The 56487-nt window shown below is 60.0% G+C and carries 55 protein-coding genes, 1 tRNA gene and 1 pseudogene; 26 read left to right on the forward strand and 31 right to left on the reverse strand.

The features are described from left to right. The coding region (locus tag HX812_RS11195; protein ID WP_177112691.1) for a PLP-dependent aminotransferase family protein at window positions 1-1399 on the reverse strand (1399 nt) is incomplete at its 3' end. Between the two features lie 160 nt (window positions 1400-1559). On the opposite strand from HX812_RS11195, the gene HX812_RS11200 reads away from it, so the two are divergent. Genes HX812_RS11200 through HX812_RS11220 form a run of 5 tightly spaced genes read left to right on the forward strand, consistent with a single transcriptional unit; the run spans window position 1560 to window position 7048 of the window. Next, window positions 1560-2453 carry a DMT family transporter gene (locus HX812_RS11200; RefSeq protein ID WP_161630257.1) on the forward strand — a complete coding sequence of 298 codons (894 nt, stop codon included), beginning with the start codon at window positions 1560-1562 and terminating at the stop codon, window positions 2451-2453. A gap of 41 nt (window positions 2454-2494) precedes the next feature. After that, a complete protein-coding gene (gene moeB, locus HX812_RS11205; protein ID WP_038851172.1) occupies window positions 2495-4357 on the forward strand; it encodes a molybdopterin-synthase adenylyltransferase MoeB in 1863 nt (620 codons plus the stop codon). A gap of 15 nt (window positions 4358-4372) precedes the next feature. Beyond that, window positions 4373-5287, forward strand: a complete 915-nt coding sequence (locus HX812_RS11210) for a PLP-dependent cysteine synthase family protein (protein ID WP_038851179.1) — start codon at window positions 4373-4375, stop codon at window positions 5285-5287. 37 nt (window positions 5288-5324) lie between these two features. Then, on the forward strand, window positions 5325-6317 hold the full coding sequence (locus tag HX812_RS11215) for a serine O-acetyltransferase (RefSeq protein ID WP_038851170.1): 993 nt from the start codon (window positions 5325-5327) through the stop codon (window positions 6315-6317). A 2-nt stretch (window positions 6318-6319) separates the two neighbouring features. Next, window positions 6320-7048 carry an alanyl-tRNA editing protein gene (locus tag HX812_RS11220; RefSeq protein WP_038851169.1) on the forward strand — a complete coding sequence of 243 codons (729 nt, stop codon included), beginning with the start codon at window positions 6320-6322 and terminating at the stop codon, window positions 7046-7048. A gap of 47 nt (window positions 7049-7095) precedes the next feature. Here the strand turns inward: HX812_RS11220 and prpD are convergent, their stop codons facing one another. From prpD to HX812_RS11250, 6 genes are all read right to left on the reverse strand, one after another. Beyond that, on the reverse strand, window positions 7096-8580 hold the full coding sequence (prpD, locus tag HX812_RS11225; protein ID WP_038851168.1) for a 2-methylcitrate dehydratase: 1485 nt from the start codon (window positions 8578-8580) through the stop codon (window positions 7096-7098). 111 nt (window positions 8581-8691) lie between these two features. Beyond that, window positions 8692-9882, reverse strand: a complete 1191-nt coding sequence (gene prpF, locus HX812_RS11230) for a 2-methylaconitate cis-trans isomerase PrpF (protein ID WP_038851167.1) — start codon at window positions 9880-9882, stop codon at window positions 8692-8694. A 9-nt stretch (window positions 9883-9891) separates the two neighbouring features. Then, window positions 9892-12486 carry a Fe/S-dependent 2-methylisocitrate dehydratase AcnD gene (gene acnD, locus HX812_RS11235; RefSeq protein ID WP_038851165.1) on the reverse strand — a complete coding sequence of 865 codons (2595 nt, stop codon included), beginning with the start codon at window positions 12484-12486 and terminating at the stop codon, window positions 9892-9894. A gap of 197 nt (window positions 12487-12683) precedes the next feature. After that, complete coding sequence (prpC, locus tag HX812_RS11240) at window positions 12684-13811, reverse strand: 2-methylcitrate synthase (RefSeq protein ID WP_033901216.1); 1128 nt, start codon at window positions 13809-13811, stop codon at window positions 12684-12686. Window positions 13812-13851: 40 nt separating this feature from the next. Then, a complete protein-coding gene (prpB, locus tag HX812_RS11245; protein ID WP_016979248.1) occupies window positions 13852-14745 on the reverse strand; it encodes a methylisocitrate lyase in 894 nt (297 codons plus the stop codon). Then, complete coding sequence (locus HX812_RS11250) at window positions 14745-15455, reverse strand: GntR family transcriptional regulator (RefSeq protein WP_016979247.1); 711 nt, start codon at window positions 15453-15455, stop codon at window positions 14745-14747. Before HX812_RS11250 ends, prpB begins: the two co-directional genes overlap by 1 nt. A 272-nt stretch (window positions 15456-15727) precedes the next feature. Here HX812_RS11250 and HX812_RS11255 point away from each other — a divergent pair, with 272 nt between their 5' ends. The 6 genes from HX812_RS11255 to HX812_RS11280 all read left to right on the forward strand — a co-directional run bounded on the left by HX812_RS11255 (window position 15728) and on the right by HX812_RS11280 (window position 21118). Next, entirely contained in the window at window positions 15728-16264 is a 537-nt protein-coding gene (locus tag HX812_RS11255) for an ATP-dependent zinc protease (RefSeq protein WP_178949114.1), read from the forward strand. A 5-nt stretch (window positions 16265-16269) separates the two neighbouring features. Further along, window positions 16270-17802, forward strand: coding sequence for an inactive transglutaminase family protein (locus HX812_RS11260; RefSeq protein ID WP_038847322.1), 1533 nt, complete (start codon window positions 16270-16272; stop codon window positions 17800-17802). After that, the gene (locus HX812_RS11265; protein ID WP_033901220.1) at window positions 17802-18788 is read left to right on the forward strand and encodes an alpha-L-glutamate ligase-like protein; all 987 of its coding nucleotides are present in this window, start codon (window positions 17802-17804) and stop codon (window positions 18786-18788) included. The genes HX812_RS11260 and HX812_RS11265 overlap by 1 nt, the downstream gene beginning before the upstream one ends. Before the next feature lie 99 nt (window positions 18789-18887). Beyond that, a complete protein-coding gene (pabB, locus tag HX812_RS11270) occupies window positions 18888-20231 on the forward strand; it encodes an aminodeoxychorismate synthase component I (RefSeq protein WP_038847323.1) in 1344 nt (447 codons plus the stop codon). 228 nt (window positions 20232-20459) lie between these two features. Continuing rightward, window positions 20460-20762: a type II toxin-antitoxin system HigB family toxin gene (locus HX812_RS11275; RefSeq protein WP_038847325.1), complete on the forward strand. Its 303-nt coding sequence runs from the start codon at window positions 20460-20462 to the stop codon at window positions 20760-20762. Then, complete coding sequence (locus tag HX812_RS11280) at window positions 20762-21118, forward strand: type II toxin-antitoxin system HigA family antitoxin (RefSeq protein ID WP_038847328.1); 357 nt, start codon at window positions 20762-20764, stop codon at window positions 21116-21118. The genes HX812_RS11275 and HX812_RS11280 overlap by 1 nt, the downstream gene beginning before the upstream one ends. A gap of 124 nt (window positions 21119-21242) precedes the next feature. Here the strand turns inward: HX812_RS11280 and thrH are convergent, their stop codons facing one another. Further along, on the reverse strand, window positions 21243-21860 hold the full coding sequence (gene thrH / locus HX812_RS11285; protein WP_016979242.1) for a bifunctional phosphoserine phosphatase/homoserine phosphotransferase ThrH: 618 nt from the start codon (window positions 21858-21860) through the stop codon (window positions 21243-21245). A 153-nt stretch (window positions 21861-22013) separates the two neighbouring features. On the opposite strand from thrH, the gene HX812_RS11290 reads away from it, so the two are divergent. From HX812_RS11290 to HX812_RS11300, 3 genes are all read left to right on the forward strand, one after another. Continuing rightward, window positions 22014-22748 (forward strand): phosphoadenylyl-sulfate reductase, encoded by a 735-nt coding sequence (locus HX812_RS11290; protein WP_038847331.1) that lies wholly within the window; start codon window positions 22014-22016, stop codon window positions 22746-22748. A 344-nt stretch (window positions 22749-23092) separates the two neighbouring features. Then, window positions 23093-24619 carry an NCS1 family nucleobase:cation symporter-1 gene (locus HX812_RS11295; protein ID WP_038847340.1) on the forward strand — a complete coding sequence of 509 codons (1527 nt, stop codon included), beginning with the start codon at window positions 23093-23095 and terminating at the stop codon, window positions 24617-24619. 13 nt (window positions 24620-24632) lie between these two features. Beyond that, complete coding sequence (locus HX812_RS11300) at window positions 24633-25349, forward strand: aspartate/glutamate racemase family protein (RefSeq protein WP_038847334.1); 717 nt, start codon at window positions 24633-24635, stop codon at window positions 25347-25349. On the opposite strand, the gene HX812_RS11305 is transcribed toward HX812_RS11300, so the two are convergent. Then, window positions 25330-26259, reverse strand: a complete 930-nt coding sequence (locus tag HX812_RS11305; protein ID WP_038847337.1) for a LysR family transcriptional regulator — start codon at window positions 26257-26259, stop codon at window positions 25330-25332. The two genes, HX812_RS11300 and HX812_RS11305, sit on opposite strands and share 20 nt — an antisense overlap. A gap of 126 nt (window positions 26260-26385) precedes the next feature. Here HX812_RS11305 and HX812_RS11310 point away from each other — a divergent pair, with 126 nt between their 5' ends. Continuing rightward, window positions 26386-27132, forward strand: a complete 747-nt coding sequence (locus HX812_RS11310) for a 3-oxoacyl-ACP reductase family protein (protein ID WP_033901224.1) — start codon at window positions 26386-26388, stop codon at window positions 27130-27132. A gap of 89 nt (window positions 27133-27221) precedes the next feature. On the opposite strand, the gene HX812_RS11315 is transcribed toward HX812_RS11310, so the two are convergent. After that, window positions 27222-27908: an HAD-IA family hydrolase gene (locus HX812_RS11315; protein ID WP_038841925.1), complete on the reverse strand. Its 687-nt coding sequence runs from the start codon at window positions 27906-27908 to the stop codon at window positions 27222-27224. Window positions 27909-28168: 260 nt separating this feature from the next. On the opposite strand from HX812_RS11315, the pseudogene HX812_RS11320 reads away from it, so the two are divergent. Together HX812_RS11320 and HX812_RS11325 are read left to right on the forward strand one after the other, a co-directional pair. Then, window positions 28169-28420, forward strand: a pseudogene (locus HX812_RS11320) (type II toxin-antitoxin system RelE/ParE family toxin); the annotation flags it as partial. Beyond that, window positions 28374-28730, forward strand: coding sequence for a helix-turn-helix domain-containing protein (locus HX812_RS11325; protein ID WP_050572359.1), 357 nt, complete (start codon window positions 28374-28376; stop codon window positions 28728-28730). The pseudogene HX812_RS11320 and the gene HX812_RS11325, both read left to right, overlap by 47 nt. A 4-nt stretch (window positions 28731-28734) precedes the next feature. On the opposite strand, the gene HX812_RS11330 is transcribed toward HX812_RS11325, so the two are convergent. After that, complete coding sequence (locus tag HX812_RS11330) at window positions 28735-29583, reverse strand: oxidoreductase (protein WP_033901228.1); 849 nt, start codon at window positions 29581-29583, stop codon at window positions 28735-28737. A 184-nt stretch (window positions 29584-29767) separates the two neighbouring features. Between HX812_RS11330 and HX812_RS11335 the strand changes: the two genes are divergently transcribed. The 3 genes from HX812_RS11335 (at window position 29768) to HX812_RS11345 (ending at window position 31439) form a co-directional block, all read left to right on the forward strand. Continuing rightward, window positions 29768-30346, forward strand: coding sequence for a DUF4337 domain-containing protein (locus HX812_RS11335; protein WP_038841917.1), 579 nt, complete (start codon window positions 29768-29770; stop codon window positions 30344-30346). A 70-nt stretch (window positions 30347-30416) separates the two neighbouring features. Continuing rightward, entirely contained in the window at window positions 30417-31076 is a 660-nt protein-coding gene (locus tag HX812_RS11340; protein WP_038841914.1) for a M24 family metallopeptidase, read from the forward strand. 9 nt (window positions 31077-31085) lie between these two features. Beyond that, window positions 31086-31439 carry a gamma-glutamylcyclotransferase family protein gene (locus HX812_RS11345; protein ID WP_038841912.1) on the forward strand — a complete coding sequence of 118 codons (354 nt, stop codon included), beginning with the start codon at window positions 31086-31088 and terminating at the stop codon, window positions 31437-31439. Between the two features lie 38 nt (window positions 31440-31477). Here HX812_RS11345 and HX812_RS11350 read toward each other — a convergent pair whose 3' ends face one another. Together HX812_RS11350 and HX812_RS11355 are read right to left on the reverse strand one after the other, a co-directional pair. Then, window positions 31478-31846 carry a hypothetical protein gene (locus HX812_RS11350; protein WP_038841909.1) on the reverse strand — a complete coding sequence of 123 codons (369 nt, stop codon included), beginning with the start codon at window positions 31844-31846 and terminating at the stop codon, window positions 31478-31480. After that, the gene (locus tag HX812_RS11355) at window positions 31847-32821 is read right to left on the reverse strand and encodes a hypothetical protein (protein ID WP_038841907.1); all 975 of its coding nucleotides are present in this window, start codon (window positions 32819-32821) and stop codon (window positions 31847-31849) included. It lies immediately after the preceding gene. A 580-nt stretch (window positions 32822-33401) separates the two neighbouring features. On the opposite strand from HX812_RS11355, the gene HX812_RS11360 reads away from it, so the two are divergent. Next, complete coding sequence (locus HX812_RS11360; protein WP_038841905.1) at window positions 33402-33659, forward strand: hypothetical protein; 258 nt, start codon at window positions 33402-33404, stop codon at window positions 33657-33659. Between the two features lie 85 nt (window positions 33660-33744). On the opposite strand, the gene HX812_RS11365 is transcribed toward HX812_RS11360, so the two are convergent. After that, window positions 33745-33834: transfer RNA gene (locus HX812_RS11365), tRNA-Ser, on the reverse strand. 336 nt (window positions 33835-34170) lie between these two features. Between HX812_RS11365 and HX812_RS11370 the strand changes: the two genes are divergently transcribed. The 3 genes from HX812_RS11370 (at window position 34171) to HX812_RS11380 (ending at window position 36902) form a co-directional block, all read left to right on the forward strand. Further along, window positions 34171-34863, forward strand: coding sequence for a crotonase/enoyl-CoA hydratase family protein (locus HX812_RS11370; RefSeq protein WP_015885385.1), 693 nt, complete (start codon window positions 34171-34173; stop codon window positions 34861-34863). A 212-nt stretch (window positions 34864-35075) separates the two neighbouring features. After that, window positions 35076-35798: a 1-acylglycerol-3-phosphate O-acyltransferase gene (locus HX812_RS11375; RefSeq protein ID WP_038841900.1), complete on the forward strand. Its 723-nt coding sequence runs from the start codon at window positions 35076-35078 to the stop codon at window positions 35796-35798. A gap of 132 nt (window positions 35799-35930) precedes the next feature. Continuing rightward, window positions 35931-36902, forward strand: coding sequence for a magnesium and cobalt transport protein CorA (locus tag HX812_RS11380; RefSeq protein ID WP_016979227.1), 972 nt, complete (start codon window positions 35931-35933; stop codon window positions 36900-36902). On the opposite strand, the gene HX812_RS11385 is transcribed toward HX812_RS11380, so the two are convergent. From HX812_RS11385 to HX812_RS11395, 3 genes are all read right to left on the reverse strand, one after another. Further along, the gene (locus tag HX812_RS11385) at window positions 36899-37624 is read right to left on the reverse strand and encodes an amidotransferase (RefSeq protein WP_038847077.1); all 726 of its coding nucleotides are present in this window, start codon (window positions 37622-37624) and stop codon (window positions 36899-36901) included. The genes HX812_RS11380 and HX812_RS11385 overlap by 4 nt on opposite strands. An 83-nt stretch (window positions 37625-37707) precedes the next feature. Beyond that, on the reverse strand, window positions 37708-39855 hold the full coding sequence (locus tag HX812_RS11390; protein WP_038847075.1) for a 3-hydroxyacyl-CoA dehydrogenase NAD-binding domain-containing protein: 2148 nt from the start codon (window positions 39853-39855) through the stop codon (window positions 37708-37710). Window positions 39856-39871: 16 nt separating this feature from the next. After that, a complete protein-coding gene (locus HX812_RS11395) occupies window positions 39872-41077 on the reverse strand; it encodes an acetyl-CoA C-acetyltransferase (RefSeq protein WP_038847072.1) in 1206 nt (401 codons plus the stop codon). A 647-nt stretch (window positions 41078-41724) separates the two neighbouring features. On the opposite strand from HX812_RS11395, the gene HX812_RS11400 reads away from it, so the two are divergent. Further along, window positions 41725-42531, forward strand: coding sequence for a cytochrome c (locus HX812_RS11400; protein ID WP_038847079.1), 807 nt, complete (start codon window positions 41725-41727; stop codon window positions 42529-42531). A gap of 44 nt (window positions 42532-42575) precedes the next feature. Here the strand turns inward: HX812_RS11400 and HX812_RS11405 are convergent, their stop codons facing one another. The 14 genes from HX812_RS11405 to HX812_RS11470 all read right to left on the reverse strand — a co-directional run bounded on the left by HX812_RS11405 (window position 42576) and on the right by HX812_RS11470 (window position 54202). Further along, entirely contained in the window at window positions 42576-43379 is an 804-nt protein-coding gene (locus HX812_RS11405) for a transglutaminase family protein (RefSeq protein ID WP_038847069.1), read from the reverse strand. Next, complete coding sequence (locus tag HX812_RS11410; RefSeq protein ID WP_016979378.1) at window positions 43376-44326, reverse strand: alpha-E domain-containing protein; 951 nt, start codon at window positions 44324-44326, stop codon at window positions 43376-43378. The genes HX812_RS11405 and HX812_RS11410 overlap by 4 nt, the downstream gene beginning before the upstream one ends. A 4-nt stretch (window positions 44327-44330) precedes the next feature. Then, a complete protein-coding gene (locus HX812_RS11415; protein WP_038847066.1) occupies window positions 44331-45740 on the reverse strand; it encodes a circularly permuted type 2 ATP-grasp protein in 1410 nt (469 codons plus the stop codon). A 458-nt stretch (window positions 45741-46198) separates the two neighbouring features. Beyond that, on the reverse strand, window positions 46199-46540 hold the full coding sequence (locus HX812_RS11420) for a ribonuclease E inhibitor RraB (protein ID WP_010208429.1): 342 nt from the start codon (window positions 46538-46540) through the stop codon (window positions 46199-46201). A 212-nt stretch (window positions 46541-46752) separates the two neighbouring features. Further along, window positions 46753-46989: a hypothetical protein gene (locus HX812_RS11425; RefSeq protein WP_025999984.1), complete on the reverse strand. Its 237-nt coding sequence runs from the start codon at window positions 46987-46989 to the stop codon at window positions 46753-46755. 103 nt (window positions 46990-47092) lie between these two features. Beyond that, window positions 47093-47698: an START domain-containing protein gene (locus HX812_RS11430; RefSeq protein WP_033901241.1), complete on the reverse strand. Its 606-nt coding sequence runs from the start codon at window positions 47696-47698 to the stop codon at window positions 47093-47095. Between the two features lie 54 nt (window positions 47699-47752). Further along, window positions 47753-48007, reverse strand: a complete 255-nt coding sequence (locus HX812_RS11435; protein ID WP_016979374.1) for a YkgJ family cysteine cluster protein — start codon at window positions 48005-48007, stop codon at window positions 47753-47755. Between the two features lie 162 nt (window positions 48008-48169). Continuing rightward, window positions 48170-48655 carry a hypothetical protein gene (locus HX812_RS11440; protein ID WP_038847062.1) on the reverse strand — a complete coding sequence of 162 codons (486 nt, stop codon included), beginning with the start codon at window positions 48653-48655 and terminating at the stop codon, window positions 48170-48172. Window positions 48656-48759: 104 nt separating this feature from the next. After that, entirely contained in the window at window positions 48760-50199 is a 1440-nt protein-coding gene (locus tag HX812_RS11445; protein ID WP_015885400.1) for a PLP-dependent aminotransferase family protein, read from the reverse strand. A 251-nt stretch (window positions 50200-50450) separates the two neighbouring features. Further along, entirely contained in the window at window positions 50451-51266 is an 816-nt protein-coding gene (locus HX812_RS11450; RefSeq protein ID WP_038847059.1) for an OmpA family protein, read from the reverse strand. Next, on the reverse strand, window positions 51263-51625 hold the full coding sequence (locus HX812_RS11455; RefSeq protein ID WP_016980006.1) for a DUF4398 domain-containing protein: 363 nt from the start codon (window positions 51623-51625) through the stop codon (window positions 51263-51265). The genes HX812_RS11450 and HX812_RS11455 overlap by 4 nt, the downstream gene beginning before the upstream one ends. Before the next feature lie 9 nt (window positions 51626-51634). Then, on the reverse strand, window positions 51635-52450 hold the full coding sequence (locus HX812_RS11460; protein ID WP_033901245.1) for an ABC transporter substrate-binding protein: 816 nt from the start codon (window positions 52448-52450) through the stop codon (window positions 51635-51637). A 70-nt stretch (window positions 52451-52520) separates the two neighbouring features. Further along, the gene (locus HX812_RS11465; RefSeq protein WP_028617554.1) at window positions 52521-53450 is read right to left on the reverse strand and encodes an electron transfer flavoprotein subunit alpha/FixB family protein; all 930 of its coding nucleotides are present in this window, start codon (window positions 53448-53450) and stop codon (window positions 52521-52523) included. 2 nt (window positions 53451-53452) lie between these two features. Then, complete coding sequence (locus tag HX812_RS11470; protein WP_017138339.1) at window positions 53453-54202, reverse strand: electron transfer flavoprotein subunit beta/FixA family protein; 750 nt, start codon at window positions 54200-54202, stop codon at window positions 53453-53455. Between the two features lie 506 nt (window positions 54203-54708). Between HX812_RS11470 and HX812_RS11475 the strand changes: the two genes are divergently transcribed. After that, window positions 54709-56373 (forward strand): electron transfer flavoprotein-ubiquinone oxidoreductase, encoded by a 1665-nt coding sequence (locus HX812_RS11475; protein ID WP_038847053.1) that lies wholly within the window; start codon window positions 54709-54711, stop codon window positions 56371-56373. Window positions 56374-56487 lie beyond the last annotated feature (114 nt).

Consider the following 56487-nt stretch of genomic DNA (forward strand, 5'->3'; position numbering starts at 1 on the left):
GCCCCAGCGCCGTCGCCAACGCATCAAACCCCGCCCGCAACAACTGATCATCCCCCGACGTATTGCAGATGCTCGCCCGAATAAACTGTGGCACCGCCGTTTGCCCCACGGCAAACGCCTCGGCGGTGGCGATCAGGTAATTATTCTGCTTGAGCTCCGCCTCGATTTCCGACGCCCGCCACGGCTCCGGCACTTCGATCCAGAAATGCGGGCTATTGAGATGGGTGCGATATTCCAGACCGGCCAGCAGGTCGCGGACCAAGGCCTTACGCCGGCTGATCTCGTTGATCTGTTGGCGCAACAGGTACTCCGCCGTGCCATTTTCGATCCACTGGGTGGCAAGCTCTAGAGTGACAGGCGTGGCCATCCAACACGTTGAACGCAGGGCGGCCGAAATACGGCTGACCAACGCCGGTGGCGCATGCACATAACCCACACGCAGCCCGGCCGACACGGCTTTGCTCAGGCTACTGATCAAAATCGTACGCTCGGGGGCGAAATGGCTGAGGGGCGGCGGCCGGTCTTCAACCAGTACACCGTGGGCTTCGTCCTCAAGAATCAGCAAGTTGTGCTCACGACAGACTTTGACCAAGGCTTCGCGGCGCGCCACCGAAAGCACCGCCGTGGTCGGGTTCTGGATCGTCGGCGTGCAGTACAGCGCTGAAACCCGGTGATTTCGACAGACTTCGTCCAGCGCGCTCGGCAGCACGCCCTCTTCGTCCATCTCCAGGCCGATCAACCGGATACCCAGCATCCGCGCAGCGGTAATCAGGCCCGGATACGTCAGTTGCTCGGTGACCACGGTATCGCCGGCCCGTAACAGCGCCATCATCGAACACAGCAAGCCATGCTGGCCGCCATTGACGCAGATGACCTGCTCGGGGATCGGGTGAAAGTCACGCTGCACCAGCCATTGCGCGCCCGCTTCACGGTAACGCGGCAAGCCGGCGTCCGGGGTGTAGGCGCTGATGTCCTGGAGGAATTTGGCGTTGGTCGACAGGGTCTGGAAGCTCTGGGCCAGGAACACGGTTTCCTGACCGGGGATGTGCATATTGCGGCTCATGTCGAAGTACTGGCGCGGTTCTTCGCTGAAGTTGCGAAAACCTTCATCGCGCTGGCGCTCCATCCCACGCTTGCGCACGAAGGTGCCGTCACCGACTCGCGCCACCACCAGCCCCAGGCGTTCCAGCTCGCCGTAGGCCCGGCTGATGGTGCCGATCGTCACACCCAGGTTGTCGGAAAGCACCCGATGGGGCGGCAGTTTTCGTCCTGGTTCAATCAAGCCTTCGAGGATGCCCCGCTCCATGACATCGGACAGGCGCTTGTACTTCACGCCCTGACCGTTGGACAACCCCTCACGCATAATTGACACCATGTCAATATTTGTTTTGACAGCCATCTTTCGCCCTAATAGTGTGCTTTTACGGGTTCAATCGCCGAATTTTACAACTCATTACAAGCTCAATATAGAGTTCAATTCCGGCTCAGGGAAGCAATAAACGATGCCAATGTCCGCCGTTCTCGAAAACACCGCCAAGACCAAAACCCAAAAACAGTGGTTGGCCGGGCTGATCACCAGCGTGATGTTCCTGATCGTGTGCCTGAGTTGGGGCACCACCTGGCTGGGGATCAAGATTGCGGTGGAGAGCGTGCCGCCACTGACGTCCGCCGGCCTGCGTTTCCTGATCGCCTTCCCGCTGTTCCTGTGTTTTGCCATGGTACGTCGCGAGCCGATCCTGTTTCCCCGTGAGAGCCGCTGGTTCTTCGTGTTCGTGACCCTGTCCTACTTCAGCGTGCCCTACTACCTGCTCAACTACGGCGAAATGCATGTCTCGTCCGGCCTGACCGCGCTGCTGTTCAGTTGCATGCCGGTGTTCATTCTGATTTTCTCCGCGTTGTTCCTGCGCGAGCGCATCTACTTTTCCCAGGTGGTTGGCATCGGCATCGGTTTCGGCAGCCTCTACATGATCATCAAGAGCCAGGGCCTGCACCTGGACCACGCGGAGTTCTTCGGCGTGCTGGCGATCCTCACCGCCGCGATCATGCATGCCCTGTGCTACGTGATTACCAAGCAGAAAGGCAGCGCCATCAGCGTGATCACCTACAACACCCTGCCCATCGGCATTGCCGGGCTGATGCTGTTCGTCGCCGGTCTGTGGTTTGAAACGCCGACCTTCGAAACCATCACCCTGCGCTCCTGGGGCGCGCTGTTCTACCTGGGCCTGGTGGCTTCGGTGGGCGGGTTCATCGTGTACTTCATGCTGCTCAAGCGCTTGAGCCCGATCATCCTGTCGTTCGTGTTCATCATCTTCCCGGTGTTCGCGGTGATCATCGGCGCCTGGTACGAAGGCGTGTCGATTTCCCGCGACCTGATGCTGTACTCGGCCATCCTGCTGGCCGGTTTTGCGATTACCAAGTTGCCGGTTGAAAAACTCCTGGCCAAGAAAAATTGACCCTTGCCCTGCCCCATCAACTTCAGCCACGCGAGAGAAACATGGACGTCCTCCGCCCCAAAGCCCTGGAACAGATCTACGCCCACGCCAGCCGCAGCTACCCCGAGGAATGCTGTGGTTTTGTCTTCGCCGACGGCAGCGTGTACCTGGGCAGCAATATCCAGAATGAACTGCACCACAAGAACCCCGAGATGTACGCGCGCAGCGCGGCCAACGGCTACACCTTCTCGGTGGCCGATACGTTGCTGATGAACAAGGCGTTTCGCAGCGACAACCCGGTGGTGGTGATCTACCACTCCCACCCCGACGTGGGTGCCTATTTCAGCGATGAAGACCAGGACAAGGCGCTGTTCATGGGCGAGCCGATCTACCCCGTCAGCTATCTGGTGGTCGACGTTCGCCAGGGCCAGACCCTGGGCTCCAAGCTGTTTGCCTGGGATGGCAAGCATTTCGCCCTTCAACCTTTCAACGACCTGCACACGGAGTTGTCCATGAACGCTGTCTCTTTCCCCGACATTCTGGTTCGCGTGGCCAAGCTGCCGGAATCGACCCTCGAGGGCACCGGATCGACATTGCGCGAAGTCATTGAAAACCTCTGCAGCAGTCACCCACAGTTGCGTCCGCACCTGTTTCACGAGAAGAACAACCAGCTCAAGGAGCACTTCCTGTTTACCGCCGAGGAAGAGCTGGTTGGCGCGGATGACCTACTGCCCGAGAAAGCCAGAATCGAGGTGCTGCTGGCCACGTCCGGTGGCATGGACGTCGACGCGCTGAGCAACGAAGAAGTACAACGCTACGTGCGCCACATCACCCTGCCGGGCGTAGGTCGCGAAGGTCAGTTGAACCTCAAGAAAGCCAAGGTGCTGATCATCGGCACCGGCGGCCTGGGCTCGCCGATCAGCCTGTACCTGGCGGCTGCCGGCGTCGGCACCCTGGGGCTGGTGGACTTCGATGTGGTCGAAAGCAGCAACCTGCAACGCCAGATCGTCCACGGCAACAGTACGTTGGGCCTGCCCAAAGTCGAATCTGCCAAGCAGCGCCTGCAAGACCTCAACCGCCATATCCAGATCAACGCCCACGACACAGCGCTGAACGCCGACAACGCCCTGGAACTGGTAGGCGCCTATGACCTGGTGATCGACGGCACCGACAATTTCGACACCCGCTACCGGGTCAACGACGCCTGCGTGCAACTGGGCAAGCCGTTGGTGTACGGCGCGATCTACCGCTTCGACGGGCAGATCAGCGTGCTCAACTATAAAGGCGGGCCGTGCTACCGCTGCCTGTTCCCCAGCGCGCCGCCCGCAGAACTCGCGCCTAATTGCAGCGCCGGTGGCGTGATCGGCGTGCTGCCCGGTGTGGTCGGTATGATCCAGGCCACCGAGGCGATCAAGTTATTGATCGGCATTGGTGAACCGTTATCCGGCCGCTTGATGCGCTTCGATGCGCTGGCGATGAAGTTCAGCGAAATCCGCTTCAAGCGCCGCGCCGACTGCCCGTGCTGCTCCGAAGCGCGGCACAGTGAAACCCTGGCCCCCGCAGTTTGCGCCGATGCCGTGCCCAGCCAGCCCTCGCTGGCCGAAGAGCGCTACATCAAGCCGCAGGTACTCAAGCAAGTACTCGAACACCCCAGCAGCGCAGACGTGTTGCTGGATGTGCGCGACGCCAGCGAACTGGAAGTGTGCAAATTGCCGGGCGTGGTGCATATCCCCCTGGCCGAACTGGACGGCCACCTCGACAGCCTCAGCCGGGACAACACCCACTACCTGATCTGCTACGCCGGCACCCGTGCGGAGCAAGCCGCCAGTACCTTGCTGGCCGCCGGTTTCGCCAATACCAAGGTCCTGCAGGGTGGCATGAAGCATTGGGTTCGCGACGTCGAACCCGACATGCCGTTGTATTGAGCCGGGGGCTGAATGATGTTGCATAACTCCATCCTCGACGTGATCGGCCAAACGCCGATCGTGCGCCTGGCGCAGTTTTCCGAAGACCTCGGTATCGAGGTCTACGCCAAGCTCGAATCCCTCAACCCCGGCGGCAGCCACAAGGCGCGCATCGCCCTGGGCATGATCCTCGACGCCGAGCGCCGGGGCGTGCTGATCCGTGATTCCGGACAAACCATCATCGAACCCAGCGGCGGCAACACCGGCATCGGCCTGGTGATGGCCGGCAATGTGCTGGGCTACAAAGTGGTGCTGGTGATCCCCGACAACTACAGCCCCGAAAAACAGAAGCTGCTGCGTTTATATGGGGCCAAGGTGGTGCTGTCGGACAGCCGCCTGGGCAACAATTCCCACGGCGAAAAGTGCATGGAACTGCAGTTGGAAAACCCCAGCTACGTGATGCTCAACCAGCAGCGCAACGGCGCCAACCCGCAGACCCATCGCGACACCACCGCACCGGAAATCCTGCGTGCCTTCGGTGAGCAACGCGCCGACTACTTTGTCAGCGGCATCGGCACCGGAGGGCATATCACCGGCATCGGTGAAACCCTCAAAGCCGCTTGGCCGCAGCTGCGCGTCATGGGCGTGGAACCGGAAGAATGCGACCTGCTGAAAAACCAGCACGCACCGCATCACATCCAGGGCCTGTCGATCGGCCTGATCCCGAGCATTCTCAACCTGGACGTGATCGACGGCATGCTCAAGGTCTCGCGCCAGGACTGCATCGACATGATGAAACGCATCATGCGCACCGACGCGATCAGTCTGGGCCTGTCGTCCGCCGCCAACATGGTGGCCATCGCCAAGCTCGCCCCCGAACTGCCGCCCGAAACGGTGGTGCTGACCATGGTCTACGACAATGCCGACAGCTACCTGCCCAGTTTCGAATAAACGGGTTTCCAGCCAACCAGAATGCAGGGGTGCCTCCATGGGCGGTTTTATCGACATGCAACAGTTGCACGATGAGTTGATCACTCACCTCATCAAAACCCTTACGCCCCTACAGATGAAGCAGCTGGAACCGCATCTGGCGCCCCTGATCCAGAATGCTGCCCAGGCGGTAGCCGAAGACCTGATCGCCTACGCCTACCGTGATCCGGCCTCACGCGGGCGCGGCGAGTTGATCCTGGAGTCCTACGCCTCGTTCAAGGCAGTGCTGTATTACCGCCTGGCACATCTGGTGTGGAATTTCCCCGACCAGACCAACGGGGTGTTTTCACGCATTGCCCTCAAGCTGAGTAATCAAGGCAAGGTGCTTTCCGGTGCCGAGATTCACCCGGCGGCGCGCATCGGCCGACGCTTCGTGCTGGACCACGGCTACGGCACGGTGATCGGCGAAACCTGCGAAATTGGCAACGACTGTTACATCCTCTGCGGCGTGACCTTGGGCGCCCGTGGCATCGCCAACAACCCCGACGGCAAGCGCCACCCGCGCCTGGGCAACAATGTCGAGGTCGGCTCCGGTGCCCGCGTGCTGGGCTATGTGCTGATTGGCGACAACGTGTTTATCAGCCCGTCCTGCGTGATCACCCAGGACGTCCCCGCCGGCACCAAAGTGAAGGTGGTGAACCAGATCCAGCTGCAAAAAAACGATGAATCGGACCACAGCAACTACCTCGGTGCCTTCGCCCTGGATGAGCGTTTGCATGTGGTGGGCGAGATCAACGCCAGCCATAAGGTGACCGTGCTGGACGCCGATTTCCATCCCTTGGCGGGGCTGATGCTGGAGCCCACGGTCAAGGAGCGCCACCACCTGCAATTTCGCTTGCATCGCGTCGAGTCGGGCAGCCATTTGCCACGCTTGCCGCTGAACCTGAAAGTCTGCGGCCCGGAATTTGAAATCACCCTGCTCTCGCCCCCAGGCTTGAGTGCAATGGTGCGTTCCCTGCTGCAAGCCAGCCCACTGATCGTCGGAGGTTGAACATGTCCGTGCACACCATGGAAACCCTGGCGCTGTTCGACAGCGCGCCCTACCAGAACGCCTTCAGCGCCCGGGTGATTGCCGTCAGCGAACACGGCATCGCCCTGGAGCACACCTTGTTCTACCCCACGGGCGGCGGCCAGCCAGGTGACACGGGGCACCTCACACTCGCGGACGGTACGCGGGTCGACGTGACCGGCACGGTGCGCGACCCGGTGCTGCGCTCGATCATCTGGCACCAGGTGGAACACTGCCCCGCGCAGCTGACGGCCGGGGTACAGGTGGATGCCGGCCTCGATTGGGAGCGGCGCTACCAACACATGAAAATGCACACCTGCCTGCACCTGCTGTGTTCGATCATCGATGCGCCGGTCACCGGATGCAGCATCAGCGCGGACAAGGGCCGGCTGGATTTCGACCTGCCCGAAATGACCCTCGACAAAGACAGCATCACCCGCGACCTCAATGCGCTGATCGAACAGGCTCACCCGGTGAAAACCCTGTCGATGCCGGCTACGGAGTATGCAACGTTGCTGCAGATCACCCGCACACAGGCCGTGGCGCCACCCGTGATTCAAGGCTCGGTCAGGGTGATTGAAATCGCTGGCATTGATATCCAGCCGTGCGGGGGCACCCATGTGATCAACACCGAAGAAATCGGCCGGGTGTTCTGCGAGAAGATCGAGAAAAAGAGTAAGCACAACCGCCGGGTGATCCTGCGATTCGAGTGAAGGCGATCCAATGTGGGAGCCAGCTCCCACATTGACCGCGTCGTCTGCTAGATCACGAACAAGTCCACAAACCGGTTGACCGGCGTGGCTTCAAGCCGTGCCTGATCCTTGCACAGCGCAAAAATCTCGGCACTGCGCTGTCCCGTAAACCGTGTGGTCAGGTTGGCCTTGAACTTGTCTTCCAGCAACGGAATGCCCTCGACGCGACGCCGACGATGGCCAATCGGGTACTCCACCGCCACCTGCTCGGTGCTGCTGCCATCCTTGAAGAACACCTGCACCGCATTGGCGATGGAGCGTTTGTCGGCCTCCAGGTATTCGCGGCTGTAGCGTGGGTCTTCGACGATGACCATTTTGTCGCGCAACTGATCGATGATCGGGTGGGCGGCGTGGAATTCATCTTCGTACTGCTCGGCCACCAGATTGCCGAATGCCAACGGCACGGCGGTCATGTATTGCAGGCAATGGTCGCGGTCGGCGGCGTTGGCCAATTGGCCGACTTTGGAAATGATGCGGATCGCTGATTCATGGGTAGTGATCACGATGCGCTCGATTTCCTGCAGGCGGTCTTTCACCCAGGGGTGCAAGGTCACCGCTGCTTCACAGGCCGTTTGGGCATGGAACTCGGCCGGGAAGCTGATCTTGAACAGCACGTTTTCCATCACATAGGTGCCGTAGGGCTGGGACAGGCTGAACGCGCGCTTGTCCTCCGGCTTGAGCGCCAGGTCCTTGTTGGTGTGGCTGAACAGCACATCGTAGAAACCCCACTGCGGCGCGCTCAATACCCCAGGAATGCCCATCTCGCCACGCAAGGCGATATCCGCCAGGCGCACGCCCCGACTCGACGCATCTCCCGCCGCCCAGGACTTGCGCGAACCGGCATTCGGCGCATGCCGGTAAGTGCGCAACGCCTGCCCATCGACAAACGCATGGGACAGCGCCGCCAGCAACTGCTCACGGTTGGCACCCATCAACTTGGCGGTGACCGCCGTGGAGGCGACTTTGACCAGCAGCACATGGTCGAGCCCTACCCGGTTGAAGGAGTTTTCCAGGGCAATCACACCCTGGATTTCGTGGGCCATGATCATCGCTTCCAGCACCGCGCGCACGGTCAGCGGCGCGTCGCCATTGGCCACGCGCTTCTGCGACAGGTGATCGGCCACGGCGAGAATGCCGCCGAGGTTGTCCGAGGGGTGGCCCCATTCGGCAGCGAGCCAGGTGTCGTTGTAGTCAAGCCAACGCACGATGCAACCGATGTCCCACGCGGCCTTGACCGGGTCCAAGCGAAACGATGTGCCCGGCACGCGTGCGCCAAACGGCACCACCGTACCCTCGACAATCGGCCCCAGGTGCTTGGTGCACTCGGGAAAGCGCAGGGCCAGCAGGCCACAGCCCAAGGTGTCCATCAGGCAGTTGCGGGCGGTGTCCAAAGCATCCCGGGAGTCGATCCGGTAGTTGAGGACATAATCAGCAATGTCCTGCAGGACCTGATCGTAGTCCGGGCGGTTGTTCTGGTCGACGTTGGCGCTCATGGCAGTACTCCAAAAAGGGGTTGGGGTCAGTCCTCGGGCTCACGGTTGCTGGGAGCAGATCTAAGGTGTCTGCTTGAAATAGAGATCTCCCACAGGGGTCCAGATTGGACCTTAGAAGGCGTCACCTGGCACGCGCACGAAACCCTCCATCAGCACCCGTGCACTGCGGCTCATGATGGCTTTTTTCACCGCCCATTCGCCGTCGACCTGGCTGGCTTCAGCGCCGACGCGCAAGGTGCCGGAAGGGTGCCCGAAGCGCACCGCATTGCGTTCAATACCACCCGCCGCCAGGTTGACCAAGGTCCCGGAAATCGCCGCCGCCGTGCCAATCGCCACCGCAGCGGTGCCCATCATCGCGTGGTGCAACTTGCCCATGGACAGTGCGCGCACCAGCAGGTCGACATCACCGGCCTTGATCGCCTTGCCACTCGACGCCACGTAGTCCGCAGGTCTGGCCACGAACGCCACCTTCGGCGTGTGCTGGCGCTGGGCGGCTTCGTCCAGGTGTTTGATCAGGCCCATGCGCAATGCGCCATAGGCCCGCACGGTTTCAAACATGGCCAGGGCCTTGGGGTCGCTGTTGATCGCGCCTTGCAGCTCGGTGCCGGTGTAGCCGAGGTCTTCGGCGTTGATGAAGATCGTCGGAATGCCGGCGTTGATCAGCGTGGCCTTGAAGGTGCCGACGCCGGGCACTTCCAGGTCGTCGACCAGGTTGCCGGTGGGGAACATCGAACCACCGCCGCCCTCTTCTTCCGCTGCCGGGTCCATGAATTCCAACTGCACTTCGGCGGCCGGGAAGGTCACGCCGTCCAGTTCAAAATCACCGGTTTCCTGCACCGCACCGTCGGTGATCGGCACATGAGCGATGATGGTTTTGCCGATATTGGCCTGCCACACGCGCACCACAGCCACGCCGTTGTGCGGAACGCGGGCCGGGTCGACCAGGCCAGCGCTGATGGCAAAGGAACCGACCGCCGCCGACAGGTTGCCGCAGTTGCCGCTCCAATCCACGAACGGCTTGTCGATGGAGACCTGGCCAAACAGGTAGTCCACGTCATGCTCGGCACGGGTACTTTTGGCCAGGATCACCGTCTTGCTGGTGCTGGAAGTGGCGCCGCCCATGCCGTCGATCTGTTTGTCGTAAGGGTCGGGACTGCCGATCACCCGTAACAGCAAGGCGTCGCGCGCGGCACCCGGCACCTGCGCCGACTGGGGCAGGTCCTTGAGGCTGAAAAACACGCCTTTGCTGGTGCCGCCACGCATGTAGGTGGCGGGGATCTTGATTTGCGCTACGTGTGCCATGGTGTCCTCTCAGGCCGTCGCCGCCGATTCCAGGAAGTCCTGGGCAAAACGTTGCAACACGCCGCCCGCCTCGTAGATCGACACTTCTTCGGCGGTGTCCAAGCGGCAGGTCACCGGCACTTCGACACGCTCGCCATTCTTGCGGTTGATCACCAGCGTCAATTGCGCACGCGGGGTGCGTGCACCGACCACGTCATAGGTTTCGCTGCCGTCGATCTTCAGGGTGTTGCGGTCGGTGCCCGGCAGGAACTCCAGGGGCAACACGCCCATGCCCACCAGGTTGGTGCGGTGGATGCGCTCGAACCCTTCGGCGGCAATCGCCTCCACCCCGGCCAGGCGCACGCCCTTGGCGGCCCAGTCGCGGGACGAGCCTTGGCCGTAGTCGGCGCCGGCAATAATGATCAGCGGCTGCTTGCGCTCCATGTAGGTCTCGATGGCTTCCCACATCCGCGTGACCTGGCCTTCGGGCTCGATACGCGCCAGGGAACCCTGCTTGACCTTGCCGTTTTCAACCACCATTTCGTTGAACAGTTTCGGGTTGGCAAAGGTCGCGCGCTGCGCGGTCAAATGGTCGCCACGGTGAGTCGCGTAGGAGTTGAAGTCCACCTCCGGCAAGCCCATTTTCGCCAGGTATTCGCCGGCGGCGCTGTCGAGCATGATTGCGTTGGACGGCGACAGGTGGTCAGTGGTGATGTTGTCGGGCAGCACCGCCAGCGGGCGCATGCCCTTGAGCGGACGAGCACCGGCCAGCGCGCCTTCCCAGTAAGGCGGGCGGCGGATGTAAGTGCTTTGGGGGCGCCAGTCATACAGCGGCGCGACTTTCGGGCCGGTGTCTTCGTGGATGGCGAACATCGGGATATACACCGCGCGGAACTGCTCCGGCTTGACCGAGGCCTTGACCACCGCGTCGATCTCTTCGTCGCTCGGCCAGATGTCCTGCAGGCGGATTTCCTTGCCGTTGGCGTCCAGGCCAAGCACGTCTTTTTCGATGTCGAAACGGATGGTGCCGGCAATCGCGTAGGCCACTACCAGCGGCGGCGACGCCAGAAACGCTTGCTTGGCGTACGGGTGGATACGCCCGTCGAAGTTGCGGTTGCCCGACAGCACGGCGGTGGCGTACAGGTCGCGGTCAATGATTTCCTGCTGGATCACCGGGTCGAGCGCGCCGGACATGCCGTTGCAGGTGGTGCAGGCAAATGCAACCACGCCAAAGCCCAGTTGCTCCAGCTCGGTGGTCAGCCCAGCTTCGTCGAGGTACATGGCCACGGTTTTCGAGCCGGGTGCCAGGGAGGATTTGACCCAAGGTTTACGCGTCAGCTCCAGTTTGTTGGCGTTGCGCGCCAAGAGGCCGGCGGCAATCACGTTGCGTGGGTTACTGGTGTTGGTGCAACTGGTGATGGCGGCGATGATCACCGCGCCGTCGGGCATTTGCCCCGGCACTTCGTCCCACTGGCCGGAGATGCCCTTGGACGCCAGGTCGCTGGTGGCAACACGGGCATGCGGGTTGCTCGGGCCGGCCATGTTGCGCACGACGCTGGACAGGTCGAAGGTGAGGCCGCGCTCGTATCGCGCGCCTTTGAGGTCATCTGCCCACAGGCCGGTGTGGCGGGCATATTGCTCAACCAGGGTGACTTGTTCGTCTTCACGGCCAGTGAGTTTCAGGTAAGCGATAGTTTGCTGGTCGATATAGAACATCGCCGCGGTGGCGCCGTATTCCGGGGCCATGTTGGAGATGGTCGCGCGGTCGCCGAGGGTCAGTGCCGAAGCGCCTTCGCCGAAGAACTCCAGCCAGGCGCCGACCACTTTCTGTTTACGCAGGAACTCAGTCAGCGCCAGCACCATGTCGGTGGCAGTGATACCCGGCAGCAGCTTGCCGGTGAGTTCCACGCCGACGCTTTCCGGCAGGCGCATCCAGGAGGCGCGGCCGAGCATTACGCTCTCGGCTTCCAGGCCGCCGACGCCAATGGCGATCACGCCCAGGGCGTCCACGTGCGGAGTATGGCTGTCAGTGCCGACGCAGGTGTCCGGGAACGCAACGCCGTCACGCACCTGGATCACCGGGGACATTTTCTCCAGGTTGATCTGGTGCATGATGCCGTTGCCCGGCGGGATCACGTCAACGTTCTTGAAAGCCTTTTTGGTCCACTCGATAAAGTGGAAACGGTCTTCATTGCGACGGTCTTCGATGGCACGGTTTTTCTCGAACGCGTCCGGGTCGAAACCACCGGCTTCGACGGCCAGGGAGTGGTCGACGATCAGTTGGGTCGGCACCACCGGGTTCACCTGGGCCGGGTCGCCGCCTTGCTGGGCGATGGCATCACGCAGGCCGGCGAGGTCGACCAGGGCGGTCTGGCCGAGAATGTCATGGCACACCACACGCGCCGGGAACCACGGGAAATCGAGGTCGCGCTTGCGTTCGATCAACTGGCTGAGGGACGCGTTGAGGGTGGCCGGGTCGCAGCGACGCACCAGGTTTTCCGCGAGCACGCGGGAGGTGTAAGGCAAGGTGGCGTAGGCGCCGGGGGTGATTGCTTCAACTGCCGCGCGGGCGTCGAAGTAATCCAGGCGGCTGCCGGGGAGCGGTTTGCGAAATTCAGTGTTCATCGTCAGGACTCGGTCACGGTGGTTGCAAAAGGAGCCCACGGATCCTGGGAGAGAATGCGATCAAAAGGTGGGAGCGGGCTTGCTCGCGAAGGCGGTTTAACCGTCGTCATGTGTGTTGAATGACACACCGCTTTCGCGAGCAAGCCCGCTCCCACATTTCTGATCCGGTTTCACCCCGGGATCAGCGGTTTCTCCATTCAGCGACGTTCGATTGGCACGAACTTGCGCTGCTCTACGCCGGTGTATTCGGCGCTTGGACGGATGATGCGGTTGTTGGCGCGCTGTTCAAACACATGCGCGGCCCAGCCAGTCAGGCGCGAGCACACGAAGATCGGCGTGAACAGCTTGGTCGGGATGCCCATGAAGTGGTACGCCGAGGCATGGTAGAAGTCGGCGTTGGGGAACAGTTTCTTCTGCTCCCACATGGTCTTGTCGATGGCTTCGGAGACCGGGAACAGCACCGTGTCGCCTACTTCGTCAGCGAGTTTTTTCGACCAGCCCTTGATCACCTCATTACGCGGGTCGCTGTCTTTGTAGATCGCGTGGCCGAAGCCCATGATCTTGTCTTTGCGCGCCAGCATGCCGAGGGTGCCTTCGACTGCTTCTTCAGCGGACGAGAAGCGCTCGATCATTTCCATCGCTGCTTCGTTGGCACCGCCATGCAGCGGGCCACGCAGGGAGCCGATGGCGGCGGTAACGCAGGAATACAGGTCGGACAGGGTCGAAGCACACACCCGCGCCGTGAAGGTCGAGGCGTTGAATTCGTGTTCCGCGTAGAGGATCAACGAAACGTTCATGACCTTGACGTGCAACTCGCTCGGCTTCTTGCCATGCAGCAAATGCAGGAAGTGGCCACCGATGGAAGGCTCGTCGGTCACGCAATCGATGCGCTTGCCGTCGTGGCTGAAGCGATACCAGTAGCACATGATCGCCGGGAAGGCGGCCAGCAGGCGGTCGGTGACGTCGCGTTGCACGCTGAAGTCTTGCTCGGGCTCGATATTGCCCAGGAACGAGCAACCAGTGCGCATCACGTCCATCGGGTGGGCGTCGGCGGGGATGCGTTCCAGCACTTCTTTCAGCGCTTGCGGCAGGTCGCGCAGCTTGCTCAGCTTGGCGCTGTAGGCAGCCAGTTCGGTCTTGGTCGGCAATTCGCCGTACAGCAGCAGGTAGGCGACTTCTTCAAACTGCGCATCGGCGGCCAGTTCGCGCACGTCATAGCCGCGATAGGTCAGGCCGGCGCCTGCTTGGCCCACGGTGGACAATGCGGTCTGCCCGGCCACCTGGCCACGCAGGCCGGCACCACTCAGTACTTTTGCTTCAGCCATGTCGGTTCTCCAATCTTGAATTTATTAGGGAGGCTGTTCTTTACTTCTTGGCTGCGAACAGCGCGTCGAGCTTCTGCTCGAAGGTGTGGTAGTCGATGCGATCGTACAGCTCCATGCGGGTTTGCATGGTGTCGATCACGTTCTGTTGGGTGCCGTCGCGACGGATCGCGGTGTAGACGTTTTCGGCGGCCTTGTTCATGGCGCGGAAAGCCGAGAGCGGGTACAGCACGATGGAAACATCGGCCGATTTCAATTGTTCGGTGGTGTACAGCGGCGTAGCGCCGAACTCGGTGATGTTGGCCAGGATCGGGGCCTTCACACGGGAGGCGAACAGCTTGTACATCTCAAGTTCGGTGATGGCTTCCGGGAACACCATGTCGGCGCCGGCTTCGATGCAGGCGGCGGCGCGTTCCAGGGCGGACTCCAGACCTTCCACCGCCAGGGCATCGGTGCGCGCCATGATCACGAAGCTGTCATCGGTGCGCGCATCCACGGCGGCCTTGATGCGGTCGACCATTTCCTGCTGGGACACGATTTCCTTGTTCGGACGGTGACCGCAGCGCTTGGCGCCGACCTGGTCTTCGATATGGATCGCCGCCGCGCCGAACTTGATCATCGACTTGACCGTGCGCGCCACGTTGAACGCCGAGGAGCCGAAACCGGTGTCCACATCCACCAGCAGCGGCAGGTCGCAGACGTCAGTGATGCGGCGCACGTCAGTCAGCACGTCATCCAGGCCAGTAATCCCCAGGTCCGGCACGCCGAGGGAACCGGCAGCCACACCGCCACCCGACAGATAGATCGCCTTGAAACCGGCGCGCTTGGCCAGCAGCGCGTGGTTGGCATTGATCGCACCGACCACCTGCAAAGGCTGCTCGCTGGCGACCGCGTCACGGAAACGCTGGCCGGGAGTCGTCTTGTTATTGGAACTCATCATTCACCTCGTGATTGGGCAGTGCCGTCGGGGAAGTGACGGGCAATGTTGCGTTTGGATGCGCCGATATGCCGGCGCATCAACAGTTCGGCCAGTTCACCGTCACGATCGGCAATCGCGTCAAGGATGCGGTGGTGCTCGGCAAAGGCCTGGCGTGGACGATTGGGGGTGGCGGAGAACTGGATGCGGTACATGCGCACCAGCTGGTACAACTCGCCGCAGAGCATTTGGGTCAGGGTGCGGTTGCCGGCGCCTTGAATGATCCGGTAATGAAAATCGAAGTCGCCCTCCTGCTGGTAATAACCGAGGCCAGCCTGGAAGGCTTCGTCGCGCTCATGGGTGTGCAGCACCTGGCGCAGTTCTTCGATTTCCGCGTCGGTCATGCGCTCGGCGGCCAGGCGACAGGCCATGCCTTCGAGGGATTCGCGAATTTCATAAAGTTCGATCAGCTCGGCATGGCTCAACGAAACCACACGCGCGCCGACATGCGGCACGCGCACCAGCAGGCGCTGGCCTTCCAGGCGGTGGATCGCCTCGCGCAGCGGGCCACGGCTGATGCCATAGGTGCGCGCCAGTTCCGGCTCGGAGATCTTGCTGCCGGGGGCGATCTCGCCCTTGACGATGGCGGCCTGGATACGCCGGAAGACGTTCTCGGACATGGTCTGGGAATCGTCTTGCGCCACCACTGGGGATTCCAGTTGATCCAGCATATTGTCGACACCTTTAAAAGCAATGCCGCAAAAACTAGCCAATCAGCCCTGGATAGTCAAAGAATAAATACACATTGTCGACAATCGTCTAATAACCAGGGTTGCACCCTATCAGGGCATGGCCGCCTGCCAGCGCTGGCGCCAAAAAAGCATCATGTTAGAATGCCCGCCACTTTTGCCTGACATCGCGAGATGAAACGGCGCACGAGGGAGCTTGCGCAGTAATGCCAGTCGCCTTGAATTGAACATCGCACTGCACCGCCTCGGGATTTATGAGACTCAAGCCCTTCCTTCTATTGATTTGCCTGTTATCCGCACCGGGCCTTGGCGTCGCCGCCGAGAAGACCGTGTACGGCCTCAACGAATACGCCCAATTGGCCGGTATCGACCTGGAAGTCGCCGCCAAACTGGACACCGGTGCCAAGACCGCCTCCCTCAGTGCCCGTGATATCAAGCGCTTCAAGCGCAACGGCGAATCCTGGGTGCGCTTCTACCTGGCCATCGACACCGCCCATTCCCACCCCATCGAACGCCCCCTGGCCCGCGTCAGCAAGATCAAGCGCCGCGCCGGTGACTACGACCCCGATGAGGACAAGAACTACACCGCCCGTCCGGTGATTGCCCTGGATATCTGCATGGGCACCGCTTTACGCAGCATCGAAGTGAACTTGACTGACCGCAGCGCATTCCAATACCCGCTGCTGATCGGCTCCGAAGCGCTGAAACGCTTTGATGCGCTGGTCGACCCCAGTCTTAAATACGCAACAGGCAAACCCGCCTGCGCCGCCGACGCTCATACCGCCGAGTAAACCGAATGCGCTCTCTGACACTGCACCTGAAAATCCTGATCGCCATCCTGGTGGTGCTGGGTATTTCGGTCACCGCCTACCAGATCTTCGTGCTGGGCATCCCCGTCACCGAGGACGCCACCGACGACTTGTGGAACATCGACGCCAAGGTCGAGTTCGTCGCCAACCCGAAAGACCCGGTGAAGATCCAGATGTTCGTGCCGCCCTTGAGCCGCGACTTCGTCAGCCTCAACGAGAGCTTTATTTCGAACAACTACGGCGTGAGCGTCAACCGCACCGACGGCAACCGCAAGGTGACCTGGTCGGCACGCCGCGCCAAGGGTAACCAGACCCTGTATTACCGCCTGGTCCTCACCAAGCGTTACAGCGGCGAAAAGGTCAAGGTCAAGGGCCCGACCTTCCGCGACAGCATTGCCGTGGAAGGCCCGGAAAAAATCGCCGCTGAAGCCTTGCTGGCGCCGATCCGCCAGCACTCGGCCGACGTCGAGACCTTTATCAGCGAAGCCATCAAGCGCACCAACAACCTCAATGACGACAATGTGAAGCTGCTGCTGGCGGGCGATCCGTCCACGCCGCACAAGGCCAAGATCGTCGAATTGCTGCTGTCCATCGCCCATGTGCCGGTGGAGAAGGTCCACACCATCCGCCTGGTGGCCGATCAGCCGCAAACCCCGGAACTCTGGCTGCGCAGTTTCAACGGCAATGACTGGTTGTACTTCAACCCGGAAACCGGCGAACAAGGTTTGCCCACCGACCGCCTGCTGTGGTGGACCGGTGATGAAAACCTGATCACCGTCGACGGCGGCAAAAAGGCCATGGTGACCTTCAGCCTGAACAACAGCGAGATGAATGCGATCCGCCTGGCCAAGCTGACGGACGAGAACACCGACGCCAACTTCCTCGAATACTCGCTGTACGGCCTGCCGCTGCAAACCCAGCAGACGTTCATGATCATGGTGATGATCCCGATTGGCGTACTGGTGATCCTGATCCTGCGCAACCTGATCGGCCTGCAGACCCTGGGCACGTTCACGCCGGTGCTGATCGCCCTGGCGTTCCGCGAGACGCAACTGGGCTTCGGGATTGTGCTGTTCACGATTATCACGGCGCTGGGGCTGTCCCTCAGGTCGTACCTGGAACACTTGAAATTGCAGATGCTGCCGAGGCTGTCGGTGGTGCTGACCTTCGTGGTAGTGCTGATCGCGGCCATCAGCCTGTTCAGCCATAAGCTGGGGCTGGAGCGTGGGTTGTCGGTGGCGCTGTTCCCGATGGTGATCTTGACCATGACCATCGAACGCCTGTCGATCACCTGGGAAGAACGCGGCGCCAACCATGCGCTGAAAGTCGCGATTGGTACGCTGTTCGCCGCATCGCTGGCGCACATCATCATGAGCGTGCCCGAGCTGATCTACTTCGTGTTCACCTTCCCGGCGATCCTGCTGATCCTGGTGGGCTTCATGCTGGCCATGGGTCGTTATCGCGGCTACCGCCTGACCGAGCTGGTGCGTTTCAAGGCATTCTTGAAGGCTGATAAGTAATGTTCGGTTTCTGGAAGACCTGGAAGGCCCTGGAAGCGCGAGGGATCATGGGCATCAACCGGCGTAATGCCGACTACGTGCTCAAGTACAACAAGCGCAGCCTGTACCCGATCGTGGATGACAAGATCATCACCAAGGAGCGCGCCCTCGCCGCCGGTATTCATGTGCCGGAGATGTACGGGGTGATTTCCACCGAAAAGGAAATCGACAAACTCGACGATATCATCGGCGGGCGCAGCGACTTCGTGATCAAGCCAGCCCAGGGCGCCGGCGGTGACGGCATCCTGGTGGTGGCGGACCGCTTTGAAGGGCGCTATCGCACGGTGTCCGGCAAGATCATCAGCCATGAAGAGATCGAGCATCAGATTTCCAGCATCCTCACTGGCCTGTACTCACTGGGCGGCCACCGCGACCGTGCGTTGATCGAATACCGCGTGGTGCCTGACCAGATTTTCAAGAGCATCAGCTATGAAGGCGTGCCGGACATTCGCATCATCGTGTTGATGGGCTATCCGGTCATGGCCATGCTGCGCTTGCCGACGCGCCAGTCGGGCGGCAAGGCCAACCTGCACCAGGGCGCCATCGGCGTGGGCGTGGACCTGGCGACCGGCCTGACCTTGCGCGGCACCTGGCTGAACAACATCATCACCAAACACCCCGACACCACCAACGCGGTGGACGGCGTGCAACTGCCTAACTGGGACGGTTTCATGAAGCTCGCGGCGGGCTGCTACGAGCTGTGCGGGCTGGGTTACATCGGCGTGGACATGGTGCTGGACCAGGAGAAAGGCCCGCTGATTCTTGAGTTGAATGCGCGACCGGGGCTGAATATCCAGATTGCCAACGACTGCGGCCTGACCCTGCGAACGCATGCGGTGGAAGCACGGCTGGAAGCACTGAAAGCCGCTGGCGTCACGGAAACGCCGGAGGAGCGGGTGAAGTTTGTGCAGGAAATGTTTGGGCATATTCCGCCCGTCGAAGGTTAACGCGACTTTTCATCGCCCTATCCCCGACATCCCCTCTAGGAGCAAATCCTACAGGGGACTACAATCCCCTCCCCCGCGCCAATGGCTGATCCACCCCGCATGTCGACCTGCTCTGTATACCCACTGCCTTACCAGGCCAACCCCGCTGCGTATTTTGCGGCGATCCGCCATGCGCCAGGCGCGGTGCTGCTGGACAGCGGACGACCGGCAGCCGAGCGCGGGCGTTATGACCTGCTGAGCGCCTGGCCACGAGCGACATTGACGGTATCGCCCGACGAAAGCGGTGTTGATTTCCTGCAACGCTTGCGGGCAAATCTTACGGAGTTGGGCAAGGCGGATCTGCCTGCTGGCTATGAGCTGCCGTTTGCGGGTGGGCTGATCGGTTACCTGAGCTATGACTTTGGTCGCCATCTTGAGCACATGCCCCACCTTGCCGCAGACGATTTGCACCTGCCAGACGCGCGGTTCGGGTTATATGCCTGGGCATTGATCAGTGACCATAAGGCGCAGACCAGCCAACTTGTATTTCATCCGGCACTGGCCGAGAGCGAACAGCGGCGCTTGATCACTCTGTTCGGCCAGCCAGTCGCCCACCACGCGGCGACCTTCAAGCTTGACGGCCCCATGGCAGCGGACCTCACCGCCGAGGCCTATCGCCAGGCTATCGTGCGCATCCAGGACTACATCCAGGCCGGCGACTGCTACCAGGTCAACTTTGCCCAGCGCTTCCGCGCGTCGTGTGCGGGCGATCCCTGGGTTGCCTACTGCGCCCTGCGCGAAGCCTGCCCGACGCCATTCTCCGGGTTCCAGAGCCTGCCGGACGACGGCGCGGTGCTGAGCCTGTCGCCCGAGCGCTTCGTGCATATCAGCGAGCGCCGCGTCGAAACCCGGCCGATCAAAGGCACCCGCCCCCGCGGCCTGACGCCCGAAGAAGACGCTGCCAACGCCGCCGAACTGCTGGCCAGCCCCAAGGACCGCGCCGAGAACCTGATGATCGTCGACCTGCTGCGCAACGACCTCGGCCGCACTTGCCGCACCGGCTCGGTGAGCGTGCCGGAGCTGTTCAGCCTGGAAAGCTACCCCAACGTGCACCACCTGGTGAGCAGCGTCATCGGAGAACTGGCCGATGGCAAAGACGCCCTCGACCTGATCGCCGGCAGCTTCCCCGGCGGCTCCATCACGGGCGCACCGAAGATCCGCGCGATGCAGATCATCGACGAACTGGAGCCGACGCGACGCGGGTTGTACTGCGGGTCGCTGGTGTATCTGGACGTGCGGGGCGAGATGGACAGCTCCATCGCCATTCGCAGTTTGCTGGTCAAGGATGGGCAGGTGTGCTGCTGGGGCGGTGGCGGGATTGTGGCGGATTCGCAGTGGGAGGCGGAGTATCAGGAGTCGCTGACGAAGGTGCGGGTGTTGTTACAAACTCTGGAAAACCTGTAGCCCCACGCCCCTCCTGGCTCTGCAACGTAGGGGCAGGCAGCAAGAAAGATCCTGATTCAGAACGCGTGTGGACGGTGAGTGAACTGGAAGATAGCGTCCAGCTCCGACCGCCCAACCGCCGTTTGTGAGGGATCACATGAAGCGTCTGCTTACTCGTCAGAAATTGTTTCCGAGATTGAATCTCAACCCAATCACACCTATCATCTCCCAAATTGGGAGGTTGCAGCGATGCGAATAATCGCTCTCTCTACCTTGCGGATATTCTGGGAAAGCTACTCAGCTTATTCCGACGCCAAAACACCTCTTGTCGAGCTGTATCGCCATATGGAAAAGGCGAATTACCCAACGCCGCAAGCGCTCAAAGCAGAGCTTAGAACGGCAAGCATTCTTAAAAGCGGCAGGGTTGTCTTCAACGTGGGCGGCAACAAGTATCGAGTGATCATGGCGATCGACTATCAGCGACAGCTTGGGTTTATACGTTTCGTGGGGACTCATGCCCAGTACGATCAGATCAACGCGGAGACCGTGTGATGAACATCAAACCTATACATTCCCATGAGGATCTAACCGCTGCGCTTGCGCGCGTGGAGCAGATATGGGGAGCGGAAATCGGCTCTCCCGAGGGTGACGAACTGGAAATCCTCGCCATTCTCATCGAGAAATACGAGGCCGAGCATTTTCCAATGCCTCCTTCAGATCCAGTGGAGGCAATCAAATTCCGCATGGAACAACTGGGCATGACCGCCCGCGACCTGGAGCCCTTTATCGGCACCAGTGGGCGGGTGTCAGAAGTGTTGAACCATAAGCGCAAGTTGAGTCTGTCGATGATCAAGCGGCTGCATGAAGGCTTGCGTATTCCTTATGAGCGCTTACTGGCTGGCATCTGAGATTTGCGGCGTCTGTGAAGGCCCCATCGCGGGCAAGCCCGGCTCCTACAATTGATCGGGTTCACACCGCCCAGAGGTGGGAGCTGGCTTGCCTGCGAAGAGGCCATCCACCGCACTGAAAAACTTACAGGCTCAACGCCCGATTCGACGCCTTGATGAACTCTTTTTTCAAGTCCTCAAAGGTATGCACCGCCGGGAACTGCGGGAACTCGCGGATCACGTTCTCCGGCGCATGGAACAGAATCCCACGGTCGGCTTCGCCCAACATGGTGGTGTCGTTGTAGGAATCGCCGGCGGCGATCACCCGGTAGTAAAGGGTCTTGAAGGCCAATACCGACTGGCGCTTCGGGTCTTTCTGGCGCAGTTGGTAACTGACCACGCGATCGGTTTCGTCGGTGATCAGGCGGTGGCACAGCAAGGTCGGGAAACCCAGTTGGCGCATCAGCGGCTGGGAGAATTCATAGAAGGTGTCGGACAGGATCACCACCTGGAAGCGCTCGCGCAGCCAGTTGACGAACTCGATGGCGCCGTCCAGCGGCTTGAGGGTCGCGATGACTGCCTGGATGTCGGCGAGCTTGAGCCCGTGTTCGTCGAGGATACGTAGGCGCTGCTTCATCAGCACGTCGTAGTCGGGAATGTCCCGGGTGGTGGCCCGCAGGGATTCAATACCGGTTTTTTCGGCGAAGGCGATCCAGATTTCCGGAACCAGCACCCCTTCCAGGTCGAGACAGGCAATTTCCACAAGACACTCCCATTGTTGATGTTGTCGGTTGAGCGAGCAAAAGGACTGCCAAACTCTAGCGATTCAAGCTCGCCGCCGCAACGCAGAGCGGATTTTGATACCATCGCTCCCCTATAGAGCGCTCAGCGCCACTGACCTGTAGGAACCGTCCTGATGAACCAAGCCTTCAACGTCGCTGAACTCGCCGCGACTTACGCCAATAAATCTGCCCAGGATATTCTCAAGCTGGCGTTCAGCCAGTTCGGTGATGACCTGTGGATTTCCTTCAGCGGCGCCGAGGACGTGGTGCTGGTGGACATGGCCTGGAAGCTGAACAAGAACGTCAAGGTGTTCAGCCTCGACACCGGCCGCCTGCACCCGGAGACCTACCGGTTCATCGAGCAGGTACGCGAGTTCTACAAGATCGACATCGAGCTGATCTCGCCAGACCAGAGCAAGCTGGAACCCTTCGTCAAAGAAAAAGGCCTGTTCAGCTTCTACAAGGACGGCCATGGCGAATGCTGTGGTGTACGCAAGATCGAACCGCTGCGCCGCAAGCTCTCCGGCGTCAGCGCCTGGGCCACCGGCCAGCGCCGCGACCAGAGCCCCGGCACCCGCAGCCAGGTGGCGGCGCTGGAAATCGACACAGCCTTCTCCACCCCGGAACGCACCCTGTACAAGTTCAACCCGCTGGCACAGATGAGCAGCGAGGAAGTCTGGGGTTACATCCGTATGCTGGAGTTGCCGTACAACAGCCTGCATGAGCGCGGCTTTATCAGCATCGGCTGCGAGCCCTGCACCCGCCCGGTGCTGCCGAACCAGCACGAACGCGAAGGCCGCTGGTGGTGGGAAGAAGCCACGCAGAAGGAATGCGGGCTGCATGCGGGGAATATCATCAGCAAGGCATGATCCTCGATCTGTACACAAGAATGTCACCATTAGTGCCATTCTTGTGTGCACTTATAAAATTACGCACCGAAAAGTTACATTCTTCCCCGCCTCACTGCCCTCGCTGTTTTGCACACTCCTCACCCAACAAAATAAATAGCTGTTCAAACGGTCAATTTATATCGCTTTGAATTCAGCTAGTTATTTCCGACACCTATAAAAACGAAATTACCTACAGCTTTCATAGATCAAAAACTGGCACGCAAGTGGCTTGAGGTGAAATGCGCTTTGTATACAATAAATACAAAACCTACATACACTTTGCCATCTGCGGCTTGGCTGCCGATGCGCTGGAGCCTGCCGGAATGCGTACAAGCCTCTCGAATAACATCGCACTGGATCTGCCCTCCTCCCTGAAGCCCGAAGCCATCGAGCCCGGTCCGCTGGTGCTCAGCCCACGGCTGCACAACAAGGACCTGGCACCCACCAAGGTCGAAGGCCGTCGCTGGGGGCGCTACAGCATCTTTGCGCTGTGGACCAATGACGTGCACAACATCGCCAACTACTCCTTCGCCATTGGCTTGTATGCCTTGGGCCTGGGCGGCTGGCAGATTCTGCTGTCCTTAGGGATTGGCGCGGCGCTGGTGTACTTCTTCATGAACCTGTCGGGCTACATGGGCCAGAAGACCGGTGTGCCTTTCCCGGTGATCAGCCGTATCAGCTTCGGCATTCATGGCGCGCAGATTCCGGCGCTGATCCGAGCGGTGATTGCGATTGCCTGGTTCGGTATCCAGACCTACCTGGCCTCGGTAGTTTTCCGCGTGCTTTTGACGGCCATTCATCCGGGGTTTGCCGACTACGACCACAATTCGATCCTCGGCCTGTCGTCGCTCGGCTGGGCCTGTTTTGTGGCGATCTGGCTGGTGCAATTGGTGATCCTGGCCTACGGCATGGAGATGGTGCGACGCTACGAAGGCTTCGCCGGGCCGGTGATTCTGCTGACGGTGGCGTCGTTGGCCGGTTGGATGTATTTCCAGACCGGCGGCAACATCGCCTGGTCGATCCGCGAACCGCTGAGCGGCGGCGAGATGTGGCGCAATATCTTTGCCGGTGGCGCGCTGTGGCTGGCGATCTACGGCACGCTGATCCTCAACTTCTGCGACTTCGCCCGCTCTTCGCCGTGCCGCAAGACCATCCAGGTCGGCAACTTCTGGGGCTTGCCGGTGAATATCCTGGTGTTTGCCGCGATCACCGTACTGCTGTGCGGTGGGCAATTCCAGCTCAATGGCCGGGTGATCGAAAGCCCCACTGAAATCATCGCGGCTATCCCGAATACCTTCTTCCTGGTGCTGGGTTGCCTGGCGTTCCTGATCGTCACCGTGGCCGTGAACATCATGGCCAACTTCGTCGCACCGGCCTTTGTGCTGAGCAACCTGGCGCCCAAGTACCTGAACTTCCGCCGCGCTGGGTTGATCAGCGCCACCGTGGCAGTGTTGATCCTGCCGTGGAACCTCTACAACAGCCCGTTGGTGATCGTGTATTTCCTTTCCGGCCTGGGCGCCCTGCTGGGGCCGTTGTATGGCGTGATCATGGTCGATTACTGGTTGATCCGTAAAAGCCGGGTGGACGTGTTGCAGCTGTATAGCGAAGACCCGAACGGCGTTTATTACTACAGCCGTGGGGTCAATCTGCGCGCAGTGGCGGCGTTCATTCCCGCAGCGGTGATTGCCATTCTCCTGGCGCTGCTGCCCGGTTTTGCCAGCGTGTCACCGTTTTCCTGGATGTTTGGCGCCGGTATTGCAGGGGTGCTGTACCTGCTGATCGCCAAGCGTCAGCCGTTCTACGCCGATGTCAGCGGCGAAAGCATTGCAGTCGATAACGTCAGTCATTAATCAAGGACATTCCATGCGTATCCTCGTGGTCAACGTCAACACCACCGAATCCATCACTGAAACCATCGCCCAGCAGGCACGCGCCGTGGCTGCGCCCGGCACTGAGATTGTCGGGCTCACACCCTATTTCGGCGCGGAGTCGGTGGAGGGCAACTTTGAAAGCTACCTGGCGGCCATCGCGGTGATGGACCGGGTGATGGCTTACGACCAGCCGTTCGACGCGGTGATCCAGGCCGGCTACGGGGAGCATGGCCGTGAAGGCTTGCAGGAATTGCTCAACGTACCGGTGGTGGATATCACCGAAGCCGCCGCCAGCACCGCAATGTTCCTGGGCCACGCTTACTCGGTGGTGACCACCCTGGACCGCACCGTGCCGTTGATCGAAGACCGCCTGAAACTGGCCGGCCTGTACCAGCGTTGCGCCTCGGTACGGGCCAGTGGCATGGCGGTGCTGGAGTTGGAAGAAAATCCGTTGGCGGCCATGGAAGCCATCGTGCGCCAGGCCGAACTGGCCATCAGCGAAGACAAGGCCGAGGTAATCTGCCTGGGCTGTGGTGGCATGGCGGGGCTGGATGAGCAGATTCGCCAGCGCACCGGTGTGCCGGTGGTGGACGGTGTGACCGCCGCCGTGACCATCGCTGAGTCGCTGGTGCGGTTGGGGTTGTCGACGTCGAAGATCAGGACCTATGCGACGCCGAGGCCAAAAAAAATCATCGGTTGGCCGCGTTGAAACGTTGGTTCAACTGCTGCTCGGCAAACTGCTCGATGATGAACTCCACAAACGCGCGGGTCTTGCCGGGCAACAGTTTGTGCTCGGCGTAGTAAATGGAGATGTTGCCGTCGTCGACGTACCAGTCGGGCAGCACCCGCACCACCGCACCACTGTCCAGGAACGGCACGGCCATGGGCATGCTTACCAACGCGATGCCCAGGCCCTGGGCGCTGGCGCAGCAGGCGGCTTCGGAGTCGCTCATGGTCATGCCCGCCTTGAGCACCAGTGGGCTATGTTCACGCTCGGTGCTGGTCAATTGCCAGGAGCGGACGCGGCCGGTTTGCGGTGAGCGGATAAGGATGCCCGCGCAGCGCGCCAAGTCCTCCGGGCTGAATACCGGAGCGCGTTGCGCCAGGTAATCCGGCGAAGCCACCAGTACCCGATGCGCCGGTGCGAGCTTGCGCGCCACGACCCCTTGGGGCAGCTCAAAACCACCGCCGATGGCGGCATCGAAACCTTGGCCGATCAGGTCCACCTGGCGGTTATCGAAATGCCAGTCCGGGCTGATGTCAGGAAAGCGCTGCATGAACGCCCCCAGCAGCGGCACCACATAGCGATTACCAAACACAGTGCCCATGCTGACCTTCAGCGTTCCTACCGGCCGCCCTTCGGCGCTGGCCAGGTTGGCCACCGCATTCTGGATGGTGGTGAGACTGCCGCTGACCTCTTCCAGGAACAGTTTTCCGGCTTCGGTCAGGGTGAGACGCCGAGTGCTACGCTGGAACAACCTGACACCCAGGCGCGCCTCCAGCTTGGCGACACTTTTGCCGACGGCGGCCGGGGTCAGGCTCAGGTGCCGCGCAGCCTCCGCAAAGCTACCGCCTTCGGCGCTGCGCACGAAGCATTCGATACTGCCAAAGCTTTCCATATCGACCCACTCTAAACTTTTGGTTTACACAGACTATAGCAATCACGGTCTACCGGGAGGGGCTGGCGAGGTCGATACTCGGTTCCAACAACAAGGCATCCCGCCTTGAACAGCTAGGAGATCGACATGACCACACAGAACCTCAGCGGCAAAGTCGCCTTGATTCAAGGCGGTTCTCGCGGCATCGGCGCCGCCATCGTCAAGCGCCTCGCGGCGCAGGGCGCAGCAGTCGCCTTTACCTACGTCAGCTCGGCCGCCAAGGCTGAAGAATTGCAGAACAGCGTGATCAGCGAAGGCGGCAAAGCCCTGGCGATCCACGCCGACAGCGCCGATGCCGGTGCGATCCGCAACGCGGTCAACGCCACGGTCGAAGCCTTTGGCCGCCTGGACATCCTAGTGAACAACGCCGGGGTGCTGGCCATCGCGCCGCTGGAAGACTTCAAGCTGGAAGATTTTGACCAGACCCTGGCGATCAACGTACGCAGCGTGTTTATCGCCACCCAGGAAGCGGCCAAGCATATGGGTGAAGGAGGTCGGGTGATCAACATCGGCAGCACCAATGCCGAGCGCATGCCGTTTGGCGGTGGTGGCCCGTATGCCATGAGCAAGGCGGCGCTGGTGGGGCTGACCAAGGGCCTGGCGCGGGACCTAGGGCCTCGAGGTATTACGATCAACAACGTGCAGCCTGGGCCGGTGGATACCGACATGAACCCGGCGAACAGTGATTTTGCCGAGAGTTTGATTGGGTTGATGGCGGTGGGTCGGTATGGGCATGTCGAGGAAATTGCCAGCTTTGTGGCTTACCTGGCAGGGCCGGAAGCGGGCTACATCACCGGTGCAAGCTTGACCATTGATGGTGGCTTCAGCGCATAACGAATGTGGGAGCTGGCTTGCCTGCGATAGCGATCTTGAGATCGCCATCGCAGGCAAGCCAGCTCCCACATTTTTTTGACCGCGTTTTTTCAGCGCAGGGGCGGCAGGCCATAGGCTGCCAGATCGAAGTCCGCGAGCTTGCGGATGATCTGGTCGGCGTGGTGGTACTTGCTGTCGGCCATGGCTTCGTCCGGCACGGCGATGGCGGTCATGTGTGCAGCCTTGGCCGCGGTGACGCCAAACGGTGAGTCTTCGAACACCAGGCAATCCTCGGGCGCAACGCCCAGGCGGCGGGCGGCGGTGAGGAAGATGTCCGGCGCGGGTTTGGCGGCGCCGACTTCCGGGTCGTCAGCGGTGACGATGGTGTCGAACAGGCCAAACCATTCGCGGTGCAAGGTGGTCTTGTGACCAAACGAATTGCGCGACGAACTGGTGCCCACGGCAATCGGGATATTGTGCGCCTTCAAGTGCCGCACCAAGGCTTCAGCGCCGGGCATGCCCAGGGCCTTTGGGAAGCGCTCGCTCATCAGCGGCTCACGGATCGTCAGGAACTCGGCGGGCGTGATCGGCAGGTCCAACGCCTTCACCACGTAGTCAGCCAGATCCTGGGCACCGCGCCCGATGATGTGCTGCTTGATGCCCCAATCGTAGGTGCGGCCATAGCGTTCGGCGATGATCTGCGTGACTTCGGTGTAGATGCCTTCAGTGTCCAGCAACAACCCGTCCATATCGAAAATCACAGCCTTGATCGGGACAGCAGTACGTGGTGCATTCATCACAACAGATCCTTGGGGGGAAGGACTAAAAGGATTCAGCACAATAGCGGTACGAGTCCCATACAGACAACCTCCACGACTTTGTATCGCTTCGATTCGCTGCTTGATGGCCCTTCAAATCAGTGCCCAATACCTGGCAACAGTTTTACCGATCGGCATTCTCGGAGACCGTCTACGGTTTGTGAGGGCAACGCGAGCTGCCACTGACTCGCGTCAGAAAATACCCCTTGCAAACCTTATAAAAGACTTATTAATCTCCAATGAACTCCATCCACTGGACCCGAAAATCCGTGAAGCAACTGCTTCGGCTGCATACCTATCATCAGCAACAGGTACGCGATGCTGTGTCAGCGCTTGAGCGCATGCCCGATGCCGCCAACGTCAAGGCATTGGTTGATTACCCCCGTGGTTATCGCTTGCGCGTGGGTAATTATCGAGTTCTTTTCGATTGGGATCGCGATATCCATGTGGTCAGCATTGAAGAGGTCAAGAAGCGTGACGAACGAACCTACTGCCGTACAGATCATCCACAATACGGAGGGCAAGCCAGCCTTTGTGGTGATTCCCTATGAACATTACCTGGCCCAGCAGAAGGATCCAAATCTGATTCCCCATGCGGTGGTAAGCCGCTTGGTGGATGGGGCAACCCCCATCCGCGCCTGGCGCGAACACCTGAGCCTGACCCAGGAGGAAGTCGCCAAACGCCTGGGCATTTCCCAATCTGCATTTGCCCAACAAGAGTCGGTGAATAAACCTCGCCGTGCAACGCGGGAAAAAATTGCCAGGGCATTTGGCATCAACGCCAGTCAATTGGAGCTATAGAGCGCTACTCTGGAAAATCCGCCCCTTCAGTCACTGAAGCCCACGCATTAAAGTCCTTGCTCAAGGCTTCCACCTTGGTCCGCGCATTGGCCAGCGCTGCCTTGCCCAGCAGCAAACGCAGTGGCGGTTGGTCGGCCTCCACGGCATTGACGATGGCAATCGCCGCACGCATCGGGTCACCCGCTTGTTTGCCGTCGATGCTGCGCAACAACGCCGTGCGCGCGCCAGCGGTGGCGTGGTAATCGGCAATCGCGTGAGGCGCTTCGTTGGCGGAACGCCCAGCCCAGTCGGTGCGGAAACCGCTCGGTTCCACCAACAGCACCTTGATGCCCAGCGGCGCGACCTCCTGGGACAACGACTCGGAAATCGCCTCCACCGCAAACTTGCTGGCGTTGTAGAAGCTCAGTGTCGGGTAGGCCATGATCCCGCCCACAGACGACACATTCACCACGGTACCGGAACGCCGCGCACGCATGCCCGGCAGCGCGGCGCGGGTGACATCGCTGAGGCCCCAGACGTTGATCTCGAACATGCGGCGCACTTCGTCCAACTCGCTCTCTTCGAACGAACCGAAGTAACCGATGCCAGCATTGTTGACCAGCACATCGATATGCCCGAAGTGATCTTCGGCGGCTTTCACCGCCTCACGGACCTGGGCCGGGTCGGTCACGTCCAACGCCAGCACCAAGGCGTGGTCGGCGTAGTCGGCAACGATGTCCTGCACCTGTTGCGGGTCGCGGGCGGTGACGACGGTCGGGTAGCCGAGGCTGAGGGTGTGCAACGCCAGGTAGCGACCGAAACCGGTGGAGCAGCCGGTGATAAACCAGACAGGTTTTGCATTGGATGAAGTCATGAAAGCCAATCCTCTGAATGAACGAACCACCCCAGTATCAGCGCCGCCTCACTCTCCCAGTAGAGGCCGAATCTGCATGCCCCTTCGAGCCAAACTTCACAATGCCCGCAAGCGTTACGTACAGGCTTGAGACAGCTTCACTGGTGAAGAATCAGATTCCCTCATTCCCTTCACAGACGCCCCCATGTCCGAAGCCTTCGAAGTCCCCAGCCCTCACGAAAAACACATCGAACACACCACCGAACACGCCCACGGCCGTGGCGACAATTTCGCCAGCCGCATCGCCGTGATGACCGCCCTCATGGCCACCCTCGGCGCCATGCTCAGCTACCAGGCCGGTTCCACCGAAAGCGAAGCGGCGATGGACAAGAACAACGCCGCCATCTTCAAGACCGAAGCCGCCAACCAGTGGAATTACTATCAGGCCAAATCCAGCCGGCAAAACCTCGCGGAACTGGCCACCCACATTCCCGGTGTGGACGCGGTGCATTACAAGGAAGAAATCGAGCGCTACAAGAGCCAGAAGGAAGACGTGCGCAAACAGGCCGAGAAGCTTGAAGCCACGTCAAAGCAATGGGATGAAAAATCAGAGCAGGCGCTGCACCAGCATCATCGCTGGGCCCAGGCGATGACCGCGATCCAGATCGCGATTTCGTTGGCGGCGATTACCTTGCTGACGCGGCGGGAGTGGTTGAAGCGGATGTCGTATGCAGCAGCTGGTGTGGCGGTTGTGTTGGGTAGCCTGGCCTGGTTGCATATCTAGCAAATTCCCTTGGGCCCCCTGCCTCCACCGCTATATAGTAAAAGGAATAACGTTACCCAAGGAGATAGCGGTGTCCGCACAACCCAAAGAAGCCGTGGGCGCCGCCTACAGCATCGACTCCATGCGCTACGCCCAGGCCATGACCTGGCAAGCCATCGAACAACTCGCCCAACGTGTCCGCCCCGGCATGCGCGAATCCGAAGCCCGCGACCTGGGCAAGCAAGTCCTCGCCGACCTCGACATGCAGCGCATCTGGCACCCACTGCTGGTGCGCTTTGGCGCCAACACCCTCAAGACCTTCAAACAACGCTCCGACGGCGACCCGGTGCTGGGCGACAACGACATCTTCTTCATCGACATGGGCGCCGTCTGGCAAGGCCACGAAGGCGATGCCGGCGCCACCTTCGCCATCGGCAACGACCCAGACATGCTCGCCTGCGCCAGCGCCGCCAAAGCGCTGTTCGACCGCGTACAAGCCCGCTGGCAAAACGACCAGGTCGTGGGCCTCGAGCTTTACCGCTACGCCGAAGCACAAGCCCAGGCCATGGGCTGGCACCTCAACCTCGACATCAAGGGCCACCGCGTCAGCGACTTCCCCCACGCCATCCACCGCGGCGGCGACCTGGGGGATTTCGAGCACTACCCGAATGCCGGGTTGTGGATCCTCGAAATCCAGATCGCCCATCCGAGCAAACCCTACGGTGCTTTCTACGAAGACCTCCTCGCTTAAGGAACTGCAATGAACCGCTCCACCGAACACCCTGTGCTGTTGTTTTCCTACGGCACGTTGCAAGACAAATCCGTACAACTGGCCAACTTCGGCCGCGAACTGACCGGCCAGCAGGATGCAATGCTGGGTTACTCGCAGAGCTGGGTGGAGATTACTGACCCGGACGTGCTGGCGAGCAGTGGCAAGACGCATCATCCGATTGTGGCGCCGAGTACGCAGGCAGACGCCAGGGTTGAGGGGACGGTGTTTCAGATTACCGAGCAGGAACTGGCGGCGGCTGATGCGTATGAGGTGGCGGATTACAAGCGGGTGGAGGTGGGGTTGGCTTCGGGGTTGAGGGCTTGGGTGTATGTGCGGGCTTGAGGCGATTGACGGAATGGGCGACAGAACGTCGCCCTTGTCTAAAGCAATTCAGGATCTAAAAAAAGCCAGCTGATAACCATGCCGATACTGGATATGAGCGCAACTGTTGTCGGAAAGAGCATCCAGAACTTGAGATGCGTTGGGATTTTTTGAACGTCCTCAACCCGTACCAAACGTCTCCACTGCAGTACTTTGGGAATTAGAATGATGATAGCCATGGCAACGACGCGTGAGGCCCGTCCTTCGAATGGAGCGAAACGAAGGGTTCTCTTGTGCCCGATGACATAGTCGGTGTGCTCCACATAGCTTTCCGCAGCGTCGAGTTTTTTGAACATGGCGAAGAATGTTAGCGGGATACTGAGTAGCATAAGAACTGATGAGAAGAGACCGAGATATAAAAGGGCCATTTATTCTTTCCAGGTTTTATAGATAAATGTACCGCCGACTTCGCCCATAACACTCCCGGCTGAACCTAAAGCTAAGGCGCCCGCAGCGCCGCCTACAATTGCACAGGCCAAGGCCCCGACCCCCGCGGTAGGTATGCCAAAAACAATCGCACAAGCGCCTATGCCGAGAGTGGCACCTGTTGAACCACCTGCGTATGCACCACCAGCGCCGAGCAGGAGCTTGCCCCCTTCAACATATTGCGCTCGTGTGCACTCCTGCTCCCGCTCTATGGTGCACGCCTCTGTAATCTCCAGCGCCGCCGCCCCAACATCCAGTGCAATACCAATATAGGTACCCTTCTTCAAAATCTGTGAAGCCTTGGCGACTCGTTTGACCCTCTCCTCATACCCACGAATTTCTCCGTGGTGCCAGTAACTCTTGCTGGAAATACCCAGCATCTTTTTTATCGATGTTTCGTTTTTCAAACCCGAGCCTAAGCGCGCCATCCCCGAGAGCTGTGTTTCCAACCGTGCAAAAAGCGCTCTGCGTTTAATTAAAAACTCCCCCCGCGCCCCCATGCTGCCCTTCCTCATGTACTCCTTATGCAACTGCTCGACTTCCATGAGGGTCTGCTCGATTTGCGCCAGATGCTTGCTCCATGCGCTGCTGGCACTGCCGATGCCGAGAGAAGCATGGGACATGATGGCCTGCAACTGATCGTAGTTTTTGATCAAAAAGCCATCAATGGAAGAATGCGCCAGCAAGTCATGGTTTATGTTTTGCGCCGAGCGCATCAACTGCGCTTCTTCGGCGGTACACGACGCCGTGCGACTATCCCCGATGATCACTAGCTGCCCCGGCAATACCACGGTGTTACGGATGTGATGGTTGAGGGTGTCAAACTTTGTTTGAGTATGAGGATTGAGAGAAAGACTGAGCTTGAGCAGTGGGTAAGGCTGTGGCCGCTCATTGATAAATGCGTAGGGTCCCTGCATCGCGTGACACCTCCCAGTGAGTGAGGTGCACGACTATAGGAAGGCGTTACAGGTGAGGTAAGACGCGTACTGGGGTGTTTTTAGCGTTTGGGAAATGGACTACTTTAATCAGAGGGCATGCCTACATTTACAAGCTCCATTCAACCAACATTCCCGCCACCCGATTTATGTTGCCTGCCAGATGCGTGCATCACTTGCACACAGTGCTAGCTTTGGCAGTCGAGGTACTTTCACTTCGCCAAACACTGCCTGATTGAGCTTGATTTTCTCCGTTGGCGTAGGGCTCCACCCACGACCCCGAGTTGCAAATATACCTCTCGCATCAATTACCCCATCGACCATCTTGTCGCCGAACAGAGAGTCCCTCATTTCTAACGTTTCTCGTTAGGGCAACGTCCTACAAGCAATCCGGAATGAGCGCCCTCCCATTTCAAAATGCCCGAGACTACAGTCGCCCCGTTGCCCACATGGTGACCGGGTTTGGCGACTCGATGACAGTCAAGACGGAACGCGAACGACGTAATTTTCAAACGTCGTTGTTTCCTACAATTGTCCAATGGAGTCACACAGGAACCAATTCATGGCCCTCACCAGCAACGACAGCGCGACCCCTGCTCTTTTTGTCGACACAACCGTCCCGCTTGAAATCCTCCTCGACGCCGCGACCTATCGACTCCGTGCCGTGACACAGGTGCTTGAGAACCTTGCACTACGTGGTGAGATAAATAGTGATGCGGTTGTACTCAGCGACTTTGCCTTGCTGTGCTCAATCCCGCTGCGCGATGGGTGTGATTTGCTGGATGTCATAGGGCGACGCATGGATATGCCAAGCGCGTGATGCGATAAAGGTGAGATTTCCGAACCCCAGAAACTACAAAACCCCTGGTTTCTCTCGAAACCAGGGGTTTTGTTTACATCGAATTTGGCGGTGAAGGAGAGATTCGAACTCTCGATACAATTTCTTGTATACACACTTTCCAGGCGTGCTCCTTAAGCCACTCGGACACTTCACCGTATCTCGTCAAACCAGTTCAGTCTGTCGAGGCGCGCTAATGTAGTCGAAAGCCTTTCTGATGGCAAAGGTTTTTTTCAGAATTTTCATGCGGTTAGCCGGTTATGCCGATCCACGCCCGGCAAGGGGCGGTGATTGTGCCATTCTCAGGCATCGGCGGGATGGGTCTAGGATGGCGATTGCGCCCTGCTCCAGGCTTTCCCAACGCCTGTGTGCGGGAAAAGTCTGACTGGGTAGTCAGTCACGGCGCTTTACCGGGGCGGGCGTGGTGGGTAACGTCTGCGCATGCACTGCTATTAACAAGCCTTCTATAACAAATCCTACAAGGAACCGCGTCATGAGTGAGTTGATTGCCTACCACCTCGAAGACGGTATCGCGACCCTGACCTTGAGCAACGGCAAGGTGAATGCCATTTCTCCGGCGGTGGTCAGTGCCTTTAATGAAGCGCTGGATCAGGCCGAGAAGGACCGGGCGGTGGTGGTAATCACCGGCACGCCGGGGATTTTGTCGGGGGGTTATGATTTGAAGGTGATGACCGCCGGCCCTAAAGAGGCGATCGGTCTGGTGACGTCCGGTTCGACCTTGGCGCGTCGTCTGTTGTCGCACCCATTCCCGGTGATTGTGGCGTGCCCTGGGCATGCGGTGGCCAAGGGTGCGTTCCTGCTGTTGTCGGCGGATTATCGGATTGGTGTGGAAGGCCCGTTCAGCATTGGCCTGAACGAGGTGGCGATAGGCATGACCATGCACCACGCCGGTATCGAGTTGGCGCGGGATCGTCTGCGTAAGTCGGCCTTCCATCGTTCGGTGATCAATGCCGAGATGTTTGACCCGCAGGGCGCGTTGCAAGCCGGCTTCCTCGACAAGGTGGTAGCACCGGAGGAATTGCATGCGGCGGCGCTGGAGGCGGCGCGTCAGTTGAAGAAGCTGAACATGAATGCCCACAAGCACACCAAGTTGAAGGTGCGTAAAGAGCTGCTGGAAGCCCTGGACGATGCAATCATCCAGGACCAGGGACATATCCTGAGCTAAGCCCTACGCCTGATACACCAGAGCCCGACCTTGAGTCGGGCTTTTTCTTACAAACAAATCCGAATCCTCTTTAGCCGCTCTAGCCTGCCCGTGCCGGTAGATATCGAAACATGCGCTTAAACATCGGCTATCTCCTACCTCTACAGGGGTAATTGCCGAATACAGTGCACATCCGTACACTGCGCCACCTTTTGTCCGGATAGGCCGTGTCGATGCTTTTTTTGCTGCGTATGTTGTTGATGGGCCTGCACTTTATGCTCGCCGGTGTACTGGGCGTGCTGGTCGGTCTGTGTCGGCCATTCAATCCGGACAACAGCCGCCTGTGTGCTCGTCTCTATGCGCTACCGGCCATGTGGATTCTGCGCCTGAACGTGAAAGCCGATGTGGACTCGCTGCGCAACAAGCCTGGCACCTGCGTGATCATCGCCAATCACCAGTCCAACTATGACCTGTTTGTGTTCGGCAACGTGGTGCCTTACCGCACCGTGTGTATCGCCAAGAAAAGCCTGAAATGGGTGCCGCTGTTCGGCCAGTTGTTCTGGCTGGCGGGCAACGTGCTGATCGACCGAGGCAATGCGCACAAGGCGCGCCGCGCGATGCTTACCACGACGCACACTTTGCAGCACGAAGACACGTCGATCTGGGTGTTCCCCGAGGGCACGCGCAATCTGGGCAAAGGTTTGCTGCCGTTCAAGAAAGGCGCGTTCCACATGGCGATTGCGGCCGGTGTGCCGATTGTGCAGGTGTGTGTGAGCAATTACGTCACTCACATGCAGCTCAATCGCTGGAACAGTGGAGATGTGCTCATACGGTCGTTGCCGCCGATTCCTACCACTGGGATGACTGCGGATGACATACCGGCGTTGATGCAGGCGTGTCATGCGCAGATGGATGAATGCATCGCGCAGATGGACCGCGAGTTGCGGGCTAGCTGAAGATTGTCGGGGGGCGCTTCGCACCCCAGCACGAGCAAGCTCGCTCACCACAAAAAGCTTGCCGCTACGACGGAACGCCATTCAGGCTAAGCTGCCCAACACCTGTCCTCCCAATAAGAAGCGATCAGCACCATGGGTAGAGTTGTTGCGGCCGCCGTTTATAGCGCCGGTAAGAAAGTCACGGATATCACCCTCGATGAGGGCGCGGCCTGGGCCGCCAAACCCGACCACTTTGTGTGGATCGGCCTGGAAGAGCCCGACGCCCAGGAACTGGCCAACCTGCAACGCCAGTTCAACCTGCATGAATTGGCCATCGAAGACGCCCTGGAAAAACACAGCCGCCCCAAGCTGGAAACCTTCGGCGATGCGCTGTTTATCGTCACCTATTCACCGGTGCGCGAGAACGGCAAGCTGGAGTTTATCGAGACGCATATCTTCGCCGGCAACGGCTACATCATTACTGCACGCAACGGTCACTCAGCGTCCTACGGCTTTGTGCGCCAGCGCTGTGAGGCGCGGCCACTGTTGCTGGAGCACGGGGAAGATTTCGTACTCTATGCGCTGCTGGATTTCGTCACCGAGAACTACCAGCCGGTGAGCGAAGCGATCCATGCCGAGATCGATGAGCTGGAGCGCAATGTGCTGTGCAGTTCGTTGAGCGAGCGGGATATCCAGAAGATTCACGGCCTGCGTCGCGACGTATTACGGCTCAAGCGTTACGTGGCGCCGATGGTGGAGATCAGCCAGGAGCTACAGAAGCTCAGCTTTCCGTTTATCGACAAGAACATGCGCCCGTACTTCCGTGATGTGCAGATCCACGTGACGCGGCAGATGGAAGACCTGACCACCCTGCGCGACATCGCCAGCCAGACCATAGAGATCGGTGTGCTGCTGGAGGCGTCGCGCCAGAGCGTGGTGCAGCGCAAGTTCGCCGCATGGGCGGCGATCCTGGCGTTCCCCACGGCGGTGGCAGGGATTTACGGGATGAACTTCCAGAACATGCCCGAGCTGCAATGGCACTACGGCTATTTTGCGGTGCTCGGGTTTATCGCGGTGGGTTGCACCAGCCTGTGGGCCAGTTTCAAGCGTTCGGGCTGGCTTTAAACCTGGGCCTCGGGCTTGTGCGCGACAAAACGCATCATCCATTCCGCCACGGTGGCGCCGTGGTGGTCGCGCTCAAGGCTGGCCACGCCGTTTGTATAGACCTTTTCGCCCAACGTCGTCTGAAGAATCTCCAGCAACTCGCGGGAATAGTCGCTGACAAATTCCGGGTGCCCCTGGAAGCACAGCACCTGATCGCCGATGTGGTACGCGGCGAACGGGCAAAAGGCGCTGGAGGCAATGACGGTGGCATTCTCCGGCAGTGTGGTTACCTGATCCTGGTGGCTGATCAGTAGCGTCAGTTCTTCCACTTCCGGGCTCATCCACGGCGTCTTGACATCGAGCTTGTAGTCGTGGATGCCCATGCCCCAGCCCTGGCCGGCGCGTTCGGTCTTGCCGCCGAGCAACAGCGCCAGCAGTTGGTGACCGAAGCAGATGCCAAGCAGCTTGTCGCCGCGCTCGTAACGTTCGAGCAGGTAGGTCTTGAGGGTCTGGATCCACGGGTCGGTGCCAAAGGAGTCGGCCTTGCTGCCGGTCACCAGGTAGGCATCGAATACTTCATCGTCCGGCGGGTACTCGCCGTTCACCACGTTGTACACGACAAACTCGGCGGGAATCGGCTGCTTGGCGAACAGGCGCTTGAACATCTGCCCGTACCCTTGGTATTGATCGATCAAGCCTGGACGCAGGATATCGGTTTCCAGGATACAGACGCGTAGCGACATAAAAAATACCTGACACGGTGATGGGAATATTGCACACCCCAGAGCCTGCCTTGAAATACCCCTTCAAGGCAAGCCCCCTTTAATCACCTGAACGTGTCACCTTGCGCCGCTTTTTCGAGCAGTAACGCCGGTGGCGTGAAGCGTTCGCCATATTGCTCGGCCAAGTAGCGGGCGCGGGCAATGAAGTCGTGCAGTCCATATTGGTTGATGAACTGCAATGCGCCGCCGCTCCAGGCCGCAAAACCAATGCCGAAGATCGACCCCACGTTCGCGTCCGCCGTGGACATCAACACGCCCTCCTCCACACAACGCACGGTCTCTATGGCCTGGATAAACAGCAGGCGGTCGCGCACATCCTGGGGCGAGATACGTTGGTCGGGCCGTTCAAAGCGGCTTTTCAGCTCTGGCCACAGGTATTTCTGCCCGCCGTTGGGATATTCATAGAAACCGCCCCCCGCCGCCTTGCCCACGCGCTTGTATTCGTTGACCAACAGATCGATGACCGCTGTCGCCGGATGTGTCGGCACAGCCTTGCCTTCCGCCTGCAGATCCTTGGCCGTCTGCTGCCTGATATGGCTCATCAGGCTGAGGGACACTTCATCCGATACCGCCAGCGGCCCCACCGGCATGCCGGCCTTGCGCGCCTCAGTCTCGATCATCGGCGCGGCCACGCCCTCACCCAGCATGGCGATGCCTTCGTTGGTGAAGGTACCAAACACCCGCGAAGTGAAGAAGCCACGGCTGTCGTTGACCACAATCGGGGTTTTCTTGATTTGCAGGACGAAATCGAAACCACGGGCCAGGGTTTCGTCGCTGGTACGCGCTCCCTTGATGATTTCCACCAGGGGCATCTTGTCCACCGGGCTGAAGAAGTGCAGGCCGATGAACTTGGCTTGATCCGGCACCGCCGCGGCCAGGCCGCTGATCGGCAAGGTGGAGGTGTTGGAGGCAATCACGGCGTCGGTGCCGACCACGTGTTGCGCGGCGGCTGAGACCTTTGCCTTGAGTTCGCGGTCTTCGAACACCGCTTCGATGATCAGGTCGCAACCGGCCAGATCATCATCGCTGGCCGTAGGAAGAATTCGCGCCAAGGTGGTTTCCCGCTGTTCGGCGGTCAATTGCCCACGGCTGACTTTCTTGTCCAGCAACGCCGCGGAATGCGCCTTGCCCTTCTCGGCGGCCGCCAGGTTGATGTCCTTGAGTACCACGTCGATACCGGCACTGGCGCTGACGTAAGCGATGCCTGCGCCCATCATGCCTGCACCGAGCACGCCGACCTTGCGCGTGACATAGGGTGCGAAACCTTGCGGCCGCGAACGGCCTGCGTTGATCTCATTGAGCTGGAACCAGAAGGTGCCGATCATGTTCTTCGCCACCTGCCCCGTCACCAGTTCGGTGAAATAACGGGTTTCGATCAGGTGCGCGGTGTCGAAATCCACTTGGGCGCCTTCGACGGCGGCGCAGAGGATTTTCTCCGGCGCGGGGAAACAGCCCTGGGTCTTACTGCGCAAAATCGAAGGCGCAATCGCCAACATCTGCGCAACTTTTGGACTCGACGGTGTACCGCCGGGGATCTGGTAGCCCTTGTTATCCCAAGGTTGCTTGGCGTCCGGATTGGCCAGGATCCAGGCGCGGGACTTGACGAGCAGCTCATCGCGATCCGCCGCCAGCTCATTCACCAGCCCGGCTAGTAACGCCTGTTGCGGCCGTACTTTCTTGCCTTCCAGCAGATACGGCAAAGCCTTTTCCAGCCCGAGCATGCGCACCATACGCACAACCCCGCCGCCGCCCGGCAGCAGGCCCAAGGTGACTTCCGGCAGGCCCAGCTGCACCGATTTGTCGTCCAGCGCCACACGGTAATGACACGCCAGGCAAATCTCCCAGCCGCCCCCCAGCGCCGCACCATTAATCGCAGCGACCACGGGTTTGCCAAGAGTTTCCAGGCGACGCAGTTGCGCTTTCAGTACCAGTACGCCGTCGTAAAAATCCTGGGCGTGGGCCTTGTCGACCTTGATCAATTCATTGAGGTCGCCGCCGGCGAAAAATGTCTTCTTGGCCGAGGTGATCACCACGCCGGCAAGGTCATCCTTTTCCGCCTCCAGGCGCTGCACTGTGGCCGCCATGGCCTCGCGGTACGCGCCGTTCATGGTGTTGGCGCTCTGGCCGGGCATGTCGAGGGTCAGCACTACGATGCCGTCCTGGCCTTTTTCGTAACGAATGGCTTGGGTCATGACTGATTCCTTGGGCTCAGAGGCGTTCGATAATGGTGGCGATGCCCATGCCACCGCCGACACACAGGGTGGCCAGGCCGTAGCGCTGCTGGCGCACTTCCAGTTCGTCGAGCAAGGTACCGAGGATGGCGCAACCGGTGGCGCCCAGCGGATGGCCCATGGCGATGGAGCCGCCATTCACGTTGACTCGCGCCGCGTCGATGCCCATGTCCTTGATGAACTTGAGCACCACGGAGGCAAAGGCTTCGTTGACTTCGAACAGGTCGATGTCTTCGACGCGCAACCCGGCCTTGGCCAGGGCCTTGCGCGTGGCGGGCGCGGGGCCGGTGAGCATGATGGTCGGGTCAGTACTGGTGACCGCCGTGGCGACAATACGCGCACGGGGTTGCAGGCCCAGCTCGCGGCCCTTGGCCTCAGAGCCGATCAACATCAACGCGGCACCATCGACGATGCCGGAGCTGTTGCCCGGTGTGTGCACATGGTGAATGCGCTCCACATGGCTGTAGACCCGCAATGCTGTGGCGTCGAAGCCCATTTGCCCCATCATTTCGAAGCTGGGCTTGAGCTTGCCCAAGCCTTCCAGGGTCGAGTCGCCGCGAATAAATTCGTCATGGTCCAGCAGCACTATGCCGTTCTGGTCCTGCACCGCGATCAGCGATTTATTGAAGGAACCGTCCGCCCGAGCCCTCGCCGCTTTCTGTTGGGAATGTAGGGCGAAAGTGTCGACGTCTTCACGGGTAAAACCTTCCAGGGTGGCAATCAGGTCCGCGCCGATGCCCTGGGGAGTGAAGTGGCTGTGCATATTGGTCTGCGGATCGAGCACCCACGCGCCACCGTCACTGCCCATGGGCACACGGGACATGGACTCGACGCCACCGACCACCACCAGGTCTTCGAAGCCGGAACGCACCTTCATCGCGCCCAGGTTGACGGCTTCCAGGCCTGAGGCGCAGAAGCGGTTGATCTGCACACCGGCGACGCTGATGTCCCAGTCCGCGACCAAGGCGGCGGTCTTGGCGATGTCGGCACCCTGGTCGCCTATCGGCGTTACGCAGCCGAGCACGATGTCGTCCACTTGATGGGTGTCGAGGTCGCTGCGCCGGGCCAGCGCCGTGAGCAGGCCGGCCACCAGGTTCACCGGCTTGACGCTGTGCAAGGCACCGTCGGCCTTGCCTTTGCCACGGGGCGTGCGTATCGCATCAAAGATCAAAGCTTGGGTCATGACGTCCTCGAACCGCTGTGCATGTGTGCCTCTACCTTAGGCCCGATTGACACGGTTTCAATGACGGATGCGCTCATTGCTTTTGACCCCCTCGCTCGGACGAACGGTAGTCTCCTAAGCTAAACGCCGGGTTAATCGTTTTAGCTGTCTAGCCAAGGCATTGGCGCCAAGATGGCGATATGCCTCATGCCTTTTTAAGCTGAAATGCTTATTAGCTGATATGAAATGAGTCTAAGCCACGAAGAACGAGGGCTCTAAGGTTGAATCAGTAGGAAGCCACTGCCGGGTTTTGCTGGAGCGGTTGTAAGAAAAGCGACACGTCATCTCGCCATACTGAAATAAAACCGGCACGCATTTGACGCTCAGGAATAACAACAAAAGGCAGTCAGCCATGTTCAAACATTCGAAAGTACGTCAGGCGGGACTCATTCTGTTCGCCACCACACTGATTCTGATCTTGCCCAACTTGACCAAGGTCATTGGGTGACCCCTCAACGCCCACATTCCGTGCCTTCACAGCACCGGGTTTGCAGCTTTTGGCAGCACCTGCCGGGACATTGCGCATAGCGGTCCTGCAGGGGCTGTCTTTTTGCGCGCCGATTTCCGGTATCGTGAGCGCCATCGCCACTTTACACCGGGCCTGCCTCTTGAAATCGATCTTCGCCCTCCTCGCCTTGCTGATCGCGCTTCCCGCTTCGGCAGCACAATTGACCATCGAACTCGACCATACCCACAAGACGTGGCAGACCGCTGACCTGCTCAAGCATCCGCAGGCGCAAACGGTGCAGATCGTCGATGACGTTTCCTACAAGCGCACCATGAGTTATCGCGCAGTGCCCTTGGCCGCGCTCCTACCGGGACTGAAACCTGAAAGCCACTTGCAGGCCGTTGCCCTGGATGGTTTCGCTGCCGAACTCACTGCTGCGCCGCTGCTGGAAATCCACGGTTCACGCGCCTGGCTGGCGGTGGAAGATCCTGCCCAGCCATGGCCTGCGCTGGCGGAAGGCAAACCGAGTGCAGGTCCCTTCTACCTGGTGTGGACCGACCCGCAAGCCGGGCACATCAGCCCTGAGCAGTGGCCGTTCCAGATCTCCGGGATCAAGCAGTTGAAGACGGTTGCCGAGCGCTTTCCCGCACTGTTGCCGGATCCAAAGCTGGCAGCCAATGACCCGATCAACCAAGGCTTTGTGCTGTTCCAGAAAAACTGCCTGGCTTGCCATCGCCTCAATGGCGCCGGCGATGCGCAGGTGGGGCCGGATTTGAACATTCCGTATAACCCCACCGAGTATTTCGGTGGTGATTTCCTCAAGCGTTATATCCGTGACCCGCAAAGCTTGCGGCATTGGCCGCAGGCGAAGATGCCGGCGTTTGCTGCCAGTGTATTGCCGGACGGCGAGCTGGATTTGTTGGTGGGGTATTTGAAGCATATGGCGGGACGTAAGCAGCAACCTTAAACATCGGGTGAGGAACCCTTGTGGCGAGCGGGCTCGCCACAAGGTCATTGCTGCTGGACGGAGATCACCGGCGTTGGCGCCACGAACACCTTGGCATGCATCTGCTCATGCCCACCGCCCCGACGCATCCCGCGCACCGGGCAGGCATCCAGGTAATCCAACCCCACCGCCAGCTTCAAATGCCGCTCCGGCCGCGCAAGCTGGTTGGTCACATCAAAGCTGTACCACGCGTCATCCAGCCAGGCCTCGGCCCAGGCATGGCTGGCCAGGTGCGTGCTGTCCTCCGAGTACAAATACCCCGACACATACCGCGCCGGAATTCCCAGGCTGCGCGCGCACGCCAGAAACGCGTGGGTGTGGTCCTGGCACACGCCCGCACGGCCGGCGAAAGCCTGGGCGGCGCAGGTGTCGACTTCGGTGGCGCCGGGCGTGTAGACCATCGCCTGGTTGAGCGCGTGCATCAGGTCGATCAACGCGGTGCGGTCACGACGTTGGTGGCACTGCTGGTCGGCAAACCCGCGCAGGGCTTCGTCGGGTTCGGTCAGGCGGGTGCAACGCAGGAACGGGAACGCCGATTGGTGCTCATGTTCGGCCTCGCGCAACTCGTCAATGTCCACCTGGCCACGGGCGCCGATGATGATGGCGTCGTGGGGTTCATCCAGGGTCAGCACATGCAGGATGTTGCCGAACGGGTCCACTTGGGCGCGAACCGGACGCGGCAGGTCGAGTTGCCAACTGAGTACGTGCTGGCGTTCGCTGTCGTGGGGCGTCAGGCGCAGGTACTGGATGCTGGCACGCACCTGGTCTTCGTAGTGGTAGGTGGTTTCGTGGCTGATGGAGAGTCTCATGCCGCCTCCAGGTAGGAACTGTAGATGGCGTCGCCCAACTGGCGGACCAAGGGGATAAAGTCGGTCAGCCAGGCGTGCAGGCCTTCCTCGAGGATTTCATCGATGGCGGTAAAGCGCAGGCGCGCGTCCATCTCGGCGGCCAGGCGCTGGGCCGGTCGACCGTTGAGGCCCGGCAGGCTGGCGAGGATCTGGTCGATCTCTTCGCTGCAGGCACGCAGTGAGCGCGGTACATCAGCGCGCAACAGCAGCAACTCCGCCACTTGCCGCGCGCCAGGGGCATCGCGATAGATCTCGGTGTAGGCCTCGAACGACGACAGCGCACGCAATAAGGCGCTCCACTGATAGTAGGCATGGGCGGTGCCATCGGTGACGGCTTCGGCGCGATCGCCGGCCATTTCATAGCGGGCGTCCAGCAGGCGCAGTGTGTTGTCGGCACGCTCGATAAAAGTGCCCAGGCGAATAAAGCGGAACGCATCGTTACGCATGATGGTGCCGTAGGTGGCGCCACGGAACAGATGGGAACGCTCTTTGACCCACTCGCAGAACCGGCTCATGCCATAGCGGCTCAAGCCCTGCTGGGCGATATCGCGAATATCCAGCCAGGTGGCGTTGATGTTTTCCCACATGTCGGCGGTAATTCGCCCACGCACCGCATGGGCGCTGGCCCGCGCAGCGCCGAGACAACTGTAGATGCTGGCCGGGTTGGCAGCATCCAGCGCAAAGAAGTGCAACAAGCGCTCGGCGTGCAGTTCGCCGTGGCGTTCGTGGTAATCCTCCAGGGTGCCGGTGATCAACAGCGGCATGGCCAGTTCGTGTAGGCCATCGCCGCGCCCGTCCTGGGGCATCAGCGACAGCGAATAGCTGACATCGAGCATGCGTGCGAGGTTTTCCGCACGTTCCAGGTAGCGCGACATCCAGTACAGGTCCGAGGCAGTTCGACTCAACATGGCATCAGTCCTCCACCACCCAGGTGTCTTTGGTGCCGCCGCCCTGGGACGAGTTGACCACCAGCGAGCCCTCACGCAACGCCACGCGGGTCAAGCCGCCGGGGACCACACGGGTTTCCTTGCCGGACAACACGAACGGGCGTAGGTCGATATGACGCGGCGCTATGCCGTTTTCGACAAAGGTCGGGCAGGTGGATAAACACAGGGTCGGCTGGGCGATATAGGCATGGGGCTTGGCCTTGATACGGGCACGGAAGGCCTCGATTTCTGCCGCAGTGGACGCTGGGCCCACCAGCATGCCGTAGCCGCCGGAGCCCTGGGTTTCCTTCACCACCAGGTCCGGCAGATTGGCCAGCACGTGGGACAATTCGTCGGGCTTACGGCACTGGAAGGTCGGAACATTCTTAAGGATCGGCTCTTCATCCAGGTAAAAACGGATCATCTCGGTGACGAAGGGGTACACCGACTTGTCATCCGCCACGCCGGTGCCGATGGCATTGGCCAATACCACATTGCCAGAGCGATAAGCCGCGAGCAGTCCCGGCACACCAAGCATGGATTCGGGGTTGAAGGCCAACGGGTCGAGGAACGCGTCATCCAGGCGACGGTAGATCACATCCACGGCCTTGGGCCCGTCAGTGGTGCGCATGAAGACGCGGTCATCGCGCACGAACAGGTCGGCGCCCTCCACCAGTTCCACGCCCATTTCACGGGCCAGGAACGCGTGCTCGAAGAACGCACTGTTGAAGCGACCTGGCGTCAGTACAACCACGCTCGGGTTATCCAGGGGGCTGGAGCTTTTCAAGGTGTCGAGCAGCAAGTTGGGATAGTGATCGATGGGCGCGATTCGCTGGGCGGCGAACAGCTCGGGGAACAGGCGCATCATCATCTTGCGGTCTTCGAGCATGTAGCTGACGCCGCTCGGTGTACGCAGGTTGTCTTCCAGCACGTAGTACGTGCCGTCACCGTCGCGTACGAGGTCGACGCCGGAGATGTGGGAATAGAGGTCGCGGTGCAGGTCCAGCCCCTGCATCGCCAACTGGTATTGCTCGTTGGCCAGCACCTGTTCAGCGGGGATGATCCCGGCCTTGATGATGCGCTGTTCGTGGTACAGGTCGGCGAGAAACATGTTCAGCGCCTTGACCCGCTGGATACAGCCGCGCTCGACAATCCGCCACTCGCGGGCCGGAATGCTGCGCGGGATGGTGTCGAAGGGAATCAACCGTTCCGTACCCTGCTCGTCACCGTAGAGCGTGAAGGTGATCCCGGCGCGGTGAAACAGCAAATCGGCTTCACGCCGGCGCTGGGCCAGCAATTCAGCAGGGGTTTCGGCCAACCAACGGGCGAACTCGCGGTAATGAGGCCTGACCTGGCCTGCCCCATCGTACATTTCATCGTAATAAGTGCGGATCATGCCGAACTCCTTGTCACCCGGGCGCTAGAACCATCGCAAGGCCCGTGCCAGCGGCATAAACACTTAAAAATCAGTGAGTTGAATTACAACCAGAATCCAGCCGCACCGTCCTGGTGCGCAGAATGCCCGGTGCATGGCCCGACGCTTCATCGCAATGCGGGCTTTGACTATCAACAGCATAGTCAGAGTTGATTTCACTGCCCGGCCAAGCCTGCGGATAATCGGCCCCATCTGCTGAACAGGACGCGTCCTACAGCTAATGCCTTCAAACCGTCGGTAATGTAGTGAATCGTGTACCGACCGTGCTCCCGGTCTTCCCTTTAGGCCACCCTCAATGGGTGGCTTTTTTTTTGGTGCAAAAAAGTGCAGGACTAGTTCCGTAAAATTTCTCACAGCACAAACAAAATCGGCCGACCCAAAGGTCAGCCGATACGCTGCGTTTCTCATACTTCAAGCTGCTACATGGGTAACCCACGCACCTCCTGCTTCACGCCCCATCCCTCAATGATCCCGCCCAGCGGCTCGACCACCGCCCCAAAGTCTTGCTCGAAGTCTCCAATGCCGTCGTAGGTAGCGGACATGATCTTGCTCAGCTCCAGGTACCAGGCGCCATCGTCGCGCGCACTGACCTGGGCATTCAGGGATTCCCCACGAAACTCACCCGCAGCCCGGCGCGCCCGTTCCTCATCCGGGAAAATGGCGTAGAACTCGATGGGGTGGAAACGCGAGAAGTCGAAACCGCCTTCTTTCATGCGGCGCAGAACGTTGGTGCTGATGTCTTCTTGATAGGCTGTGCTCATGAAAAGTGCTCCTCGAATTGATGGATAGACTTTCCGTGCTTCCCGAAGCCCACGCCTTACTGGCGTGGGAACTACGGCAACAACATCACCGCTGGAAAACAAGCATGTAGCTGACAAGACCAGAACTAGCGATTCATTCGCTGATCTCACTTGCAGAGTAGCGCGAAGCTATCACCTCCACCAGAGGTGCTTGAAGGGTGGACAGGGAATGTTCAGGCGGCGGGAGAGATGTCGAGGATCTGGATACTGTTCTGGTCTTTGAGGATCTTGACCGTAGGCTCGGGCTTGCGGCCCTCAAGGTCATTGAGGTCCAGCTCGGCGGCAACGGGCACCAGCTTGTTGCGAATCATGTGTGCCGCATCTTCGAGGCTGGGCTTCTGCTCGCAGGTGAACTGCTCGACGGACTTCACGCCGTGATCATCAACGAAGGTAATCTGCCACTTTTGCATCGGTGCCTCCTCGATAAAACCCGTGTGTGGGCTTACCTTTATCTGGACCTTGGGGGCTCGGCAAACGTTCCACCCAAGGTAGGAGACACCTGATCAGCTGCGCTTACTTCTCAGCGTGTTCTTTCAAGGCTTTCAAGGTGTTGAACGGCGCGTCCACCACGAACTTGTTGGCCAGCCACGAGGGCACGCTGCCGCCTGGCTCGGTGTGAACCTGGTAGGTGACTTCGGTCTGGTTGTCGCCCTTAGGCACCAGTTTCCAGAAACCGTCCACTTGGGCGACACGTACGTAGCCTTTTTCTTCAGGCTTGTAGGTCGGCACGCCTTCCAGCTTACGGGTCAGTGTGCCGTCGGCCGCCTTGGTGGTGGTGATGTGCAGGTAGGAATCACGATCCGTCACAGGGAACGGGGCTTTGAATTGGGTGTAGGTCCAGCTCTCGTCGCCTTTTTTGTCGACCAGCTTCTGGGATTTGCACTCGTGGATCCAGGCACAGGCACCGGCGACGTCTTCCTGGAGTGCGACGATTTTGGCTACTGGCGCCTTGATCACGGTCACACCGCGATACGCCTTGTATTTGGAGCCGGCAATTTCGCTCAGGGACACCTTGATACCGTCTTCGTCCTTGGCGACTTGCCAATCCTCAGCCTGGGCAGTGGCAGCAAACAACACCGTAAACCCGCACACCACAGCCATTCGTTTCAGCGAACCCATTGTTGTATTCCTTATTGTCGAAGTTCCGAAAAAAAGTTCCGATAGTAAAGCCCATCAAGCCGCCGTCATCTGCTCCCACCAGCCGATCAAGCGGATCGCATCGGCCTGGTCGGTGCCGCAGACCTCGAGATCCGCCTTGAAATCACTGCACACCGCCGGTCGCTCCGGTTGGCCGAAAATCTGGCATAGCAGTTCGACCGACAGGTGCACACAGCGAACACCCGCCGGTTTGCCCTGTGGCATTCCGGGTAATGGCGAACTGATGGAGGGGGCGATGCAGCATGCGCCACAGCCTTCACGGCAATTCATGACCAGCAGGTCCTCGACGACTCAATGTGGATGGCCGAGCTAGAGTACGCCCTAAAACAGCCGTTTTAAAATGGTCTAACAGGGGTTTTTCGCAGAAAACAAAAATGACTGACCAGTCTCCGACACATGGTCGGCGGTCGACGTCACCTTTGTAGGAAAAGTTTACTGCTTGAATTCGAATTCCAACGCTGCACCTTCCACTTCGCGCCGTTCTTCATTGCGCAACTGCAGCTTCATTTCATTGCTGAGCAAGCGGCCGTTGATCTGGAACGCGCTGTTGTCGGTGGGCTTCTCGCCGAACATCGGTGGCAACAGGGGCACACTTTTGGGTTTGGGCATGGTGCCGATAGGCTGCAAGTGCCTGACCATGTCCGACGGCAGCGACAGGTCCAACTGCGCCGGTGGCAATTGCGTCTGCGTCACTTCGCGAGACGCCTTGGACTTACTGGCCGCACGTTTCTTGGCGGCGGCGGTGGTTTTTTTCACCGCTGGCGCTTGTTTCACGGGGGCTGGTTTTTTCGCGGGGGACTTCTGCTCAGTACTGGCGGCGGGCTTCGTTTCGCTCACAGGGGCTGCCGCCAGCGCTGTGCCGACATTGCAAAGGCTTAACAAGCCAATCACCAAAACCGCGCGAACAATCGAAGTCATATTGCCTACAGCATTAACGGCAGAGGGCCATATGCTCGCTTGTTGTGCGCGGCATGACAAGCGCGGTGATTAGCGTACTATAGGATTTGTCCCCTTTCTGAGCGTCACAGTCCGGCGGCGGTTTCCTGGCAGAGCTGGCTCGCCAGCATCCCCAAGGTCATCAGCGCACGCTCTGCCTCGCGGTTCCACGGCGTACCGCAGTTGAGGCGAATACAGTGGTTGAACTGTTCGGTATTACTGAAAATCAGCCCCGGCGCAATGCTGATGCCCTGTTGCAGTGCACGTACGTGCAGTTCCTGGGTATTGACCCGTCCGGGCAAACTGACCCACAGGATGAAGCCGCCGGTCGGACGCGTCATCTGGGTGCCTTCCGGGAAATATTGCTGCACCGCCAGCTGGAAGGCGCTGAGGTTCTTGCGGTACTCCTGGCGGATGTAACGCAGGTGCCGATCATAACCGCCGTTTTCCAGGTACGCGGCGACACCCATCTGCGTGACGCTGCAGGCGGAGTGGGTACTGAACATCTGCAAGCGCTGGATTTCCTGCTGGTACTTGCCGGCGATCATCCAGCCGATGCGCACGCCGGGGGACAGCGTCTTGGAAAAACTGGAACAGTAGATCACCCGATCCAGGCGGTCATAGGCCTTCAGGGCCTTGGTGCGGCCCAATTCGAACATCAGCTCGCCGTAGATATCGTCCTCGACAATCTGGATATCGAAGTCCGACGCCAGGCGCAGCAACTGTTTCTGCCGTTCTTCGGGCATGGTGCCGCCCAGCGGGTTACTCAGGCGCGTGGTCAATACCAACGCCTTGATCGACCATTGGTTGGCCGCCAGTTGCAGGGCTTCCAGGCTCATGCCGGTGGACGGATCGCTGGGGATCTCGATGACTTTAAGGCCCAACAGATCGGCCAGTTGCAGCAAGCCGTAATAGGTCGGTGACTCTGCGGCAATCAGGTCGCCCGGCCGCGTCAGCACGCGCAGCGACATCTGCAAGGCATCGACGCAACCGTGGGTGATCACCACTTCGGAAGGGTCCACCACCACGCCCGCATCGCGCATGCGGATCGCCACCTGGCGGCGCAGCGGTTCAAAACCGGGGCTGAACATATAGCTGAATGCTCGTGGGCTCTGGAAGCGCGTGACTTTGGCCAGTTGCTGATGCAGCGCGCGTACCGGCAAGTAGTCCACGCTCGGCACGGCGGCGCCCAGCGGGAACACGCCTTCGCGGCGCGACTCGCCCAATACCTGCTGGATGATGCTGCTGCGGGTGACCAACCCCGGACGCTCAACCCGTGCAATATCCGGCGTCGGCGCGGTGAGCGCTGGCGTCTGGTGCACGTAATAGCCGGACTGCGGCCGCGCCCGGATCAGGCCCTGGTCTTCCAGGTTGGCGTAGGCCTGCAACACCGTGGCGTGGCTCACGTTCAACTGCGAACTCATCTTGCGCACCGAAGGCACGCGCTCGCCCGGTTGATAGACACCGCGCCGGATATCCTCAGCCAGTTGCTGGGCGATACGTTGGTAAAGCAACAGATTGGTCATGACGCAGCACTCGATTTCACGGGTATTTTATTTTTGTGTGAAACATACCGGCACAGTTTAGAAGTGTACGGGGACAGTTGCCACAATAGTCGAGCGCGCGCTGGAGTGACAGCAAAAACTGTGAGGGTCTATACCAAACAAATGTGGGAGCGGGCTTGCTCGCGATCGCGGTGAGTCAGTTGACACTCTCGTGACTGACACTCCGTAATCGCAGGCAAGCCAGCTCCCACAGTTTGAGCGATGTCAGGCGTCTAACGAGCGGCGCCCAATTGACCTTTCTCATCCGAGAACACAATTTCCACACGACGGTTCTGCGCCCTGCCCCGCTCTGACGCATTGGCTTCCACCGGGTATTGGTCGCCATACCCTTCAACCTGGATGCGTTTTTCGTCGATCCCCAGGTCGACCAGCACATCCGCCACCGACTGCGCGCGATCACGGGACAGTTTGAGGTTTTCGCGCTCGCCGCCGGTATTGTCGGCGTAACCCTCGATGCGCACCACGCGCTTGGGGTTGAGTTGCAGGAACTGTACGATTTTCAGCACCGTGCGGTTGGCCGAGTTTTTCAGCTCTGCTTCACCGGTATCGAACAGCACATCGCCCAGGGTCATCACCAGGCCGCGATCGGTCTGGGTAGTGGCCAGGCTGGCGATCTGTTCTTCAAGCCACTTGCCCTGCTGCTGCACGCTGATCAGCTTGTTTTCACGCAGGGCCAATTGCAGGCGCTGGCGCTCCAGTTCGAGCTTGACGCGGCGTTCTTCATTGAGCCCCTGCTCGGTGTGTTCGCGAGCAATCGCACTGTAGCGTTGGCTCAGGTAGGCGTAATGCACCACGTCGGCGCCGCTGCCCCAGTAGCTGGACAAACGGTCGGCGCGGGCCAGGGATTCACCGGCGCGGATCACGTCCTTGGGCGCAAAGCGCAACACGTTGGCGTCTTCCTTGACCTGCTGGAAGTCGTTGCCCGCCTGTTGCAAGGCCTGCTCGCCGTCGGGATGGCTGGCGCAACCGCCCAACACGGCGGTGCCCAACAGTACCGCACAGCTCAAACTGCGGAGCATCGGGCTCATTGGGCTTCTCCCAACTGCAACTGCTTGCGCAGACGAGTGATACGGGCGTTGAGCACGTTCAACTGCTCCTGGCTCTTGCGGGTCAGCACTTGGGCTTCAGCCAGGCGTGCATCCAGTTCGGCTTGTTCGAAACGCATACGGGCGTTTTTGTAGGATTGGTCGGCCATGCTCGACTTGGCCCGGGCGAACTTGGCTTCGGCCAGTTTCAATTCGGGCGATTCATCCGCGTTGGCCCCCACGGCACTGGCTTGCTCCAGGGCTTGCTGGGTGAGGCGCATTTGTTCATTCGGCGCAGGATCGGCTGCACATCCCGCCAGAGCGACAACGGCGAGGGCCGCGAAAAGAGGTCGAAGAGTCACTGAAAATCCCTACTTTGTTGGGGTGCCGACGGGTTGCTGCAATTGCGCTTTCCAGCGCTCCAGATTGCTCTGCAACGCAGCTTGCGCCACACCGGACGCGGGCAATTCTGTCATCTTTTTGGCCAGCTGTCCGCGTAGCCACGGATCATTGCAGGCCGAGTTGTGGGAAATCGCCAGGTACAGGCCCGGCTGGTCGATGGGGATATCGCGGGCCATCAGGTCGTTGCTCATGCCCAGGGTCTGCGCCATGGCCATGCCGGAATAACGCCCGGCCAGCACGTAGTCGACTTCACCCAGCAGCAGTTTCTGGAACGCTGGCGTCAGCGACGGCAGGCGTTGCAGGCTCAGTTGCTCACCGGCGAAGGTCTCGAAGGCCGCGCTCAAACGCGCGCGCTCTGACACCGCGCCTTTGTGCCCGTGCAGGTCGGCGGCTGTGGCATAGGCCAGCGCCGAGTCCTTGCGCGTCCACACCAGGTAGTCGAGCTGCACCAGCGCCGGGTGGATGTAATCGAGGGTTTCCAGCTCACCCAGGTTCAGCGGTGCGTCGGCGAGGATGTCCATGCGCCCGCTGCGCACTTCCTCCAGGGCCAGGGAGCGCTTGCCACCGTAGAGCAGGTCGATTTTCAAGCCGAGGTCCTTGCCCACTTGTTGCAACACATCGGCGGTGGCGCCGATCAGGTGCGTGGGGTCTTGCGGGTCGCGCCAGAGCAACGGCGGCGCATCCGGGCTGCCGGTGATCACCAGGCGATCGCATTTGCCGGCGGCCAGCGACAGCGTCGGCAGCAATGTGAGGCCCAGCAGTACCGCCCAAGGGCGCAATTCCATGGCGTGTGTCTCCAAGTCAAAAAAAAGCCCGGTCACAAGGACCGGGCTCTTTATAAGTGAAGCCGCTGGTTTAGACCAGCTTCTCCAGCTCAGGTACAGCTTCGAACAAGTCCGCCACCAGGCCGTAATCAGCCACCTGGAAGATCGGCGCTTCTTCGTCCTTGTTGATCGCAACGATCACTTTGGAGTCTTTCATACCGGCCAAGTGCTGGATCGCGCCGGAGATACCGACGGCGATGTACAGCTGTGGCGCAACGATCTTGCCGGTCTGGCCGACCTGCATATCGTTGGGTACGAAACCTGCGTCAACGGCCGCGCGGGAAGCGCCGACCGCAGCGCCCAGCTTGTCGGCCAGGGCGTACAGGTGCTTGAAGTTGTCACCGTTCTGCATGCCACGCCCGCCCGAGACGACGATCTTGGCAGCGGTCAGCTCAGGACGATCCGACTTGGCCAGCTCTTCGCCAACAAAGCTGGAAGTGCCAGCGTCGTGGGCAGCCGCGACGGCTTCAACGGCAGCCGAACCGCCTTCGGCGGCAACCGGGTCGAAACCGGTGGCACGCACGGTGATGACTTTGACCGAAGCGTTGGACTGTACGGTAGCGATGGCGTTACCGGCGTAGATCGGGCGCTTGAACGTGTCGGCGCTTTCAACCGAGATGATCTCGGAGATCTGGTCAACGTCCAGCTGCGCGGCAACGCGTGGCAGGATGTTTTTGCCGTTGGAGGTAGCAGCAGCCAGGATGTGGCTGTAGCCAGCGCCCAACTCAGCTACCAGCGGCGCAACGTTTTCTGGCAACTGATGCGCGTAGGCGGCATTGTCAGCGTTCAGGACTTTGCTCACGCCCGCGATTTTCGCAGCGGCTTCAGCCACGGCGCCAGCGCCCTGGCCGGCAACCAGTACGTGAATGTCTCCACCGATTTTAGCAGCGGCAGCCACGGTGTTCAGGGTGGCCGGGGCCAGCACCTTGTTATCGTGTTCGGCGATTACGAGGATAGTCATGATCAGATCACCTTCGCTTCGTTTTTCAGTTTCTCGACCAGTTCGGCCACCGACTTGACCTTGATGCCCGCGCTGCGTGCAGCCGGTGCTTCAACCTTGACGGTCTTGTTGGTGGAGGCGGTGGAAACGCCCAAAGCTTCAGGAGTGACCGACTCAAGCGGCTTCTTCTTGGCTTTCATGATGTTTGGCAGGGACGCGTAGCGCGGCTCGTTCAAACGCAGGTCGGTGGTGACGATGGCCGGCAGTTTCAGGGAAACGGTCTGCGCGCCGCCGTCGATTTCACGGGTCACAGCGACGCTGTCGCCGCTCACTTCGACTTTGGAGGCGAAGGTGCCCTGGCCGTAACCGGTCAGTGCAGCCAGCATCTGGCCAGTCTGGTTGTTGTCGCTGTCGATGGCCTGTTTGCCGAGGATCACCAGCTGAGGCTGTTCCTTGTCGACAACGGCTTTGAGCAGCTTGGCCACGGCCAGGGAGGTCAGGTCTTCAGCGGACTCGACCAGGATGGCGCGGTCGGCACCCAGTGCCAGGGCGGTACGCAGCTGCTCTTGAGCAGTGGTAGGGCCGATGGAAACCACGACGATTTCAGTCGCCACGCCTTTCTCTTTCAGGCGGACGGCTTCTTCCACAGCGATTTCGCAGAAAGGGTTCATCGACATCTTGACGTTAGCAAGGTCGACGCCGGAATTGTCCGCCTTGACGCGAACTTTCACGTTGTAATCGACAACGCGTTTGACAGCTACAAGAACCTTCATGGATTCCTCGTTACTCTCCGGTGAAAAGAAAGTCGCCTAGGCGAACCTGGCGGTTGATGCTCATCGGCACACAAGGGCACCTCCAAAAACGCAGGCGGTGACCTTGCTCACGGGAAATGATGACCGTTCGTCAGTGGTGACTGAGAGGTCATTCTTTATCGCAGCGTGTAAACTGCGCGCCAGTGTCTGGACGCGCGCCACCTGTCTTGCTTTTGGACGTGCTCTTGAAACCTGCAGTCTGCCTACGGTTAGCGCAAAACCGACCGTATATTGACCGGAACACCTATTCTGGTCAATACGGCAAAATAGCCAGTCATAAGCCGCACCACTTTGATTTACCTAGCCTGCGGGCAATTCAAACAAACGTTTGTATTGGACGCTGGCAGTGGTGTAGATATAATGCGCCACCTAGAGAGAAAGGTGGGTCTTGCCGTTGCCGCAAGACGACACCGAACCTCCACCCATTAGAAAAAAAAGCCTGTTGAGCCTTGAGTAGGAGATAGCCTGTGGAACGCGAATACATGGAATTCGACGTGGTCATCGTCGGCGCTGGCCCGGCGGGACTGTCTGCCGCCTGCCGACTGAAGCAGAAGGCCGCCGAAGCCGGTAAGGAAATCAGCGTCTGCGTGGTCGAGAAAGGCTCCGAAGTCGGCGCGCATATCCTCTCCGGTGCCGTGTTCGAACCACGCGCCCTGAACGAACTGTTCCCGGACTGGAAAGAACTCGGCGCCCCGCTCAACACCCCGGTGGTGCGCGACGACATCTATGTACTGCGCAGCCCCGAAGCCTCCACCAAGGTGCCTGACTTCTTTGTGCCCAAGACCATGCACAACGAAGGCAACTACATCATCTCCCTGGGCAACCTGTGCCGCTGGCTGGCCCAGCAGGCCGAGAACCTGGGCGTGGAAGTCTACCCAGGCTTCGCCGCCCAGGAAGCGCTGTTCGACGAAAACGGCGTGGTGCGCGGGATCATCACCGGCGACCTCGGCGTCGACCGTGAAGGCAACCCGAAAGAAGGCGTCTACACCCCTGGCATGGAACTGCGCGGCAAGTACACGCTGTTCGCCGAAGGTTGCCGTGGCCACATCGGCAAGCAACTGATCCAGCGCTTCAACCTGGACAGCGACGCCGACGCCCAGCACTACGGCATCGGCCTGAAGGAAATCTGGGAAATCGACCCCGCCAAGCACCAACCTGGCCTGGTGGTGCACACCGCCGGTTGGCCGCTGGACATCATGAGCGCCGAAAACACCGGTGGCTCGTTCCTTTATCACCTGGAAAACAACCAGGTAGTCGTTGGCCTGATCGTCGACCTGTCCTACAGCAACACGTTCCTGTCGCCGTTCGATGAGTTCCAGCGCCTCAAGCACCACCCGGTGCTGGCCCAGTACCTGGAAGGCGGCAAGCGCATCAGCTATGGCGCCCGCGCCATCTGCAAAGGCGGCCTGAACTCGCTGCCGAAGATGGTCTTCAAAGGTGGCGCATTGATCGGTTGCGACCTCGGCACCCTGAACTTCGCCAAGATCAAGGGCAGCCATACCGCGATGAAGTCCGGCATGCTCGCCGCCGACGCCGTGGCCGACAGCCTGTTCGCCGAATCCGAGGGCGGTGATGAACTGACCGCTTACGTCGACAGCTTCAAATCCAGCTGGCTCTACGAAGAACTGTTCGCCAGCCGCAACTTCGGCCCGGCAATGCACAAGTTCGGCCCGATCATCGGCGCCGGCTTCAACTGGTTCGACCAGAACATCCTGGGCGGCAAGATGCCGTTCACCCTGCACGACACCAAGCCGGACTACGCCTGCCTCAAGCTGGCCAAGGACAGCAAGAAGATCGACTACCCGAAACCCGACGGCAAGCTGAGCTTCGACAAGCTGAGTTCGGTGTTCCTCTCCAGCACCAACCATGAAGAAGAGCAACCGTGCCACCTGAAGCTGAAAGACCCGAGCATCCCGATCGGCACCAACCTGCCGCTCTACGATGAACCGGCGCAGCGCTACTGCCCGGCCGGCGTGTATGAAGTGATCACCAAGGAAGACGGCGAGAAGCGCTTCCAGATCAACGCCCAGAACTGCGTGCACTGCAAGACCTGTGACATCAAGGACCCTTCGCAGAACATCACCTGGGTCACGCCGGAAGGTGCGGGTGGGCCGACTTACCCGAACATGTAAGCCCGCTGCTTGAATAAAAAAAGGCTCCCAGATGGGAGCCTTTTTTGTGGCCCGAAAAAAGCCAGTCACCTCGGTCAAATGTGGGAGCGGGCTTGCTCGCGAAGGCGGCCTGTC

The sequence above is a fragment of the Pseudomonas sp. IPO3749 genome (assembly GCF_013386605.1).
In the GTDB taxonomy this organism is placed as follows: Bacteria; Pseudomonadota; Gammaproteobacteria; order Pseudomonadales; family Pseudomonadaceae; genus Aquipseudomonas; species Aquipseudomonas azotoformans_A.

What these genes read in the sequence shown, in the direction of transcription:
- moeB (WP_038851172.1), top strand. Translation starts at nt 2,495, where the DNA reads ATGGACGTCCTCCGCCCCAAAGCCCTGGAACAGATCTACGCCCACGCC.
- HX812_RS11210 (WP_038851179.1), top strand. Translation starts at nt 4,373, where the DNA reads ATGTTGCATAACTCCATCCTCGACGTGATCGGCCAAACGCCGATCGTG.
- HX812_RS11215 (WP_038851170.1), top strand. Translation starts at nt 5,325, where the DNA reads ATGGGCGGTTTTATCGACATGCAACAGTTGCACGATGAGTTGATCACT.
- HX812_RS11220 (WP_038851169.1), top strand. Translation starts at nt 6,320, where the DNA reads ATGTCCGTGCACACCATGGAAACCCTGGCGCTGTTCGACAGCGCGCCC.
- prpD (WP_038851168.1), bottom strand. Translation starts at nt 8,580, where the DNA reads ATGAGCGCCAACGTCGACCAGAACAACCGCCCGGACTACGATCAGGTC.
- prpF (WP_038851167.1), bottom strand. Translation starts at nt 9,882, where the DNA reads ATGGCACACGTAGCGCAAATCAAGATCCCCGCCACCTACATGCGTGGC.
- acnD (WP_038851165.1), bottom strand. Translation starts at nt 12,486, where the DNA reads ATGAACACTGAATTTCGCAAACCGCTCCCCGGCAGCCGCCTGGATTAC.
- prpC (WP_033901216.1), bottom strand. Translation starts at nt 13,811, where the DNA reads ATGGCTGAAGCAAAAGTACTGAGTGGTGCCGGCCTGCGTGGCCAGGTG.
- prpB (WP_016979248.1), bottom strand. Translation starts at nt 14,745, where the DNA reads ATGAGTTCCAATAACAAGACGACTCCCGGCCAGCGTTTCCGTGACGCG.
- HX812_RS11250 (WP_016979247.1), bottom strand. Translation starts at nt 15,455, where the DNA reads ATGCTGGATCAACTGGAATCCCCAGTGGTGGCGCAAGACGATTCCCAG.
- HX812_RS11255 (WP_178949114.1), top strand. Translation starts at nt 15,728, where the DNA reads ATGAGACTCAAGCCCTTCCTTCTATTGATTTGCCTGTTATCCGCACCG.
- HX812_RS11260 (WP_038847322.1), top strand. Translation starts at nt 16,270, where the DNA reads ATGCGCTCTCTGACACTGCACCTGAAAATCCTGATCGCCATCCTGGTG.
- HX812_RS11265 (WP_033901220.1), top strand. Translation starts at nt 17,802, where the DNA reads ATGTTCGGTTTCTGGAAGACCTGGAAGGCCCTGGAAGCGCGAGGGATC.
- pabB (WP_038847323.1), top strand. Translation starts at nt 18,888, where the DNA reads ATGTCGACCTGCTCTGTATACCCACTGCCTTACCAGGCCAACCCCGCT.
- HX812_RS11275 (WP_038847325.1), top strand. Translation starts at nt 20,460, where the DNA reads ATGCGAATAATCGCTCTCTCTACCTTGCGGATATTCTGGGAAAGCTAC.
- HX812_RS11280 (WP_038847328.1), top strand. Translation starts at nt 20,762, where the DNA reads ATGAACATCAAACCTATACATTCCCATGAGGATCTAACCGCTGCGCTT.
- HX812_RS11290 (WP_038847331.1), top strand. Translation starts at nt 22,014, where the DNA reads ATGAACCAAGCCTTCAACGTCGCTGAACTCGCCGCGACTTACGCCAAT.
- HX812_RS11295 (WP_038847340.1), top strand. Translation starts at nt 23,093, where the DNA reads ATGCGTACAAGCCTCTCGAATAACATCGCACTGGATCTGCCCTCCTCC.
- HX812_RS11300 (WP_038847334.1), top strand. Translation starts at nt 24,633, where the DNA reads ATGCGTATCCTCGTGGTCAACGTCAACACCACCGAATCCATCACTGAA.
- HX812_RS11305 (WP_038847337.1), bottom strand. Translation starts at nt 26,259, where the DNA reads ATGGAAAGCTTTGGCAGTATCGAATGCTTCGTGCGCAGCGCCGAAGGC.
- HX812_RS11310 (WP_033901224.1), top strand. Translation starts at nt 26,386, where the DNA reads ATGACCACACAGAACCTCAGCGGCAAAGTCGCCTTGATTCAAGGCGGT.
- HX812_RS11315 (WP_038841925.1), bottom strand. Translation starts at nt 27,908, where the DNA reads ATGAATGCACCACGTACTGCTGTCCCGATCAAGGCTGTGATTTTCGAT.
- HX812_RS11325 (WP_050572359.1), top strand. Translation starts at nt 28,374, where the DNA reads ATGTGGTCAGCATTGAAGAGGTCAAGAAGCGTGACGAACGAACCTACT.
- HX812_RS11330 (WP_033901228.1), bottom strand. Translation starts at nt 29,583, where the DNA reads ATGACTTCATCCAATGCAAAACCTGTCTGGTTTATCACCGGCTGCTCC.
- HX812_RS11335 (WP_038841917.1), top strand. Translation starts at nt 29,768, where the DNA reads ATGTCCGAAGCCTTCGAAGTCCCCAGCCCTCACGAAAAACACATCGAA.
- HX812_RS11345 (WP_038841912.1), top strand. Translation starts at nt 31,086, where the DNA reads ATGAACCGCTCCACCGAACACCCTGTGCTGTTGTTTTCCTACGGCACG.
- HX812_RS11350 (WP_038841909.1), bottom strand. Translation starts at nt 31,846, where the DNA reads ATGGCCCTTTTATATCTCGGTCTCTTCTCATCAGTTCTTATGCTACTC.
- HX812_RS11355 (WP_038841907.1), bottom strand. Translation starts at nt 32,821, where the DNA reads ATGCAGGGACCCTACGCATTTATCAATGAGCGGCCACAGCCTTACCCA.
- HX812_RS11360 (WP_038841905.1), top strand. Translation starts at nt 33,402, where the DNA reads ATGGCCCTCACCAGCAACGACAGCGCGACCCCTGCTCTTTTTGTCGAC.
- HX812_RS11370 (WP_015885385.1), top strand. Translation starts at nt 34,171, where the DNA reads ATGAGTGAGTTGATTGCCTACCACCTCGAAGACGGTATCGCGACCCTG.
- HX812_RS11375 (WP_038841900.1), top strand. Translation starts at nt 35,076, where the DNA reads ATGCTTTTTTTGCTGCGTATGTTGTTGATGGGCCTGCACTTTATGCTC.
- HX812_RS11380 (WP_016979227.1), top strand. Translation starts at nt 35,931, where the DNA reads ATGGGTAGAGTTGTTGCGGCCGCCGTTTATAGCGCCGGTAAGAAAGTC.
- HX812_RS11385 (WP_038847077.1), bottom strand. Translation starts at nt 37,624, where the DNA reads ATGTCGCTACGCGTCTGTATCCTGGAAACCGATATCCTGCGTCCAGGC.
- HX812_RS11390 (WP_038847075.1), bottom strand. Translation starts at nt 39,855, where the DNA reads ATGACCCAAGCCATTCGTTACGAAAAAGGCCAGGACGGCATCGTAGTG.
- HX812_RS11395 (WP_038847072.1), bottom strand. Translation starts at nt 41,077, where the DNA reads ATGACCCAAGCTTTGATCTTTGATGCGATACGCACGCCCCGTGGCAAA.
- HX812_RS11405 (WP_038847069.1), bottom strand. Translation starts at nt 43,379, where the DNA reads ATGAGACTCTCCATCAGCCACGAAACCACCTACCACTACGAAGACCAG.
- HX812_RS11410 (WP_016979378.1), bottom strand. Translation starts at nt 44,326, where the DNA reads ATGTTGAGTCGAACTGCCTCGGACCTGTACTGGATGTCGCGCTACCTG.
- HX812_RS11415 (WP_038847066.1), bottom strand. Translation starts at nt 45,740, where the DNA reads ATGATCCGCACTTATTACGATGAAATGTACGATGGGGCAGGCCAGGTC.
- HX812_RS11420 (WP_010208429.1), bottom strand. Translation starts at nt 46,540, where the DNA reads ATGAGCACAGCCTATCAAGAAGACATCAGCACCAACGTTCTGCGCCGC.
- HX812_RS11425 (WP_025999984.1), bottom strand. Translation starts at nt 46,989, where the DNA reads ATGCAAAAGTGGCAGATTACCTTCGTTGATGATCACGGCGTGAAGTCC.
- HX812_RS11430 (WP_033901241.1), bottom strand. Translation starts at nt 47,698, where the DNA reads ATGGGTTCGCTGAAACGAATGGCTGTGGTGTGCGGGTTTACGGTGTTG.
- HX812_RS11435 (WP_016979374.1), bottom strand. Translation starts at nt 48,007, where the DNA reads ATGAATTGCCGTGAAGGCTGTGGCGCATGCTGCATCGCCCCCTCCATC.
- HX812_RS11440 (WP_038847062.1), bottom strand. Translation starts at nt 48,655, where the DNA reads ATGACTTCGATTGTTCGCGCGGTTTTGGTGATTGGCTTGTTAAGCCTT.
- HX812_RS11445 (WP_015885400.1), bottom strand. Translation starts at nt 50,199, where the DNA reads ATGACCAATCTGTTGCTTTACCAACGTATCGCCCAGCAACTGGCTGAG.
- HX812_RS11450 (WP_038847059.1), bottom strand. Translation starts at nt 51,266, where the DNA reads ATGAGCCCGATGCTCCGCAGTTTGAGCTGTGCGGTACTGTTGGGCACC.
- HX812_RS11460 (WP_033901245.1), bottom strand. Translation starts at nt 52,450, where the DNA reads ATGGAATTGCGCCCTTGGGCGGTACTGCTGGGCCTCACATTGCTGCCG.
- HX812_RS11465 (WP_028617554.1), bottom strand. Translation starts at nt 53,450, where the DNA reads ATGACTATCCTCGTAATCGCCGAACACGATAACAAGGTGCTGGCCCCG.
- HX812_RS11470 (WP_017138339.1), bottom strand. Translation starts at nt 54,202, where the DNA reads ATGAAGGTTCTTGTAGCTGTCAAACGCGTTGTCGATTACAACGTGAAA.